At 52.4% G+C, this 57,671-nt stretch carries 52 protein-coding genes and 1 pseudogene (1 of these 53 running past the window's edge); 33 read left to right on the top strand and 20 right to left on the bottom strand.

Annotation, left to right across the window (positions count from 1 at the left end):
- The first annotated feature begins 387 nt into the window (after positions 1–387).
- Together F4V61_RS20380 and mdtD are read left to right on the top strand one after the other, a co-directional pair.
- A complete protein-coding gene (locus F4V61_RS20380; protein ID WP_001131149.1) occupies positions 388–1,092 on the top strand; it encodes a FadR/GntR family transcriptional regulator in 705 nt (234 codons plus the stop codon).
- An 11-nt stretch (positions 1,093–1,103) separates the two neighbouring features.
- Positions 1,104–2,531, top strand: a complete 1,428-nt coding sequence (gene mdtD / locus F4V61_RS20385; protein WP_000202075.1) for a multidrug transporter subunit MdtD — start codon at positions 1,104–1,106, stop codon at positions 2,529–2,531.
- Here mdtD and rbsR read toward each other — a convergent pair.
- From rbsR to kup, 7 genes are all read right to left on the bottom strand, one after another.
- Positions 2,497–3,495, bottom strand: a complete 999-nt coding sequence (gene rbsR, locus F4V61_RS20390) for a ribose operon transcriptional repressor RbsR (protein ID WP_024132077.1) — start codon at positions 3,493–3,495, stop codon at positions 2,497–2,499. The two genes, mdtD and rbsR, sit on opposite strands and share 35 nt — an antisense overlap.
- Before the next feature lie 3 nt (positions 3,496–3,498).
- Positions 3,499–4,428, bottom strand: coding sequence for a ribokinase (rbsK, locus tag F4V61_RS20395; protein ID WP_000844734.1), 930 nt, complete (start codon positions 4,426–4,428; stop codon positions 3,499–3,501).
- A 131-nt stretch (positions 4,429–4,559) separates the two neighbouring features.
- The gene (gene rbsB, locus F4V61_RS20400) at positions 4,560–5,450 is read right to left on the bottom strand and encodes a ribose ABC transporter substrate-binding protein RbsB (RefSeq protein WP_001056266.1); all 891 of its coding nucleotides are present in this window, start codon (positions 5,448–5,450) and stop codon (positions 4,560–4,562) included.
- Positions 5,451–5,474: 24 nt separating this feature from the next.
- Positions 5,475–6,440, bottom strand: coding sequence for a ribose ABC transporter permease (gene rbsC, locus F4V61_RS20405; protein ID WP_079776435.1), 966 nt, complete (start codon positions 6,438–6,440; stop codon positions 5,475–5,477).
- Between the two features lie 5 nt (positions 6,441–6,445).
- The gene (gene rbsA, locus F4V61_RS20410; RefSeq protein ID WP_058819460.1) at positions 6,446–7,951 is read right to left on the bottom strand and encodes a ribose ABC transporter ATP-binding protein RbsA; all 1,506 of its coding nucleotides are present in this window, start codon (positions 7,949–7,951) and stop codon (positions 6,446–6,448) included.
- A 7-nt stretch (positions 7,952–7,958) separates the two neighbouring features.
- Positions 7,959–8,378 carry a D-ribose pyranase gene (rbsD, locus tag F4V61_RS20415; protein WP_038397346.1) on the bottom strand — a complete coding sequence of 140 codons (420 nt, stop codon included), beginning with the start codon at positions 8,376–8,378 and terminating at the stop codon, positions 7,959–7,961.
- A 215-nt stretch (positions 8,379–8,593) separates the two neighbouring features.
- Positions 8,594–10,462 carry a low affinity potassium transporter Kup gene (gene kup / locus F4V61_RS20420; protein WP_038397347.1) on the bottom strand — a complete coding sequence of 623 codons (1,869 nt, stop codon included), beginning with the start codon at positions 10,460–10,462 and terminating at the stop codon, positions 8,594–8,596.
- A 349-nt stretch (positions 10,463–10,811) separates the two neighbouring features.
- Between kup and ravA the strand changes: the two genes are divergently transcribed.
- On the top strand, positions 10,812–12,308 hold the full coding sequence (ravA, locus tag F4V61_RS20425; RefSeq protein ID WP_038397886.1) for an ATPase RavA: 1,497 nt from the start codon (positions 10,812–10,814) through the stop codon (positions 12,306–12,308).
- Positions 12,302–13,753, top strand: coding sequence for an ATPase RavA stimulator ViaA (gene viaA, locus F4V61_RS20430; protein WP_000956663.1), 1,452 nt, complete (start codon positions 12,302–12,304; stop codon positions 13,751–13,753). The genes ravA and viaA overlap by 7 nt, the downstream gene beginning before the upstream one ends.
- A 4-nt stretch (positions 13,754–13,757) precedes the next feature.
- Here the strand turns inward: viaA and asnA are convergent, their stop codons facing one another.
- Positions 13,758–14,750 (bottom strand): aspartate--ammonia ligase, encoded by a 993-nt coding sequence (asnA, locus tag F4V61_RS20435; RefSeq protein WP_080161287.1) that lies wholly within the window; start codon positions 14,748–14,750, stop codon positions 13,758–13,760.
- A 151-nt stretch (positions 14,751–14,901) separates the two neighbouring features.
- On the opposite strand from asnA, the gene asnC reads away from it, so the two are divergent.
- From asnC to phoU, 20 genes are all read left to right on the top strand, one after another.
- Positions 14,902–15,360, top strand: a complete 459-nt coding sequence (gene asnC / locus F4V61_RS20440) for a transcriptional regulator AsnC (RefSeq protein ID WP_000433017.1) — start codon at positions 14,902–14,904, stop codon at positions 15,358–15,360.
- A gap of 88 nt (positions 15,361–15,448) precedes the next feature.
- Positions 15,449–15,892, top strand: coding sequence for an FMN-binding protein MioC (mioC, locus tag F4V61_RS20445; RefSeq protein WP_000763719.1), 444 nt, complete (start codon positions 15,449–15,451; stop codon positions 15,890–15,892).
- A 377-nt stretch (positions 15,893–16,269) separates the two neighbouring features.
- Positions 16,270–18,159, top strand: a complete 1,890-nt coding sequence (gene mnmG, locus F4V61_RS20450) for a tRNA uridine-5-carboxymethylaminomethyl(34) synthesis enzyme MnmG (protein WP_038397348.1) — start codon at positions 16,270–16,272, stop codon at positions 18,157–18,159.
- 101 nt (positions 18,160–18,260) lie between these two features.
- The gene (gene rsmG / locus F4V61_RS20455) at positions 18,261–18,884 is read left to right on the top strand and encodes a 16S rRNA (guanine(527)-N(7))-methyltransferase RsmG (protein WP_000932847.1); all 624 of its coding nucleotides are present in this window, start codon (positions 18,261–18,263) and stop codon (positions 18,882–18,884) included.
- Between the two features lie 615 nt (positions 18,885–19,499).
- Positions 19,500–19,880, top strand: a complete 381-nt coding sequence (gene atpI / locus F4V61_RS20460; protein ID WP_058345791.1) for a F0F1 ATP synthase subunit I — start codon at positions 19,500–19,502, stop codon at positions 19,878–19,880.
- Positions 19,881–19,888: 8 nt separating this feature from the next.
- Entirely contained in the window at positions 19,889–20,704 is an 816-nt protein-coding gene (gene atpB, locus F4V61_RS20465; protein ID WP_000135630.1) for a F0F1 ATP synthase subunit A, read from the top strand.
- Between the two features lie 46 nt (positions 20,705–20,750).
- Positions 20,751–20,990, top strand: coding sequence for a F0F1 ATP synthase subunit C (atpE, locus tag F4V61_RS20470; RefSeq protein ID WP_000429386.1), 240 nt, complete (start codon positions 20,751–20,753; stop codon positions 20,988–20,990).
- Positions 20,991–21,049: 59 nt separating this feature from the next.
- The gene (gene atpF, locus F4V61_RS20475) at positions 21,050–21,520 is read left to right on the top strand and encodes a F0F1 ATP synthase subunit B (protein ID WP_001052212.1); all 471 of its coding nucleotides are present in this window, start codon (positions 21,050–21,052) and stop codon (positions 21,518–21,520) included.
- A gap of 14 nt (positions 21,521–21,534) precedes the next feature.
- Complete coding sequence (atpH, locus tag F4V61_RS20480; protein WP_001288955.1) at positions 21,535–22,068, top strand: F0F1 ATP synthase subunit delta; 534 nt, start codon at positions 21,535–21,537, stop codon at positions 22,066–22,068.
- A 12-nt stretch (positions 22,069–22,080) separates the two neighbouring features.
- Positions 22,081–23,622 carry a F0F1 ATP synthase subunit alpha gene (gene atpA / locus F4V61_RS20485; protein WP_001176754.1) on the top strand — a complete coding sequence of 514 codons (1,542 nt, stop codon included), beginning with the start codon at positions 22,081–22,083 and terminating at the stop codon, positions 23,620–23,622.
- 50 nt (positions 23,623–23,672) lie between these two features.
- Positions 23,673–24,536, top strand: a complete 864-nt coding sequence (atpG, locus tag F4V61_RS20490; RefSeq protein WP_000896509.1) for a F0F1 ATP synthase subunit gamma — start codon at positions 23,673–23,675, stop codon at positions 24,534–24,536.
- Positions 24,537–24,562: 26 nt separating this feature from the next.
- Complete coding sequence (gene atpD / locus F4V61_RS20495; protein ID WP_000190499.1) at positions 24,563–25,945, top strand: F0F1 ATP synthase subunit beta; 1,383 nt, start codon at positions 24,563–24,565, stop codon at positions 25,943–25,945.
- Positions 25,946–25,965: 20 nt separating this feature from the next.
- Positions 25,966–26,385 (top strand): F0F1 ATP synthase subunit epsilon, encoded by a 420-nt coding sequence (locus tag F4V61_RS20500; protein ID WP_001251972.1) that lies wholly within the window; start codon positions 25,966–25,968, stop codon positions 26,383–26,385.
- A 310-nt stretch (positions 26,386–26,695) separates the two neighbouring features.
- Entirely contained in the window at positions 26,696–28,063 is a 1,368-nt protein-coding gene (gene glmU, locus F4V61_RS20505) for a bifunctional UDP-N-acetylglucosamine diphosphorylase/glucosamine-1-phosphate N-acetyltransferase GlmU (protein WP_038397351.1), read from the top strand.
- A 297-nt stretch (positions 28,064–28,360) separates the two neighbouring features.
- Positions 28,361–30,190: a glutamine--fructose-6-phosphate transaminase (isomerizing) gene (gene glmS, locus F4V61_RS20510; RefSeq protein ID WP_058345790.1), complete on the top strand. Its 1,830-nt coding sequence runs from the start codon at positions 28,361–28,363 to the stop codon at positions 30,188–30,190.
- Positions 30,191–30,506: 316 nt separating this feature from the next.
- Positions 30,507–31,547, top strand: a complete 1,041-nt coding sequence (gene pstS / locus F4V61_RS20515) for a phosphate ABC transporter substrate-binding protein PstS (protein WP_000867133.1) — start codon at positions 30,507–30,509, stop codon at positions 31,545–31,547.
- A gap of 125 nt (positions 31,548–31,672) precedes the next feature.
- The gene (gene pstC / locus F4V61_RS20520; RefSeq protein ID WP_000741630.1) at positions 31,673–32,632 is read left to right on the top strand and encodes a phosphate ABC transporter permease PstC; all 960 of its coding nucleotides are present in this window, start codon (positions 31,673–31,675) and stop codon (positions 32,630–32,632) included.
- Entirely contained in the window at positions 32,632–33,522 is an 891-nt protein-coding gene (gene pstA, locus F4V61_RS20525; RefSeq protein ID WP_000212191.1) for a phosphate ABC transporter permease PstA, read from the top strand. Before pstC ends, pstA begins: the two co-directional genes overlap by 1 nt.
- A gap of 96 nt (positions 33,523–33,618) precedes the next feature.
- Entirely contained in the window at positions 33,619–34,392 is a 774-nt protein-coding gene (pstB, locus tag F4V61_RS20530; RefSeq protein WP_000063119.1) for a phosphate ABC transporter ATP-binding protein PstB, read from the top strand.
- 14 nt (positions 34,393–34,406) lie between these two features.
- A complete protein-coding gene (gene phoU, locus F4V61_RS20535; RefSeq protein WP_000377794.1) occupies positions 34,407–35,132 on the top strand; it encodes a phosphate signaling complex protein PhoU in 726 nt (241 codons plus the stop codon).
- A gap of 43 nt (positions 35,133–35,175) precedes the next feature.
- Here phoU and yieH read toward each other — a convergent pair whose 3' ends face one another.
- Positions 35,176–35,841, bottom strand: coding sequence for a 6-phosphogluconate phosphatase (gene yieH, locus F4V61_RS20540; protein ID WP_080161288.1), 666 nt, complete (start codon positions 35,839–35,841; stop codon positions 35,176–35,178).
- A gap of 168 nt (positions 35,842–36,009) precedes the next feature.
- On the opposite strand from yieH, the gene adeP reads away from it, so the two are divergent.
- Complete coding sequence (gene adeP, locus F4V61_RS20545) at positions 36,010–37,347, top strand: adenine permease AdeP (RefSeq protein WP_000082686.1); 1,338 nt, start codon at positions 36,010–36,012, stop codon at positions 37,345–37,347.
- 90 nt (positions 37,348–37,437) lie between these two features.
- On the opposite strand, the gene F4V61_RS20550 is transcribed toward adeP, so the two are convergent.
- The 9 genes from F4V61_RS20550 to rpmH form a co-directional block, all read right to left on the bottom strand.
- Complete coding sequence (locus F4V61_RS20550) at positions 37,438–38,022, bottom strand: NADPH-dependent FMN reductase (RefSeq protein WP_077905513.1); 585 nt, start codon at positions 38,020–38,022, stop codon at positions 37,438–37,440.
- Positions 38,022–38,777, bottom strand: a complete 756-nt coding sequence (locus F4V61_RS20555; RefSeq protein WP_000190673.1) for a 4'-phosphopantetheinyl transferase family protein — start codon at positions 38,775–38,777, stop codon at positions 38,022–38,024. Before F4V61_RS20555 ends, F4V61_RS20550 begins: the two co-directional genes overlap by 1 nt.
- A 157-nt stretch (positions 38,778–38,934) precedes the next feature.
- Positions 38,935–39,894 (bottom strand): HTH-type transcriptional regulator YidZ, encoded by a 960-nt coding sequence (gene yidZ, locus F4V61_RS20560; protein ID WP_000748493.1) that lies wholly within the window; start codon positions 39,892–39,894, stop codon positions 38,935–38,937.
- Positions 39,863–41,050, bottom strand: a complete 1,188-nt coding sequence (locus tag F4V61_RS20565) for an MFS transporter (protein ID WP_058345787.1) — start codon at positions 41,048–41,050, stop codon at positions 39,863–39,865. The genes yidZ and F4V61_RS20565 overlap by 32 nt, the downstream gene beginning before the upstream one ends.
- Before the next feature lie 159 nt (positions 41,051–41,209).
- Positions 41,210–42,574, bottom strand: coding sequence for a tRNA uridine-5-carboxymethylaminomethyl(34) synthesis GTPase MnmE (gene mnmE / locus F4V61_RS20570; protein WP_000019088.1), 1,365 nt, complete (start codon positions 42,572–42,574; stop codon positions 41,210–41,212).
- 103 nt (positions 42,575–42,677) lie between these two features.
- Positions 42,678–44,324 (bottom strand): membrane protein insertase YidC, encoded by a 1,647-nt coding sequence (yidC, locus tag F4V61_RS20575; protein ID WP_000378274.1) that lies wholly within the window; start codon positions 44,322–44,324, stop codon positions 42,678–42,680.
- 2 nt (positions 44,325–44,326) lie between these two features.
- Positions 44,327–44,584 (bottom strand): membrane protein insertion efficiency factor YidD, encoded by a 258-nt coding sequence (yidD, locus tag F4V61_RS20580; RefSeq protein ID WP_024132079.1) that lies wholly within the window; start codon positions 44,582–44,584, stop codon positions 44,327–44,329.
- Positions 44,548–44,907, bottom strand: a complete 360-nt coding sequence (gene rnpA / locus F4V61_RS20585) for a ribonuclease P protein component (protein WP_012210778.1) — start codon at positions 44,905–44,907, stop codon at positions 44,548–44,550. The genes yidD and rnpA overlap by 37 nt, the downstream gene beginning before the upstream one ends.
- 16 nt (positions 44,908–44,923) lie before the next feature.
- A complete protein-coding gene (gene rpmH, locus F4V61_RS20590; protein WP_000831330.1) occupies positions 44,924–45,064 on the bottom strand; it encodes a 50S ribosomal protein L34 in 141 nt (46 codons plus the stop codon).
- Positions 45,065–45,726: 662 nt separating this feature from the next.
- Between rpmH and dnaA the strand changes: the two genes are divergently transcribed.
- The 5 genes from dnaA (at position 45,727) to yidA (ending at position 52,914) form a co-directional block, all read left to right on the top strand.
- Positions 45,727–47,124 carry a chromosomal replication initiator protein DnaA gene (dnaA, locus tag F4V61_RS20595; RefSeq protein ID WP_024132081.1) on the top strand — a complete coding sequence of 466 codons (1,398 nt, stop codon included), beginning with the start codon at positions 45,727–45,729 and terminating at the stop codon, positions 47,122–47,124.
- 4 nt (positions 47,125–47,128) lie between these two features.
- The gene (gene dnaN, locus F4V61_RS20600; RefSeq protein WP_000673474.1) at positions 47,129–48,229 is read left to right on the top strand and encodes a DNA polymerase III subunit beta; all 1,101 of its coding nucleotides are present in this window, start codon (positions 47,129–47,131) and stop codon (positions 48,227–48,229) included.
- A 138-nt stretch (positions 48,230–48,367) separates the two neighbouring features.
- A complete protein-coding gene (recF, locus tag F4V61_RS20605; RefSeq protein ID WP_079782217.1) occupies positions 48,368–49,441 on the top strand; it encodes a DNA replication/repair protein RecF in 1,074 nt (357 codons plus the stop codon).
- Positions 49,442–49,469: 28 nt separating this feature from the next.
- Positions 49,470–51,884 carry a DNA topoisomerase (ATP-hydrolyzing) subunit B gene (gene gyrB / locus F4V61_RS20610; protein ID WP_080161289.1) on the top strand — a complete coding sequence of 805 codons (2,415 nt, stop codon included), beginning with the start codon at positions 49,470–49,472 and terminating at the stop codon, positions 51,882–51,884.
- A 208-nt stretch (positions 51,885–52,092) separates the two neighbouring features.
- Positions 52,093–52,914 (top strand): sugar-phosphatase, encoded by an 822-nt coding sequence (gene yidA, locus F4V61_RS20615; RefSeq protein ID WP_000985566.1) that lies wholly within the window; start codon positions 52,093–52,095, stop codon positions 52,912–52,914.
- Positions 52,915–53,091: 177 nt separating this feature from the next.
- On the opposite strand, the pseudogene F4V61_RS22555 reads toward yidA, so the two are convergent.
- Positions 53,092–53,430, bottom strand: a pseudogene (locus F4V61_RS22555) (IS3 family transposase); the annotation flags it as partial.
- Between F4V61_RS22555 and F4V61_RS22710 the strand changes: the two are divergent.
- A complete protein-coding gene (locus F4V61_RS22710; protein WP_001112242.1) occupies positions 53,411–53,617 on the top strand; it encodes a hypothetical protein in 207 nt (68 codons plus the stop codon). The pseudogene F4V61_RS22555 and the gene F4V61_RS22710 overlap by 20 nt on opposite strands.
- A gap of 2 nt (positions 53,618–53,619) precedes the next feature.
- Complete coding sequence (locus F4V61_RS20630) at positions 53,620–54,021, top strand: hypothetical protein (protein WP_080161290.1); 402 nt, start codon at positions 53,620–53,622, stop codon at positions 54,019–54,021.
- A 246-nt stretch (positions 54,022–54,267) separates the two neighbouring features.
- On the opposite strand, the gene torS is transcribed toward F4V61_RS20630, so the two are convergent.
- On the bottom strand, positions 54,268–57,006 hold the full coding sequence (gene torS / locus F4V61_RS20635) for a TMAO reductase system sensor histidine kinase/response regulator TorS (RefSeq protein ID WP_038397359.1): 2,739 nt from the start codon (positions 57,004–57,006) through the stop codon (positions 54,268–54,270).
- 79 nt (positions 57,007–57,085) lie between these two features.
- Here torS and torT point away from each other — a divergent pair, with 79 nt between their 5' ends.
- A protein-coding gene (gene torT / locus F4V61_RS20640) for a TMAO reductase system periplasmic protein TorT (RefSeq protein WP_001202032.1) crosses the window boundary here: on the top strand, positions 57,086–57,671 show its 5' portion. The gene runs 455 nt beyond the window's last position; 586 of the gene's 1,041 nt are visible here — the first part of the coding sequence; its start codon is at positions 57,086–57,088; its stop codon lies beyond the right edge, outside the window.

A 57,671-nucleotide genomic window follows, 5' to 3' on the forward strand; every position in this document is an offset into this window, starting at 1 on the left:
ATCCGTATCTTCGAGTGCCCACACAGATTGTCTGATAAATTGTTAAAGAGCAGTGCCGCTTCGCTTTTCTCAGCGGCGCGGGGTGTGCATATTACGCTTTCCCGCTTCAGAGTCAAGCGTTTATTTTTGCTTTTCTCCGTGAGGTTCTGGTCTGAACCCCGCTGACCCGGCGGCCTGTGTGCCGTTGTTCCGTGTCAGTGGTGGCGCATTATAGGGAGTTATTTGGGCCTGACAAGAGGAAATTTAAAATAATTTTCTGAGTGTCTCTTTTTTCACCAATGACGGGCTTAACGTGCCATAAAATAAGCAAATTGCCGTTATTACCACCGCAATCATACTTCCTGGTGGCATACTAATGATCAAACGAAAGAGAAAGGAAGAACATTCATGCCTTTAAGCGCACAACAATTAGCCGCACAGAAAAATCTATCCTATGTTCTGGCTGAAAAGCTGGCGCAGCGGATATTAAAGGGTGACTATGCCCCCGGTACGATTCTTCCCGGCGAAATAGAACTGGGCGAGCGGTACGGCGTAAGTCGGACGGCAATTCGCGAAGCGGTGAAAACGTTGACGGCTAAAGGTATGGTGCTACCCCGTCCGCGCATTGGAACGCGGGTGATGCCGCAAGGTAACTGGAACTTCCTGGATCAAGAGCTGCTGACCTGGTGGATGACGGAAGAAAACTTCCATCAGGTAGTGGACCATTTCCTGGTGATGCGAATCAGTCTGGAACCGCAAGCCTGTCGGCTGGCGGCGACTATCGGCACGCCGGAGCAAAAAGCGCAGCTGAATACCTTAATGGAAGAGATGGTTGCTCTGAAAAAGCATTTTAAGCGTGAACGCTGGATTGAAGTAGATATGGCATGGCATGGGCATATCTACGAAATGAGCGCCAATCCCTTTTTGATCTCTTTTGCTACGCTATTTCATTCGGTTTATCGCACTTACTTTACCTCAATAACCTATAACGAAGTGGTAAAGCTGGATTTGCACCAGGCTATTGTTGATGCCATCGCTGATGGCGACGGCGAACGAGCTTTCCAGGCCTGCCAAGCGCTGTTGATAGCGCCCAATGAGAGACCAGATAATTAACAGGATATTGAATGACCAGCAAAAAAGCGCGCAGTATGGCTGGCCTGCCGTGGATAGCGGCAATGGCCTTCTTTATGCAGGCGCTAGACGCCACCATTTTGAATACCGCTTTACCGGCTATTGCGCATAGCCTCAACCGTTCGCCACTCGCTATGCAGTCCGCTATTATCAGTTATACCCTGACAGTAGCTATGTTAATTCCGGTAAGCGGCTGGCTGGCCGATCGCTTCGGTACGCGTCGCGTCTTTATGGTTGCCGTGAGTTTGTTTACGTTAGGCTCGCTGGCCTGCGCGCTCTCTAGTTCACTATCTGAATTGGTTATTTTTCGCGTCGTGCAAGGCGTCGGCGGGGCGATGATGATGCCGGTAGCGCGACTGGCGTTATTGCGGGCCTATCCACGTAGTGAGTTACTGCCCGTCCTTAACTTTGTCACTATGCCGGGGCTGGTAGGTCCTATTTTGGGGCCGGTGTTAGGCGGCGTACTGGTGACCTGGGCAAGCTGGCACTGGATCTTCCTGATTAATATTCCGATTGGCGTTGCAGGTATTCTGTATGCCCGCAAATATATGCCTAACTTCACCACGCCGCGTCGCAAGTTTGACATGACCGGCTTCTTTCTCTTTGGGCTAAGTCTGGTAATGTTTTCCAGCGGAATGGAACTGTTTGGCGAGAAAATTGTGGCGACATGGATCGCATCCGCCATTATTTTTTGCAGTATTGTTCTACTATTGGCCTATATCCGCCACGCCCGCCATCATCCGACACCGTTAATATCACTATCGCTGTTTAAGACACGCACATTTTCCGTCGGTATTGCCGGCAACCTCGCTACGCGTCTGGGCACAGGCTGCGTACCTTTTTTGATGCCGTTAATGCTACAGGTTGGTTTTGGCTACCCGGCTCTGATTGCCGGCTGCATGATGGCGCCGACGGCGTTGGGTTCTATTATCGCGAAATCGACCGTAACGCAGGTTTTACGACGTTTGGGATACCGGAAGACTCTGGTCGGCATTACGGTATTTATCGGTCTGATGATTGCCCAGTTTTCGTTTCAATCTCCCGCCATGCCGATCTGGATGCTCGTACTGCCGCTATTCATTCTTGGCATGGCGATGTCAACTCAATTTACGGCAATGAATACAATTACCCTTGCGGATCTGACGGACGATAATGCCAGCAGCGGCAATAGCGTGCTGGCCGTCACGCAACAATTGTCTATCAGTTTAGGCGTGGCGATCAGCGCGGCGGTGTTACGTATCTATGAAGGTTTTACAGGAACTAGTACTGTGGAACAGTTCCACTATACCTTTATCACGATGGGGGCGATCACTATCGTGTCCTCTCTGATGTTCATGCTGCTAAGAGCTAAAGACGGCAATAATCTAATTAAAGAACGGCATAAATCTAAACCGACCCACGCACCGTCAAAACCGGAGTAAGCTGAAGTCGCTGTTGTTGCAAGGCGGGCTGCGCCATCCGATGAATCAACACATCAATAGCCAGCTCGCCCAATTCATCTTTCGGTTGATGGATAGTCGTTAGCGGCGGCGTCATATAGCGCGCCAGCTCAATATCATCATAGCCAATTACCGCCATATCCTGCGGGATACGAAGCCCCGCCTGATATAACGCCTGATATGCGCCGACAGCCATCGCATCGTTTCCGGTAAAAACCGCTTGCGGTCGCTGTGGATGGGTAAGTAACGCTTGCATGGCGTCAAAACCGCCGCCAAATTCAAAATCGCCGGTGATCTCATAGCCTTTCGGAATAGCCAGCCTTGCTCGTTTCATCGCCGCCCGATATCCTTCCAGCCGCAAACGCGCGGGCGTTTTGTCCAGCGGGCCGGTAATACAGGCTATTCGGGTAAATCCTTTATCGATAAGGTGTTGCGTCGCCAGATCGCCGCCTAACAACGAATTATCCTGAATGAGATCGCTATCGCCCTCGCCATCAAACGGCGACCAGTCCATCATGACGGTAGGAATAGACGGATAACGCTGCATAATTTCACGGGAAGGCTGGTGCGTTTCGGTGCAAAGCAGCAGTAATCCATCGACCCGTTTTTGCATCAGCGTTTCAAGGTTGCGGTTCATCCGCTGCTCGTCGCCTTCGGTATTGCACAGCACCAGACTATAGCCGCGCTCAAAACAGCTTCGCTCAACGCCGCGCACCAGTTCGGAATAAAAAGGGTTGGTACTGGCGGTAATCAGCATACCAATCGTGCGGGTCTGGTTTAACTTGAGGCTTCGCGCCAGCGCAGAGGGCGCATAGTTAAGCGATTTAATCGCCGCTTCAACTTTTTCAGTAATCGCCTCACTCACAAAGCGATCTTTGTTAATAACGTGAGAGACCGTCGATGTAGAGACTCCCGCCAGGCGGGCAACATCCTTCATAGTAGCCAAGCGTTACCCCTGCTGACGTAAAAACGCTTCTATCTCTTCGCGCCACGGAACAGAAGGTTGCGCGCCTTTACGCGTCACGGCAATCGCAGCGGCGGCATGGGCAAAACGAATCGCCTCAGGTAGCGGCATCGCCTCCAGTATCGCGGTAATAAAGGCACCGTTAAACGTATCTCCGGCGGCAATGGTATCGACAGCCTCGACTTTAAATCCAGGAACGCGGCGACCCTCGCCGTTTACGCTGGCCCAGACGCCACGGCTTCCTAACGTAATTAATACGGTTCGAATGCCCTTAACATGTAAAACCTGCGCAGCCTTCGCGGCATCGTCATCATTTTCCACACGCACGCCCGTCAGCTTTTCAGCTTCCGTTTCATTTGGCGTGATGATGTCCACCAGCGCCAGCAGTTCGTCCGGTAGCTCGCGGGCAGGCGCCGGGTTAAGCGCAACAGTAGTATGATTTTGATGTGCGATTCTCGCCGCAGCCAGTACGCTTTCCAGCGGCGATTCCAGTTGCATCAGTAACGCATCCGCCTGCGCGATACGTTCACGTTGCGCATCAACCAACGCCGGCGATAACGCGGCATTCGCCCCGGCATGAATACCGATGACGTTTTCGCCTTCGCCATTAACGAAAATCAGCGCCACCCCGGTAGACTCGCCTTTAATGACGCTAACTGGCTCGATATCAATACGATCGCTGACTAATTGTTTACGAATACTGTCGCCAATATCGTCATCGCCCGTGCAGGCGATAAACGCAATATTTGCCCCGCTACGTCCCGCAGCAACCGCCTGATTCGCGCCTTTCCCGCCAAACGCGACCTGATAATGGCTACCGGTTACCGTTTCACCCGGGGTAGGGAAGGACTCAAGATTAAGGATATGATCGGCATTAATGCTGCCAAGGACGATGAGATTACCTGCGGTTTTCATATTCGGGGTTCCAAGTCAAAGTGCGCCACCGGTTAGGGTGGCGCGTGCCCTGCTTTTCTTTTTTACGTTCACCTCAGCGGAGGCTCGCGTATTTATGTCGCCATCAGGCCATAGTTGACCCGTGTCGTTTATTACTGCTTGATGACCAGCTTCAGGTCAACCGGATATTTGGCCTGAACTTTTTCGCTTTTCAGCACCTTATCCGCAACTTCAACGCCTTTGGCGCCGATTTGATCCGGTAACTGAGCGATAGTCGCTGCCAGTTTGCCATCTTTTACGGCCTTTTCGCCATCCGGCGTGCCGTCAAATCCAACCACCATCACATCTGCTTTACCGGCAGTTTGCAGTGCACGCAGCGCGCCCAGCGCCATTTCATCATTCTGGGCGAAGACAGCCTGAACATCCGGATGCGCGGTCAGCAGGTTCTGCATGACGTTCAGCCCCTTAGTACGGTCGAAATCCGCAGGCTGGCTGGCCAGGACATTAAATTTGTGCGCGGCTACCGCCTGCTGAAAACCTTCGCCGCGCTCACGCGCCGCAGATGTTCCAGCAATACCTTGCAATTCAATAACTTTCGCGCCTTCGCCAGCTTTCTTCGCGATATAGTCGCCAGCGATTTTGCCACCCAGCACGTTATCAGACGCAATATGGCTCACGACATTGCCTTTAGTTGCCTGGCGGTCAAGCGTGATAACCGGAATCTTCGCCTGGTTCGCCATCTTCACGGCGTTACCCACCGCATCGGAGTCAGTTGGGTTGATCAGCAGAATTTTAGTCCCGCGGACGGTTAAATCCTGAACGTTCGCCAACTCTTTGGCTGGGTTGTTCTGGGAGTCCAACACCACCAGGTTATAGCCCAGTTTATCCGCCTCTTTTTGCGCCCCGTCTTTTAATGAAACGAAGAAGGGATTATTGAGGGTAGAGATCACCAGCGCAATGGTATCTTTCGCCATTGCATTCGCGCTCACGGTGGCGCTCAGCGCAACAGCAGAAACCAGGGTAGCCAGTTTTTTCATGTTCATATTTAAGATGTCCTGTAGTCGTTATTACTGCTTTTTGTTGTCTACCAGTACCGCCAGCAAAATCACCACCGCTTTGACGATCATCTGGTAATAGGAGGAAACACCTAACAAATTCAAACCATTATTAAGGAAACCAAGAATTAATGCGCCGATCAATGTCCCAACAATGCGTCCTTTGCCGCCTGCAAGACTGGTGCCGCCCAGTACCACAGCGGCGATAGCATCCAACTCATAGCCGGTACCCGCCGTTGGCTGCGCGGAAGAGAGGCGCGCCACTTCAATGATGCCCGCCAACGACGCTGTCAGTCCGCAAAGTGAATAGACAATAATTTTCACTTTACTCACGCTAATACCAGACAGACGCGTCGCCGCTTCGTTACCGCCCAGCGCGTAGATATAGCGTCCCAGGCGGGTGTGATGCAGCATATACCAGGCGGCGATAAAGACGATAGCCATGATCCAAACCGGTGTAGGAACGCCCAGCGGACGGCCTATACCGAACCAGCCAAACAGGTCGGCGTTATCGGTAAAGCCGGTGTTAACCGGACTACCGTCGGTGTAAACCATCGTCACGCCGCGCAGTAGCAGCATCATCACCAGCGTAGCGATAAACGCCTGTACGCGGCCTTTCGCGACGATAACGCCAGTGACGGCGCCAATCGCAGCACCCAGCGCCAGCGCGGCGGCAACCGCGACCAGCGCATTCACTTCAACGCCGACGATTGAAGCGGCAACCGCGCCGGTGAGCGCCAGCAGGGAACCGACGGACAGATCGATCCCCGATGTCAGAATCACCAACGTCATCCCCACCGCCATAATGGCGTTGACGGAGGTCTGTTGAAGAATATTGAACAGATTATTAACGGTAAAAAAGTTGGGGCTCAACGTCGAAACAATCGCAATCAACACCAGCAGGGCAATGAGCGACTTCTGCTCCATCAGCCACGCTTTAGTGAAATAACGACGACCAGAAACAGCCTGAGTTGTCATCTTTTTTACTCCTGATTCACGCGATTAAGCTTGCCCACTGCGGCAGCCATTAATATTTCCTGGGTGGCCTGCTCGCGAGTAAATTCACCGCTGAGATGCCCTTCATGCATGACGATAATGCGATCGCTCATGCCTAATACTTCTGGCATCTCAGATGAGACCAGAATGATGCTCAGGCCGTCGGCCTTAAACTGGTTGATAAGCTGATAAATCTCTTTCTTGGCGCCGACGTCCACGCCGCGGGTCGGCTCGTCGAGAATGAGCACTTTCGGGCGCGTCATCAACCCGCGGGCTATCGCCACTTTTTGCTGATTACCGCCGGAAAGCAGACCTATCGCCTGTTCCATTGACGGCGTTTTGACGTTGAACAGACGGATAAAATCCCCCACCGCCTGCTGCTCATCTTTATGTTTCAGGCTTCCGCCAGCGCGGCTGAAATAGCGCAACGCAGTCAACGACATATTCTCTTTAACTGACATGCCGAGCACCAGTCCATCGCGCTTACGGTCTTCAGAGATATAGACGATGCCATTGGCCAGCCCATCTTGCGGAGAACGCGTCACCACTTCATGCCCATCGAGCGTCACGTAGCCGCTAATTCGCGGCATCGCGCCGTACAATACTTTCATAAGTTCGGTACGCCCGGCCCCCATCAGGCCAGAAACGCCAAGAATCTCGCCTTTTCGCAGCACAAAGGAGACATCATTTACGCCCGGCCCGCACAGGTTATCGACTTTCAGTCGAATCTCACCCGGCGCGTTATCCAGATGCGGATACTGATCTTCCAGCTTACGTCCCACCATCATTTCGATAAGAGAATCTTCGGTCAACGTCGCCACTTCACGCTCGGCGATAAACTGCCCGTCACGGAAGACCGTCACGTCATCGCAAATCTCGAAAATCTCTTTCATACGGTGAGAGATATAGACAATGCCGCGCCCCTGCGATTTCAGCTCGCGGATAACGCGAAACAGGGATTCGGTTTCAGTATCGGTCAGCGCATCAGTCGGTTCATCCATAATGATGACTTTGGATTCGAAGCTCAGCACCTTGGCGATTTCCACCATTTGCTGGTCGCCAATCGACAGGTCGCCCACCAGACGGTCGCTCTTAAAGCGCAGATTCAGCTTTGCCAGCAGCACGTCGGCTTCGGCGTACATCTTTTTCCAGTCGATTTTGCCAAAGCGATTCACAAACTCACGGCCCAGGAAGATATTTTCCGCAATGGTCAACTGCGGGATCAGGTTCAGTTCCTGGTGGATAATGCCGATTCCGGCTTCCTGGGACGATTTAGGCCCATTAAAAGTAGTCTCTTTACCCAGCCATAATAAAGATCCCGCATCTCGCGTATAGATGCCGGTTAACACTTTCATCATGGTGGATTTTCCGGCGCCGTTTTCGCCCACCAGCGCCATTATGCGGCCAGGATAAACGTTTAACGCGGCGCCGGAGAGGGCCTTCACGCCGGGGAACGCTTTATCGATCCCTTTGAGTTGCAGTAATGCGTCCATAACGGCCTCAGAAAGTGACGCCAGCGCAAAGAATGACGTTCGCATACGGGGAACACTCCCCGCTGCGAATCACCGCCTGACTGTTTGCGGTTAATTTTTTGAATTGTTCGTGTATCGTATAACTAATTTTTATGGTGTTTCCCTGGTGTTGCTGCAGTTGCTCAAGGTGAGTGAGCAACGTTTCGTGGAGCTGCGGATTATGTTGTTTGATTTCCGTTGCAAGAATCGCCGCCTCAACCTGCATTTCCCGGGTCACGACATCTACCACCTGCATAAAAGAAGGTACGCCCTGGGTTAATGCCATATCAATACGCGCGGCGCTATTCGGGATGGGTAAACCCGCATCACAAACCACCAGAGTATCAGTATGCCCCAGACGGGAAATGACCGACGAGATATCAGAGTTGAGTACGGTGCCTTTTTTCATTTTTCTGCTCCACTAGCGAAACGTTTCGCTGGCCGCAGTGTAACCCCGGATGTGTTTATAAAACCATCATGGCGTAACAGAATTGTGATCGCCGTCGAAACGTTTCGCTAACGGGAATGGTGTGAAAATAATAACCCGATGGCGATTATCTTATGGGACCTACAGGTTGAATAGGCCGGGTAAGCCAACGCGGCCCCCGGCATGTTGATAAGGGATTAAATCTCGACCTGCGTTCCTAACTCAATCACGCGGTTAGGCGGGATCTCGAACTGATCCGGCGCGCGCAGGGCGTTGCGTTGCAACAATAAATACAGTTTACCGCGCAGACGCAAATACCACGGACGTTTGCCGACAATCAACGACTCGTGCGACATAAAGAATGACGTTTCCATCATCCGGCAGCTAAGCCCTTCCAGACCGCAGCGGTGGAACACCTCTTCTACGTTTGGCGTTTCGCGCCAGCCGTAGCTGGCCACCACGCGCCAGAATGTCGGAGACAACTGCTCAATCTGCACCCGGCGAACGTTATGCACATAAGGCGCATCTTCCGTACGCAACGTTAGTAAGATTACGCGTTCATGCAACACTTTGTTGTGCTTCAGATTATGCAGTAAAGCAAAGGGGATCACATTGAGCGCGCGTGACATGTATACGGCGGTACCCGGCACCCGAACCGGCGGTGACTTCTCTAGTGAGGCTATCATCGCTTCCAGCGAATTACCGTGTTCATGCATCCGGCGTAACAGACGAAAACGCTCGCTCTTCCAGGTGGTCATGATCGTGAACATGATCAGGCCCAGACTCAGCGGCAGCCAACCACCAGATAACAATTTATCGAGGTTAGCCGAGAACAGCGGGATATCCACACACAGGAACGCCACCAGAATCAGCGCGACAAGGTATTTATTCCAGTGCCAGTTCTTACGCGCCACGGTCGTTGAGAGAATGGACGTCAGCACCATCGTACCGGTCACGGCGATACCATAGGCCGCCGCCAGGTTGCTGGAGTGCTCGAAGCTGACAATGACAACCACGACTGCGAAATAAAGCAGCCAGTTGACGAAAGGAATATAGATCTGGCCAGATTCCATCTCAGAGGTATGAATAATGCGCATCGGCGACAAATAGCCAAGACGCACGGCCTGTCGCGTCAGCGAAAAGACGCCGGAGATCACCGCCTGGGAAGCGATAACCGTTGCCAGCGCAGCCAGAATCAACAGAGGAATCAGCGCCCAGTCCGGCGCCAGCAGGAAGAAGGGGTTTTTAATCGCTTCCGGATGCTTTAATAGCAACGCGCCCTGACCAAAGTAGTTCAGTACTAACGACGGCAAAACCACGGTAAACCACGCCAGACGAATCGGGAATTTACCGAAGTGTCCCATATCGGCGTACAGCGCCTCTACGCCGGTAATCGACAGCACGACCGCGCCCAGGGCGATAAACGACACCGTTTTGTATTCGAGGAAAAAACGTACCGCCCAGACAGGATTCAGCGCATGTAACACTTCAGGATTGGCAATAATACTGCGCAGGCCCAGTACCGCCAGGATTAAAAACCAGGTCAGCATGATAGGCGCGAAGAGTTTCCCAACCATTCCCGTACCGTGTTTCTGAATCATAAACAACAGAGTCAGTACAACAATGGAGAGCGGAACAATCCAGGTATCCAACTGCGGCGCGACAATCTCCAGACCTTCAATAGCCGACATCACCGAAATCGCCGGCGTTATCACCACTTCGCCATAGAAAAAGCTGCCGCCTATCAGTCCCATGATAACTAACATGGATGTGGTACGCGCCGAGGTATTACGTCCGGCAAGCGACATCAGCGTCAAAATCCCGCCTTCACCCGCGTTATCGGCGCGCATCACGAAGGTGAGATATTTGATGGAAACCACAAAGATGAGTAGCCAGAAGATCAGCGACAGAAAACCAAACACGGCATCTCGTTCAACGCCAAAACCAAACTGACCGGACAAACATTCACGAAGTGTATAAAGTGGGCTGGTACCAATATCACCGTAGACAACCCCAATAGCTGCGAGGGTAATCGCAGGCAACGATTGCTTATTATCAGTGCTCATAGACTCATCTTTCGTTTATACACCTCATCCTTCACGCTACCTCCTTGTCGGCTGCACTCGCTTACTCCAGTCGCTTATTAATGTGAGCGCTGGGGGATTCACTCCTTTGCCGCCTTGATGTAGTTTGAATGAATTAGTGTATAGATATGAAATGCGTGTGCTTAGTCCCTTGGCCCACAAAAAAGCGCACAGTATGCACGATTAATCATAAAAGCGTACCCCTAAATGAAGCCAGATTAACCTGGCTCAAAGAAAAATAAACAGCGCTTCAGACGATTACAGCCCAGGTGGTGAAACGTCTATACTCGCAATTAGCATGATCCATTTGACGAAAGGACGCCTCTTTATTATGGCTCACCCACATTTATTAGCGGAAAGAATTTCCCGTCTGAGCAGCGCCCTTGAGAAGGGACTGTATGAACGTAGCCACGCCATACGCCTTTGTCTACTGGCGGCGTTAAGCGGTGAAAGCGTCTTTTTGCTGGGCCCGCCCGGTATCGCCAAGAGTCTGATTGCCCGCCGCCTGAAGTTTGCTTTCCAGCGCGCCCGCGCTTTTGAATATCTGATGACACGCTTTTCCACGCCGGAAGAGGTTTTTGGCCCGCTTTCTATTCAGGCGCTGAAAGATGAAGGCCGTTATGAGCGCTTAACGACCGGCTATCTTCCCGAAGCCGAAATCGTTTTTCTTGATGAAATCTGGAAGGCGGGCCCCGCTATCCTGAACACATTGCTGACCGCCATTAACGAACGCCACTTCCGCAACGGCGCCTTTGAAGAAAAAATCCCGATGCGGTTGCTGGTAGCTGCCTCTAACGAACTGCCCGAAGCGGACAGCAGCCTGGAAGCGTTGTACGACCGGATGCTGATTCGCCTGTGGCTGGATAAAGTTCAGGATAAAGCCAATTTCCGCTCCATGCTGGTTAGCCAGCAGGATGAGAGCGATAACCCGGTACCCGCCTCGTTACAGGTCAGCGACGAAGAATACCAGCAGTGGCAAAAAGATATCGGCGCTATTTCGCTTCCCGATCCGGTCTTTGAGTTGATATTTACTCTGCGCCAACAACTGGATAATTTACCGAATGCGCCTTATGTCTCCGACCGCCGCTGGAAGAAAGCCATCCGCCTGTTACAGGCCAGCGCCTTCTTTAGCGGACGCGACGCGATTGCGCCGATTGACCTTATCCTGCTAAAAGATTGCTTGTGGTATGACGCGCAGAGTCTGAATCTCATGCAACAACAACTGGAAATATTGATGACCGGACACGCCTGGCAGCAGCAGGCCATGCTGACCCGTCTTGGCGGTATCGTCCAGCGCCGCCTCCAGTTGCAGCAACAGCAAAGCGATAAAACCGCATTCACCGTTATTAAACAAGGCGGTATGTTCAGTCGTCGCCCACATTACACTTTACCGCCGGAAGCCAGCGCGTCGACGTTGACGTTACTGCTACAAAAACCGCTAAAACTGCATGATATGGAAGTGCTCCATATTACTTTTGACCGCAGCGCACTGGAACTTTGGCTGACCAAAGGCGGCGAGATCCGCGGCAAACTGAACGGGATAGGCTTTGCCCAAACGCTGAATATGGAAGTCGATAACGCCCAACACCTGGTGGTGCGCGACATCAGTCTACAAGGCACCCGTCTGGCGTTGCCGGAAGCGGCAGAAGACAGTATGCCTGCGGAGATTAAACAGCAACTGGAAGCGTTAGAAAACGACTGGCGTCAGCAGCATACCCGCTTCAGCGAGCAGCAGCATTGTCTGTTTATTCACAGTGACTGGCCTGGGCGTATTGAGGCCAGCCTGCAGGATGTAGGAGAACAGATCCGCCAGGCGCAACAATGCTAACGCTGGATACGCTAAACGTCATGCTGGCCGTCAGCGAAGAGGGAATGGTCGAAGAGATGATCCTCGCGCTACTGGCTTCTCCGCAACTGGTCATTTTCTTTGAAAAATTTCCGCGTTTAAAAAACGCTGTTACCGCCGATCTCCCGCGCTGGCGGGAAGCGCTACGCAGTCGGCTTAAAGACGCACGCGTTCCGCAGAAACTCACGGAAGAAGTCATGTGCTATCAGCAAAGCCAACTTCTCTCCACACCACAGTTCATCGTGCAACTACCGCAAATACTAGCGTTGCTTCATCGTTTACATTCACCGTATGCCGCGCAGGCGAAGCAGTTGGTGGAGAGCAACAGTACCTTTACTCCCTCGCTACATACGCTTTTTTTGCAACGCTGGCGGTTAAGCCTGGTCGTGCAGGCCACCACGTTAAATCAACAACTGCTGGAAGAAGAGCGCGAGCAATTGCTGAGTGATGTTCAGGAACGGATGACGCTGAGCGGACAACTGGAACCAACGCTGGCGGAAAATGATAATGCCGCAGGCCGTCTGTGGGATATGAGCGCGGGCCAGCTTAAACGCGGTGATTATCAACTGATCGTAAAATATGGCGAATTTCTCGCCGCCCAGCCGGAGCTAAAGCAACTGGCGGAACAACTGGGGCGTTCGCGGGAAGCCAAATCGGTGCCAAAAAAAGACGCGCCGATGGAAACCTTTCGTACATTGGTACGCGAACCCGCTACGGTGCCGGAGCAGGTTGACGGTATTCAACAAAGCGATGATATTCTGCGCTTGTTACCGCCGGAGCTGGCAACGCTCGGCATCACTGAGCTGGAATATGAATTCTACCGCCGGCTGGTGGAAAAACAGCTCCTCACCTATCGTCTGCATGGCGAAGCATGGCGCGAGAAAGTGACTGAACGTCCGGTGGTACATCAGGATGTCGACAAGCAACCACGCGGACCGTTTATTGTCTGCGTCGATACCTCAGGCTCAATGGGAGGCTTTAACGAGCAGTGCGCAAAAGCGTTCTGCCTGGCGTTGATGCGCGTGGCGCTGGCGGATAACCGCCGCTGTTTTATTATGCTATTTTCCACCGAGGTCGTGCGTTATGAACTCTCCGGCCCGGAAGGTATTGAACAGGCTATTCGCTTTCTAAGCCAACGTTTCCGCGGCGGCACGGATATTGCTAGCTGTTTTCGCGCTATCATTGAACGGATGCAGAGGCGGAAATGGTTTGATGCCGATGCGGTGGTCATTTCGGATTTTATCGCCCAGCGCTTGCCGGACGACGTGGTGAGTAAAGTGGGAGAGTTGCAGCGTCTTCACCAGCACCGATTCCACGCGGTGGCGATGTCCGCACACGGCAAACCCGGCATCATGCGCATTTTCGATCATATCTGGCGCTTTGATACCGGGATGCGAAGCCGCCTGTTACGACGCTGGCGGCGTTAACGGATTATAAAATAGCAGGAATGCTTTCCCGAACCTGTGCGGGCCATACGCCGCACTGCACCTGACCAATATGCGGCAATTGCAGCAGCAACATGGTCAGACGCGACTGGCCAATCCCGCCGCCGATGGTCTGCGGCATTTCGCCGCGCAACAGCGCCTGGTGCCACTCAAGCTGTAGGCGATCTTCGTCACCGGTAAGCTGAAGCTGACGCATCAGCGTATCAGCATCCACGCGGATCCCCATAGACGAAAGCTCAAACGCATCTTCCAGCACCGGGTTCCACACCAGGATATCGCCGTTCAGACCGGCGTAGCCCAGCTCAGATGCGGAGCTCCAGTCGTCATAGTCCGGCGCGCGAACGTCATGACGTTTGCCATCGCTAAGCGTGCCGCCAATCCCAACCAGAAATACCGCGCCTAACGCTTTCACTATCGCACGTTCACGACCTTTGGCATCGAGATCGGGATAGCGTGACAACAGATCCTGACTATGAACAAAGTGGATCCTCTCCGGCAGGAACGGCGCCAGACCAAACTGTTTATGCACTTCCGCTTCCGTCGCTTTAATTCCCGCCCAGATCGCCTCTACCGTGCTTTTCAGGGTGGAGAATTGGCGCTCGCCGTCGCCCATGACACGCTCCCAGTCCCATTGATCAACATAGACCGAGTGGAGCGGAGAGAGACGGTCTTCATCGGGGCGAAGGGCTTTCATGTGCGTGTAGAGCCCTTCGCCCGCGCTGAAGTCATGTTGCCCCAGGGTTTGACGTTTCCACTTCGCCAGTGAATGCACGACTTCGAACTGGGCGTCAGGCAACGTTTTCACTTTTACCTGTACCGCTTTTTCACAGCCGGACAAATTATCCTGCGTGCCATCTCCTACCCGACTCAGGATAGGAGCCTGGACTTCAATCAGTCCCAGACGCTCCTCGAGTTGGCGAGAGAAATGTGATTTAACGAAGCTAATTTGGCGTTGTTTGGCAATGTAAGCGGTTTTCATTATTTTTACTCCTGCGTCCTGTTGCCTATGATTAAGCAACAAAATGAGGTCACTATTCAATAAACAACAAACAAAAAGGTAATATAGATTTTTATTCGTTAAAAATAACGGCTAAAATAGAGATAATCATTAATCTTTATAAGAAAAAGCGATGGAAAATTATCAGATCGACAATCTGGACCGCGGCATACTTGACGCCTTAATGGAAAATGCCCGTACCGCCTACGCCGAACTGGCTAAACAATTTGGCGTTAGCCCCGGAACCATTCACGTTCGCGTAGAAAAAATGAAACAGGCCGGGATTATTACTGGCGCCCGTATTGACGTCAGTCCTAAACAACTGGGTTACGATGTGGGCTGCTTTATTGGCATCATTCTAAAAAGCGCCAAAGACTATCCCTCCGCGCTGGCCCGGCTGGAAAGCCTGGATGAGGTAACGGAAGCGTATTACACCACTGGTCACTACAGCATCTTTATAAAAGTGATGTGCAAATCGATCGACGCGCTGCAGCATGTACTTATCAACAAGATCCAAACAATTGATGAAATTCAGTCCACTGAGACACTGATCGTCCTGCAGAACCCGATCATGCGTACTATAAGGCCGTGAGCGGCTTTTTTAATCCCACATTTTTCCACAGGTAGATCCCAGCTCGTTCACAGCGTACAATGCGCCTTCTATATAAAGGTGGGCGATCATGGCAGACATTACTCTTATCAGCGGCAGCACTCTGGGCGGCGCCGAATACGTCGCGGAACATCTGGCGGAAAAGCTGGAAGCTGCCGGTTTTTCAACTGAAACGCTGCACGGTCCGCGATTAGAGGATCTGTCAACCTCCGGGAGCTGGCTGATAATCAGCTCAACGCATGGCGCCGGAGACATTCCGGACAACCTGCTCCCTTTCTATAAAGACCTTCAGTCGCAAAAAACCAATCTTTCCGCAGTACGTTTTGGCGCAATTGGTATTGGCAGCCGTGAATACGACACATTTTGCGGCGCTATTAAGAAAATAGAAGCTGAACTGAAAGGCGCTGGCGCAAAACAGCTTGGTGAAACACTGAAGATCAACATCCTTGAACACGATATTCCGGAAGATCCAGCGGAGATTTGGCTCGATTCCTGGATTAATTTACTCAAATAAGTGTAAATATCGTGCGAACAACTGTGGATAACTATGGTAGGAAGCTTGGATCAACCGGTAGTTATCCAAAGAATAACCGTTGCTCACTTTTTGAGTTGTGCATAACTCTCTGTTTTGATCCCAGTTTATACGGGCCACGATCACCGATCATTCACAGCTAGTGATCCTTGCCAACCTATTGATCTTTACTACATGATCTGGGTTATCCACAGCCTGTCGCGATCCTAATAAGAGATCACAATAGAACAGATCTCTAAATAAAAAGATCTTCTTTTAATAGCCAGGATCCCGGGGCTTTCTCCATAGGCTAAAGTTGAGTAGAATCCATCGCCCGGGCTTCAATCCATTTTCATACCGCGTTATGCGAGGCAATTACCATGTTTTATCCGGATCCTTTTGACGTCATTATCATTGGCGGGGGTCATGCAGGCACTGAGGCCGCAATGGCCGCAGCGCGTATGGGTCAACAGACTCTGCTTTTGACACACAATATCGACACGTTGGGACAGATGAGCTGCAACCCGGCCATTGGCGGTATTGGGAAGGGACATCTGGTAAAAGAGGTGGATGCGCTCGGCGGTCTGATGGCGGCAGCGATTGATCGGGCAGGTATCCAGTTTAGGATACTAAACGCCAGTAAAGGCCCGGCTGTTCGCGCCACTCGCGCCCAAGCGGATCGAGTTTTGTATCGTCAGGCGGTGCGCACTGCTCTGGAGAATCAGCCGAACCTGATGCTCTTCCAGCAAGCCGTTGAAGATCTGATTGTCGAGAATGATCGCGTAGTCGGCGCAGTGACCCAAATGGGCCTCAAATTCCGCGCCAAAGCCGTTGTGCTTACGGTTGGCACGTTCCTGGATGGCAAAATTCACATTGGTCTGGATAACTACAGCGGAGGCCGTGCTGGCGATCCGCCGTCTATCCCGCTGTCTCGTCGTCTGCGTGAACTGCCGCTGCGCGTCAGCCGTCTGAAAACCGGTACGCCGCCGCGTATTGATGCGCGCACTATCGATTTCAGCGTGTTAGCTCAACAGCATGGCGATAACCCAATGCCGGTTTTTTCATTCATGGGGAATGCTTCTCAGCATCCGCAACAGGTGCCGTGTTACATCACGCATACCAATGAGAAAACCCATGACGTGATCCGTAATAACCTAGATCGCAGCCCAATGTATGCTGGCGTGATCGAAGGGATCGGTCCACGCTATTGCCCGTCGATCGAAGACAAGGTGATGCGTTTTTCCGATCGTAACCAGCATCAGATCTTCCTGGAGCCGGAAGGGCTGACCTCCAACGAGATTTACCCTAACGGTATCTCCACCAGCCTGCCGTTTGACGTGCAAATGCAGATTGTCCGCTCCATGCAGGGCATGGAGAACGCGAAGATCGTTCGCCCAGGTTACGCGATTGAGTACGATTTCTTTGATCCGCGCGACCTGAAACCGACGCTGGAGAGCAAATTTATCCAGGGGCTGTTTTTCGCCGGACAAATCAACGGTACTACCGGTTACGAAGAAGCGGCGGCGCAGGGCTTGCTCGCCGGTCTGAATGCCGCGCGTTTATCTGCGGACAAAGAAGGCTGGGCGCCTGCGCGCTCTCAGGCTTATCTCGGCGTGCTGGTGGATGATCTGTGTACATTAGGTACGAAAGAGCCGTACCGCATGTTTACCTCTCGTGCGGAATATCGCCTGATGCTGCGTGAAGACAATGCCGATCTGCGCCTGACTGAAATAGGCCGCGATCTGGGTCTGGTGGATGACGAACGCTGGGCGCGCTTCAACGAGAAGCTGGAGAATATCGAACGCGAACGCCAGCGGCTGAAATCAACATGGGTAACGCCGTCTGCGGAATTCGTCGCTGATGTGAATGCGCATTTAACCACGCCCCTCTCCCGTGAGGCCAGCGGTGAAGATCTGTTGCGTCGTCCGGAAATGACCTACGCGCAGCTCACTTCGCTTTCCGCATTTGCGCCTGCGCTTGAAGATGAGCAAGCCGCAGAGCAGGTGGAAATCCAGGTCAAATACGAAGGGTATATCGCTCGTCAGCAGGATGAGATTGAAAAACAGCTACGTAATGAGAATACGCTGCTGCCTGCCACGCTGGATTATCGTCTGGTTTCTGGTTTGTCGAACGAAGTCATTGCCAAACTGAATGATCATAAACCGGCTTCTATCGGCCAGGCATCGCGTATATCCGGCGTCACGCCAGCGGCGATCTCCATTCTGCTGGTATGGCTCAAAAAACAAGGTATGCTGCGTCGTAGCGCTTAATTCATCGAATAAGGTCCGGTGGCGCTGCGCTTACCGGGCCTACAATGTATCCTGGATAAGGCAACGCCCTCGTTCGGCAAGGAAAACTACAGGTATCTACTGTGCTCAATAAACTTTCTCGTCTACTGGATGAAGCAGGTATTTCACTTACCGATCACCAGAAAAACCATCTGGTAGCCTATGTTGGTATGCTGGATAAGTGGAATAAGGCCTATAATCTGACGTCCGTTCGCGATCCGGCTGAAATGATAGTTCGCCACATCCTCGACAGCATTGTCGTTGCGCCATATCTCCAGGGGCAGCGTTTTATTGATGTAGGGACGGGACCGGGTTTACCGGGCATTCCGCTCGCTATCGTTCTCCCTGACGCGCATTTCACCTTACTCGACAGTCTGGGCAAGCGGGTGCGTTTTCTGCGTCAGGTTCAGCATGAGCTTAAACTGGAAAACATTACGCCGGTTCAAAGCCGCGTTGAAGCCTATCCCTCTGAACCTCCATTCGATGGCGTTATCAGCCGCGCCTTCGCATCGTTAAGCGATATGGTGAGCTGGTGTCGTCATCTGCCGGGAGATAAAGGGCGTTTTTATGCCTTAAAAGGGCAATTGCCAGAAGATGAGATTGCCTCGCTGCCTAATAATTTTAGCGTAGAATCTGTTGAAAAATTACGCGTTCCGCAACTGGAAGGGGAGCGGCACTTGGTGATTATTAAGTCAAACAAAGTTTAATTTTTATCAAAAAAAATAGAAAAAAAACGACGCGGCGTGTGTTAAAAATCGTCAGGCGTAACGCATTTCAGCGTTGTTACATTTAACTCGAAATTTACGGTTTCGTTTCAACATTACAACGCTGCTGCTTTTGTTAAAAAAGAGAGTAATCAACTTTGTAAATATCAGCCTGCTAAAAATCGAATCGAAAAACCATTTTTGCTTGTTAAATTTTTATTATAAATGTCAATGGGGCGTTTTTGGGGTGTAAGCCGGTATTTTTAAAATAGTACCTGATTTTTCGATTAAATATCAAAAAGATGAAAAGGCATGAATTGACACGTAAATTAATTGCGCGAGCGCGAATATGTTTAATATGTGATCTGGTGCACGCTTTATCGCCAGTGTTTTCGCGCTATTTGCAGTTTTGCACGATCGTTCACACTTTGTCTAAAAGTTAAAAATGCGGGTCAGAGAAAAATATTTAAACATTTATTCACCTTTTTGCTACTTATTGTTTGAAATCACGGAGCCGCACCGTATAATTTGACCGCTTTTTGATGCTTGACTCTAAGTCTTAAAGAACGTTTTATACGACACGCGGCATACCTCGAAGGGAGCAGGAGTAAAAACGTGATGTCTGTGTCGCTCGTTAGTCGAAACGTTGCTCGTAAGCTTCTGTTCATTCAGTTTCTGGCGGTAATAGCAAGTGGATTGCTGTTTTGCCTCAAAGACCCCTTCTGGGGCATCTCCGGATTATGCGGAGGATTGGCAGTGGCGCTGCCTAATATGTTGTTTATGATATTTGCCTGGCGTCACCAGGCGCATACACCTGCTAAGGGCCGCGTGTCCTGGACTTTCGCCTTCGGTGAAGCCTTCAAGGTGTTAGCGATGCTGGTTTTACTGGTGGTGGCGTTGGCGGTTTTAAAGGCGGTATTTTTGCCGCTTATCGTTACGTGGGTTTTGGTGCTGGTGATTCAGATACTGGCGCCGGCTGTAATTAACAACAAAGGGTAAAAGGCATCATGGCTTCAGAAAATATGACGCCGCAGGATTACATAGGACACCACCTGAATAACCTTCAGATGGACCTGCGTACATTCTCGCTGGTGGATCCGCATAACCCCCCAGCCACCTTCTGGACGCTCAATATTGACTCCATGTTCTTCTCGGTGGTGCTGGGTCTGTTGTTCCTGGTGATGTTCCGTAGCGTTGCTAAAAAAGCGACCAGCGGCGTACCAGGCAAGTTTCAGACCGCGATTGAGCTGATAGTCGGCTTTGTGCATGGCAGCGTGAAAGACATGTACCATGGCAAAAGCAAGCTGATTGCGCCGCTGGCCCTGACGATTTTCGTCTGGGTATTCCTGATGAACCTGATGGACTTACTGCCTATCGACCTGCTGCCGTATATCGCTGAGCATTGGCTGGGTCTGCCGGCAACGCGCGTGGTGCCGTCTGCTGACGTCAACATCACCCTGTCAATGGCGCTGGGCGTGTTTATCCTGATTTTGTTCTACAGCATCAAAATGAAAGGCATCGGCGGCTTCGCAAAAGAGTTGACGCTGCAGCCGTTCAATCACTGGGCGTTCATTCCTGTCAACTTAATCCTTGAAGGGGTAAGTCTGCTGTCCAAACCGGTTTCTCTCGGTCTGCGACTGTTCGGCAACATGTATGCCGGTGAGCTGATTTTCATTCTGATTGCTGGTCTGTTGCCGTGGTGGTCACAGTGGATTCTGAATGTGCCGTGGGCCATTTTCCACATCCTGATTATTACGCTGCAAGCCTTCATTTTCATGGTTCTGACGATTGTCTATCTGTCGATGGCGTCCGAAGAGCATTAATTTACCAATACTACTACGTTTTAACTGAAACAAACTGGAGACTGTCATGGAAAACCTGAATATGGATCTGCTGTACATGGCTGCCGCTGTGATGATGGGTCTGGCGGCAATCGGTGCTGCGATCGGTATCGGCATCCTCGGGGGCAAATTCCTGGAAGGCGCGGCGCGTCAACCTGATCTGATTCCTCTGCTGCGTACTCAGTTCTTTATCGTTATGGGTCTGGTGGATGCTATCCCAATGATCGCTGTAGGTCTGGGTCTGTACGTGATGTTCGCTGTCGCGTAGTAAGCGTTGCTTGAATTAAGAGCAATATCAGAAGGTTAACTAGATAGAGGCATTGTGCTGTGAATCTTAACGCAACAATCCTCGGCCAGGCCATCGCGTTTATTCTCTTTGTCTGGTTTTGCATGAAGTACGTATGGCCGCCGTTAATGGCTGCCATCGAGAAACGTCAGAAAGAAATTGCTGACGGTCTTGCTTCTGCTGAACGAGCACATAAGGATCTTGACCTTGCAAAGGCCAGCGCGACCGACCAGCTGAAAAAAGCGAAAGCGGAAGCTCAGGTAATCATCGAGCAGGCGAACAAACGCCGCGCTCAGATCCTGGACGAAGCCAAAACTGAAGCAGAGCAGGAACGTACTAAAATCGTGGCGCAGGCGCAGGCGGAAATTGAAGCCGAGCGTAAACGCGCCCGTGAAGAGCTGCGTAAGCAAGTTGCTATCCTGGCTGTTGCTGGCGCCGAGAAGATCATCGAACGTTCCGTGGATGAAGCTGCTAACAGCGACATCGTGGATAAACTTGTCGCTGAACTGTAAGGAGGGAGGGGCTGATGTCTGAATTTGTTACGGTAGCTCGCCCCTACGCCAAAGCAGCTTTTGACTTTGCCGTTGAACACCAAAGCGTAGATCGCTGGCAGGATATGCTGGCGTTTGCCGCCGAGGTAACTAAGAACGAACAAATGGCAGAGCTTCTCTCTGGCGCGCTGGCGCCGGAAACGCTCGCTGAGTCGTTTATCGCAGTCTGCGGTGAGCAGTTAGACGAACATGGTCAGAACCTGATTCGGGTCATGGCCGAAAACAATCGTCTGAACGCGCTCCCGGATGTTCTGGAGCAGTTTATTCACCTGCGTGCAGCCAGTGAAGCTACCTCCGAGGTAGAAGTTACGTCTGCAACTGCATTGAGTGAAGAGCAGCTTTCGAAAATTAGCGCCGCGATGGAAAAACGTCTGTCACGCAAAGTGAAGCTGAATTGCAAAATCGATAAGTCTGTAATGGCAGGCGTTATCATCCGGGCGGGTGATATGGTCATTGATGGCAGCGTACGCGGCCGTCTTGAGCGCCTTGCAGACGTCTTGCAGTCTTAAGGGGACTGGAGCATGCAACTGAATTCCACCGAAATCAGCGAACTGATCAAGCAGCGCATTGCTCAGTTCAATGTTGTGAGTGAAGCTCACAACGAAGGTACTATTGTTTCTGTAAGTGACGGTGTTATCCGCATTCACGGCCTGGCCGATTGTATGCAGGGTGAAATGATCTCCCTGCCGGGGAACCGTTACGCTATCGCACTGAACCTGGAGCGCGACTCTGTGGGGGCGGTAGTTATGGGTCCGTACGCTGACCTTGCCGAAGGCATGAAAGTTAAATGTACGGGTCGTATCCTGGAAGTTCCAGTTGGCCGCGGCCTGCTGGGACGTGTGGTAAATACCCTGGGTGCGCCAATCGACGGTAAAGGTCCGGTTGATAATGACGGCTTCTCTGCCGTTGAAGCTATCGCGCCGGGCGTTATCGATCGTCAGTCCGTCGATCAGCCGGTACAGACTGGTTATAAAGCCGTTGACTCCATGATCCCAATCGGTCGTGGTCAGCGTGAATTAATCATCGGCGACCGTCAGACCGGTAAAACCGCGCTTGCTATCGACGCCATTATCAACCAGCGCGACTCCGGCATTAAATGTATCTATGTCGCTATCGGCCAGAAAGCGTCCACCATCTCTAACGTGGTGCGTAAACTGGAAGAACACGGCGCGCTGGCTAACACCATCGTTGTGGTGGCGACCGCGTCCGAATCCGCCGCGCTGCAATATCTGGCGCCGTATGCCGGTTGCGCAATGGGCGAATATTTCCGTGACCGCGGCGAAGATGCGCTAATCATTTACGATGACCTGTCTAAACAGGCTGTCGCATACCGTCAGATCTCCCTGCTGCTCCGTCGTCCGCCTGGACGTGAAGCATTCCCGGGCGACGTATTCTACCTCCACTCTCGTTTGCTGGAGCGTGCTGCGCGTGTTAACGCCGACTACGTCGAAGCCTACACTAAAGGTGAAGTAAAAGGGAAAACCGGTTCACTGACCGCGCTGCCGATTATCGAAACGCAGGCAGGTGACGTTTCCGCGTTCGTTCCGACCAACGTAATTTCGATTACCGATGGTCAGATCTTCCTGGAATCTAACCTGTTTAACGCCGGTATTCGTCCTGCGGTTAACCCGGGGATCTCTGTATCCCGTGTAGGTGGCGCAGCACAGACCAAGATCATGAAAAAACTGTCCGGTGGTATTCGTACCGCGCTGGCGCAGTATCGTGAACTGGCGGCGTTCTCCCAGTTTGCATCCGACCTTGACGATGCCACCCGTAAACAGCTTGATCACGGTCAGAAAGTGACCGAACTGCTGAAACAGAAACAGTATGCGCCGATGTCCGTTGCGCAGCAGTCTCTGGTTCTGTTTGCAGCAGAACGTGGTTATCTGGCGGATGTCGAACTGGCGAAAATCGGTAGCTTCGAAGCCGCATTGCTGGCTTACGTCGACCGTGATCACGCTCCGCTGATGCAAGAGATCAACCAGTCCGGTGGCTATAACGACGAAATCGAAGGCAAGCTGAAAGGCATCCTCGATTCCTTCAAAGCAACCCAGTCCTGGTAACGTCTGGCGGCTTGCCTTAGGGCAGGCCGCAAGGCATTGAGGAGAAGCTCATGGCCGGCGCAAAAGAGATACGTAGTAAGATCGCAAGCGTCCAGAACACGCAAAAGATCACTAAAGCGATGGAGATGGTCGCCGCTTCCAAAATGCGTAAATCGCAGGATCGCATGGCGGCCAGCCGTCCTTATGCAGAGACCATGCGCAAAGTGATTGGTCACCTTGCTAACGGTAATCTGGAATATAAGCACCCCTACCTGGAAGAGCGCGACGTTAAACGCGTGGGCTACCTGGTAGTGTCGACCGACCGTGGTTTGTGCGGTGGCTTGAACATTAACCTGTTCAAAAAGCTGCTGGCGGAGATGAAGGCATGGTCCGATAAAGGCGTTCAGTGCGAACTCGCAATGATCGGCTCTAAGGGCGTGTCATTCTTTAATTCCGTAGGCGGTAACGTTGTCGCTCAGGTGACAGGTATGGGGGATAACCCTTCTCTGTCCGAACTGATCGGTCCGGTTAAAGTGATGTTGCAGGCCTACGACGAAGGCCGTCTGGACAAGCTTTACATTGTCAGCAACAAATTTATTAACACCATGTCTCAGGTGCCGACGATCACTCAACTGCTGCCGCTGCCGGCGTCAGAAGATGATGATCTGAAGCGTAAAGCTTGGGATTACCTGTATGAGCCAGACCCGAAAGCGCTGCTGGATACTCTCCTGCGTCGTTATGTGGAATCTCAGGTTTATCAGGGCGTGGTAGAAAACCTGGCCAGCGAGCAGGCCGCACGAATGGTGGCGATGAAAGCCGCAACCGATAATGGCGGCAGCCTGATTAAAGAGCTGCAGTTGGTATACAACAAAGCTCGTCAGGCCAGCATTACTCAGGAACTCACCGAGATCGTCTCGGGGGCCGCCGCGGTTTAACCAGGTTATTTCGTAGAGGATTTAAGATGGCTACTGGAAAGATTGTCCAGGTAATCGGCGCCGTGGTCGACGTCGAGTTCCCTCAGGATGCCGTACCACGCGTGTACGATGCTCTTGAGGTGCAGAATGGTAATGAGAAGCTGGTGCTGGAAGTTCAGCAGCAGCTTGGCGGCGGTATCGTGCGTACCATCGCGATGGGGTCTTCTGACGGTCTGCGTCGCGGTCTTGATGTAAAAGATCTCGAACACCCGATCGAAGTCCCGGTAGGTAAAGCCACGCTGGGTCGTATCATGAACGTCCTGGGCGAACCGGTCGATATGAAAGGCGAGATCGGCGAAGAAGAGCGTTGGGCTATTCACCGCGCGGCGCCGTCCTACGAAGAGTTGTCAAACTCTCAGGAACTGCTGGAAACCGGTATAAAAGTTATCGACCTGATGTGTCCGTTCGCGAAGGGCGGTAAAGTCGGTCTGTTCGGTGGCGCGGGTGTAGGTAAAACCGTAAACATGATGGAGCTTATCCGTAACATCGCGATCGAGCACTCCGGTTACTCTGTGTTTGCGGGCGTAGGTGAACGTACTCGTGAGGGTAACGACTTCTACCACGAAATGACCGACTCTAACGTTATCGATAAAGTATCCCTGGTGTATGGCCAGATGAACGAGCCACCGGGAAACCGTCTGCGCGTTGCATTGACCGGCCTGACCATGGCGGAAAAATTCCGTGATGAAGGTCGTGACGTTCTGCTGTTCGTCGACAACATCTACCGTTATACCCTCGCCGGTACGGAAGTATCCGCACTGCTGGGTCGTATGCCTTCCGCGGTAGGTTATCAGCCGACTCTGGCGGAAGAGATGGGCGTTCTGCAGGAACGTATCACCTCCACCAAAACCGGTTCTATCACCTCCGTACAGGCGGTATACGTACCAGCGGATGACTTGACTGACCCATCTCCAGCCACCACCTTTGCTCACTTAGATGCAACCGTGGTACTGAGCCGTCAGATCGCATCCCTGGGTATCTACCCGGCCGTTGACCCGCTGGATTCCACCAGCCGTCAGTTGGACCCGCTGGTAGTAGGCCAGGAACACTACGACACCGCGCGTGGCGTTCAGTCCATCCTGCAGCGTTATCAGGAACTGAAAGATATCATCGCCATCCTGGGTATGGATGAACTGTCTGAAGAAGATAAACTGGTGGTAGCGCGTGCTCGTAAGATTCAGCGCTTCCTGTCCCAGCCGTTCTTCGTGGCGGAAGTATTTACCGGTTCTCCGGGCAAATACGTCTCCCTGAAAGACACCATCCGTGGCTTTAAAGGCATCATGGAAGGCGAATACGATCACCTGCCGGAGCAGGCGTTCTACATGGTCGGTTCCATCGACGAAGCTGTGGAAAAAGCCAAAAAACTTTAACGCCTTAATCGGAGGGTGATATGGCAATGACTTACCACCTGGATGTCGTCAGCGCGGAGCAACAAATGTTCTCCGGTCTGGTCGAGAAAATCCAGGTTACGGGTAGCGAAGGCGAACTGGGAATTTACCCGGGTCACGCGCCGCTGCTCACCGCCATTAAGCCTGGTATGATTCGCATCGTTAAGCAGCACGGTCATGAAGAGTTTATCTATCTGTCCGGCGGCATTCTGGAAGTGCAGCCTGGCACCGTGACCGTTCTGGCGGATACCGCGATTCGCGGTCAGGATCTCGACGAAGCGCGAGCCCTGGAAGCGAAGCGTAAAGCCGAAGAGCACATTAAGAGCTCGCACGGTGACGTGGATTACGCTCAGGCGTCTGCGGAACTGGCCAAAGCGATCGCTAAACTGCGCGTTATCGAGTTGACCAAAAAAGCGATGTAACACCGGCTTGAAAGCATAAAACCAGTCTGATCTCAGGCTGGTTTTTTTTTACCTGTGATTTATGACCTATGCCGAATCTTACTTCATGGCTCAAAAAAATAGCAAAAACATCACCCTAACGCTTTAATCAAGGTATAGCGCGACTTTTCACAAGACAAATACTGCGTCAATGGTCGAAAATGTCGCCATCGCCGTCGGAGGAACCCCGCGATCGAGCGTTTTATCCTCCTTCCATTTTACGATGAAAAAAATGTAGTATTTTCAAAGTGAAACGGTATAAATTCGTTCTCAAATTACAGTCAGGACGCGTATGTTAAATAGTGCTATGAGCGTAGTGATCCTTGCCGCAGGTAAAGGCACACGCATGTATTCCGATATTCCTAAAGTGCTGCACACACTTGCGGGTAAAGCAATGGTGCAGCATGTCATTGATGCTGCTAATGAATTAGGCGCCTCACAGGTACATCTGGTCTACGGCCACGGTGGCGATCTGCTAAAACAGACACTGAAAAACGATAACCTGAACTGGGTGCTTCAGGCGGAACAGTTGGGTACAGGTCATGCGATGCAGCAGGCCGCGCCCTTCTTTGGCGACGATGAAAATATTTTAATGCTTTACGGCGACGTGCCGCTGATTTCGGTTGAAACCTTACAGCGCCTGCGTGATGCAAAACCGCAGGGCGGTATTGGGTTATTAACCGTGAAGCTGGACGATCCGAGCGGCTACGGCCGTATTACGCGTGTAAACGGTAAAGTGACCGGTATCGTTGAACATAAAGACGCCACTGACGAACAGCGTCAGATCCAGGAAATTAACACCGGTATCCTGATCGCCAACGGCGCGGACATGAAGCGCTGGCTGTCTAAACTGACAAATAATAATGCTCAGGGTGAATATTACATCACTGATATTATTGCACTAGCTTATCAGGAAGGGCGGGAAATCGCCGCTGTGCATCCGGCCCGCATCAGTGAAACGGAGGGTGTGAATAACCGTCTGCAGCTTTCTCGTCTGGAGCGTATTTACCAGGCCGAGCAGGCAGAAAAACTGCTGCTGGCAGGGGTTATGCTACGTGACCCGGCACGTTTTGATCTGCGCGGTAATCTGGCTCACGGGCGTGATGTGGAAATTGATACTAACGTTATCATCGAAGGTAACGTGACGCTCGGTCATCGTGTGAAGATTGGCACGGGCTGCATTATCAAAAACAGTGTGATTGGTGATGACTGTGAAATCAGCCCCTATAGCGTGGTGGAAGATGCGCGCTTAGACCCGGCCTGCACCATTGGTCCGTTCGCCCGGCTGCGTCCCGGCGCGGAGCTGTTAGCGGGCGCTCACGTCGGCAACTTCGTGGAAATGAAAAAAGCGCGTCTTGGCAAAGGATCTAAAGCCGGTCATCTGACCTACCTGGGCGATGCGGATATTGGTGACAACGTGAATATCGGTGCGGGAACCATCACCTGTAACTACGATGGCGCGAACAAATTCAAAACCATTATTGGCGATGATGTGTTTGTCGGCTCTGATACCCAACTGGTGGCGCCGGTTACTGTCGGTAAAGGGGCCACCATCGCCGCAGGGACTACCGTCACCCGTAACGTAGCCGACAATGAACTGGTATTAAGCCGTGTACCTCAGGTCCATAAACAGGGCTGGCAGCGTCCGGTGAAGAAGTAGTTTATTTTTGCCGGATGGCGGCTTTGCCTTATCTGGCCTACGTGCGGTGACGTTCTGTAGGCCTGATAAGCGTAAGCGCCAACCGGCAGACAAGAGATGAGGGGATAACATAATCCTCCACTCAGTAAGCAGTACCTATAAAAATAACCCCACTCTCTACAAGGCTCGGGGTGCCCGGAATTCGGGTATTACCCACAGTATTTCGCGCTGTAGCCAACGCAGCTACGGGGTGAAAGACGAAGGGGAAACAGGTCAGCGACAACGCATGGCGTAATGCCATAATCAGGAAATTAAACTATGTGTGGAATTGTTGGCGCTATCGCGCAGCGTGATGTAGCTGAAATCCTTCTCGAAGGTTTACGTCGTCTGGAATACCGTGGTTACGATTCGGCCGGTCTGGCCGTGGTGGATGCAGAAGGGCACATGACCCGTCTGCGTCGTCTCGGCAAAGTACAAATGCTGTCTCAGGCCGCGGAAGAACATCCGCTGCATGGCGGAACGGGGATTGCCCACACGCGTTGGGCAACGCACGGCGAACCTTCAGAAGCAAACGCGCATCCGCATGTTTCTGAACACATTGTGGTGGTGCATAACGGTATCATCGAAAACCATGAACCGCTACGTGAAGCGTTAAAAGCGCGCGGTTACACCTTTGTTTCCGAGACCGACACTGAAGTAATTGCTCACTTAGTGCACTGGGAGATGGAACAAGGCGGTACTCTGCGAGAAGCGGTTCTGCGTGCGATCCCGCAACTGCGCGGCGCATATGGTACGGTGATCATGGATACTCGTCATCCGGATACGTTGCTGGCTGCCCGTTCGGGTAGCCCGCTGGTTATCGGTCTGGGTATGGGCGAAAACTTTATAGCTTCCGATCAGTTAGCGCTGTTGCCGGTGACCCGCCGTTTTATCTTCCTGGAAGAGGGGGATATCGCAGAAGTGACTCGTCGCTCGGTCGCTATTTTCGATAAAACCGGCGCGGAAGTGAAACGTCAGGATATCGAATCCAGTCTGCAATATGACGCTGGCGATAAAGGCATTTACCGTCATTACATGCAGAAAGAGATCTACGAGCAACCGAACGCGATTAAAAATACGCTGACCGGACGTATCAGCCACGGTGAGGTGGATTTAAGTGAGCTGGGCCCAGAAGCCAACGAACTACTGTCTCAGGTTGAACATATCCAGATTATCGCCTGCGGTACGTCGTACAACTCCGGGATGGTCTCTCGCTACTGGTTTGAAGCGCTGGCCGGGATCCCGTGTGACGTAGAAATTGCTTCTGAATTCCGCTACCGCAAATCTGCTGTTCGTCGTAACAGCCTGATGATTACCCTCTCTCAGTCTGGTGAAACGGCGGATACGCTGGCAGGCCTGCGTTTGTCGAAAGAGTTGGGCTATCTTGGCTCCCTCGCTATCTGTAACGTGCCGGGGTCTTCTCTGGTACGTGAATCCGATCTGGCGATGATGACTAACGCCGGGACGGAAATTGGCGTTGCCTCTACGAAGGCGTTCACCACTCAATTGACCGTTCTGTTGATGCTAGTGGCGAAACTGGCGCGTCTGAAAGGCCAGGATGCGTCCATTGAGCATGATATCGTCCATGGGTTACAGGCGCTGCCGAGCCGTATTGAGCAGATGCTCTCGCAGGATAAACGCATTGAAGCGCTGGCTGAAGATTTTTCTGACAAACATCATGCGCTGTTCCTGGGGCGTGGCGATCAGTACCCGATCGCACTGGAAGGCGCGCTGAAGCTGAAAGAAATCTCATATATTCATGCAGAAGCCTACGCGGCAGGCGAGCTGAAACACGGCCCGCTGGCGCTGATTGACGCCGATATGCCGGTTATTGTCGTGGCGCCGAATAACGAACTGCTGGAGAAACTGAAATCCAACATCGAAGAAGTTCGCGCCCGTGGCGGCCAGTTGTATGTCTTTGCCGATCAGGATGCAGGTTTTGTCAGCAGCGATAACATGCACATCATTGAGATGCCGCATGTGGAAGAGGTCATTGCGCCCATCTTCTATACCGTTCCGCTGCAACTGCTGGCTTACCATGTAGCGCTGATTAAAGGCACCGATGTTGATCAGCCGCGTAACCTGGCAAAATCGGTAACGGTAGAGTAACACCCTCAAGGCCCCGCAGAAGCGGGGCATTTTTTGCATTGTCTTTTTTGAGCGTTTCCCTTGTCATTTTATGATGACAAACTGTCATCTTTCCCACCTGTTTCCTGTGTCAAAAAAATAAAAATTTCTTGTAATATGACGATGATAAAACTAATTAACATATTGTTTTTTTAATGTTTTTATAAAAATCTAATTTCGATATTGTTGGTTGTCATAAAAATGTAATATTTCGTACATTTAACTGTCACCTGTTTGTCCTATTTTGCTCATCGTAGCAACTCAAACAATGATTTACCGAAACCGTGCAGGAGACATTATGAAAGTTATGCGTACCACTGTCGCAACTGTTGTCGCCGCGACCTTATCGATGAGCGCGTTCTCTTCTTTTGCCGCAGCAAGCCTGACAGGTGCCGGTGCAACGTTTCCTGCGCCGGTGTATGCCAAATGGGCGGATACCTACCAGAAAGAAACCGGTAACAAAGTTAATTACCAGGGGATTGGCTCTTCCGGCGGCGTGAAACAAATTACCGCGAATACCGTTGATTTTGGCGCGTCCGATGCGCCACTGTCTGATGAAAAACTCAATCAGGAAGGCCTGTTCCAGTTCCCTACCGTCATTGGCGGTGTTGTGTTAGCCGTTAACATTCCGGGCCTGAAATCCGGCGAGCTGGTGCTCGACGGTAAAACCTTGGGCGATATCTACCTGGGTAAAATCAAGAAATGGGATGACGAAGTCATCACCAAACTGAACCCTGGCGTTAAGTTGCCTTCTCAGAACATCGCCGTGGTGCGTCGCGCTGACGGTTCCGGTACCTCCTTCGTTTTCACCAGCTACCTGGCAAAAGTCAACGATGAGTGGAAATCGAAAGTGGGGGCGGGTTCTACCGTGAACTGGCCAACCGGCCTGGGCGGTAAAGGTAACGACGGCATCGCGGCGTTCGTCCAGCGTCTGCCGGGCGCTATCGGTTATGTTGAATACGCTTACGCTAAGCAGAACAACCTGGCCTATACCAAACTGATTTCTGCTGATGGCAAACCAGTAAGTCCGACGGAAGAAAGCTTCTCTAATGCGGCGAAAGGCGCAGACTGGAGCAAAACCTTCGCGCAGGATCTGACCAACCAGAAAGGTGACGATGTGTGGCCAATTACCTCTACCACGTTTATCCTGGTTCACAAAACGCAGAAAAAACCTGAGCAGGGCGCTGAAGTGTTGAAGTTCTTTGACTGGGCGTACAAAAATGGCGCTAAACAGGCGAATGATCTGGATTATGCCAGCCTGCCGGATAACGTCGTTGAGCAGATTCGTACCGCCTGGAAGACCAGCATAAAAGACAACAGCGGTAATGCGTTGTATTAATTAGTATTCTGACGAAAATGGCGGGTGATGCTTATGCTAACCCGCCCTACGGTGCTGACTGAAGGCCGGATAAGCGCAGCGCCATTCGGCAACTTCGTAAACGCGTTTAACTTAAAGAGTGATTTATGGCTGCAACCAAGCCTGCTTTTAACCCGCCGGGGAAAAAAGGCGACATGATTTTCAGCGCGCTGGTAAAACTGGCTGCGCTGATTGTGCTATTAATGCTGGGCGGTATTATCGTCTCATTGATCATCTCCTCCTGGCCAAGTATTCAGAAATTTGGTTTCTCCTTTCTTTGGACTAAGGAGTGGGACGCGCCAAACGATATCTACGGCGCGCTGGTGCCCATTTACGGCACGCTGGTAACGTCCTTTATCGCACTGCTGATCGCCGTTCCGGTAAGTTTCGGCATTGCCCTGTTTTTAACCGAGCTGGCGCCTGGCTGGCTGAAGCGTCCTCTGGGTATCGCCATTGAACTGCTGGCGGCTATCCCCAGTATCGTGTATGGCATGTGGGGGCTGTTTATCTTCGCGCCGTTGTTCGCGACGTATTTCCAGGAGCCGGTCGGCAATATTCTTTCCAACATTCCTTTTGTCGGCGCGCTGTTCTCTGGTCCGGCGTTTGGCATCGGCATTCTGGCCGCAGGCGTGATTCTCGCTATCATGATTATCCCGTACATTGCGGCGGTGATGCGCGACGTCTTTGAGCAAACGCCGGTAATGATGAAAGAGTCAGCCTACGGTATCGGATGTACTACCTGGGAAGTTATCTGGCGCATCGTGCTGCCGTTCACCAAAAATGGCGTCATTGGCGGCATTATGCTGGGTCTGGGGCGTGCGTTGGGTGAAACGATGGCGGTTACTTTTATCATCGGCAACACCTACCAGCTCGACAGCGCGTCGCTGTATATGCCGGGCAACAGCATCACTTCCGCCCTGGCCAACGAATTCGCCGAAGCGGAATCGGGCCTGCACGTCGCGGCGCTGATGGAGCTGGGGCTAATCTTGTTTGTGATCACCTTTATCGTCCTGGCGGCGTCTAAGTTCATGATTATGCGTCTTGCGAAGAACGAGGGAGCACGTTAATGGCTACGCTTGATATGCAGAACACCGCACAGCTCGCGGAATCCCGTCGCAAGATGCAGGCGCGCCGCCGCATGAAGAACCGTATCGCATTAACGCTTTCCATGGCGACGATGGCGTTTGGCCTGTTCTGGCTGATCTGGATTTTACTGTCAACCATCATGCGCGGCATTGATGGTATGTCGCTGGCGCTGTTTACTGAAATGACGCCGCCGCCCAACACGGCGGGCGGCGGGCTGGCAAATGCCCTGGCGGGGAGCGGGTTGCTGATTCTCTGGGCCACCGTACTGGGTACGCCGCTGGGGATTATGGCCGGGATCTATCTGGCGGAATATGGCCGCAAATCCTGGCTGGCGGAAATCATTCGCTTCATTAACGACATTCTGCTTTCCGCGCCGTCAATTGTCGTGGGACTGTTTGTTTACACTATCGTGGTGGCGCAGATGCAGCACTTCTCCGGTTGGGCGGGTGTGATTGCGCTGGCGCTGTTGCAGGTGCCGATCGTTATCCGTACCACTGAGAACATGTTGAAACTGGTGCCGGATAATCTGCGCGAGGCGGCCTATGCGTTGGGAACGCCGAAATGGAAAATGATATCTGCTATTACGCTGAAAGCGTCCATATCCGGGATTATTACCGGCGTGCTGCTGGCGGTTGCCCGTATCGCCGGGGAAACTGCGCCGCTGCTGTTTACTGCGCTTTCCAACCAATTCTGGAGCACCGACATGATGCAGCCGATCGCCAACCTGCCGGTGACGATCTTTAAATTCGCGATGAGCCCGTTTGCCGAATGGCAACAATTGGCCTGGGCGGGCGTACTGATTATTACCCTGTGCGTGCTGCTGCTGAACATTCTGGCACGTGTGGTTTTCGCTAAGAAGAAACACGGCTAAGTTTTAAATTGCCGGATGGCGGCGTAACCGCCTTATCCGGCCTACCGTAGGCCTGATAAGCGAAGCGCCATCAGGCATGATGAGGAAAAGCGTGAAATGAGTATGGTTGAAACTGCCCCGAGTAAGATTCAGGTTCGTGATTTGAACTTCTACTACGGCAAATTCCATGCCCTGAAGAACATCAATCTGAATATCGCGAAGAATCAGGTAACGGCATTTATCGGGCCATCCGGCTGCGGCAAATCGACGCTGCTGCGTACCTTCAATAAAATGTATTCGCTTTATCCGGAGCAGCGCGCCGAAGGTGAAATTTTGCTGGATGGCGACAATATTCTCACCAACACCCAGGATATCGCGCTGCTGCGTGCGAAAGTAGGGATGGTATTCCAGAAACCAACGCCATTCCCGATGTCCATCTATGACAACATTGCCTTTGGCGTGCGTCTGTTCGAGAAGCTGTCTCGCGCCGATATGGATGAGCGCGTGCAGTGGGCGTTGACCAAAGCTGCCTTATGGAATGAAACCAAAGATAAACTGCACCAGAGCGGGTACTCTCTCTCCGGTGGCCAGCAGCAGCGTCTGTGCATTGCGCGCGGTATCGCCATTCGTCCGGAAGTGTTGCTGCTGGATGAGCCGTGTTCAGCTCTGGACCCCATCTCCACTGGGCGTATTGAAGAGTTGATCACCGAGCTGAAGCAGGATTACACCGTAGTGATCGTGACCCACAACATGCAGCAGGCTGCACGTTGTTCCGATCATACGGCGTTTATGTACCTGGGCGAATTGATTGAGTTCAGTAACACGGACGATCTGTTCACCAAGCCCGCGAAGAAACAAACAGAAGACTATATTACCGGTCGTTACGGTTAATTCAGGAGTGCGTAATGGACAGTCTGAACCTTAATAAACATATTTCCGGCCAGTTCAACGCTGAACTGGAAAGCATCCGCACTCAGGTAATGACCATGGGCGGCATGGTGGAGCAGCAGCTTTCTGATGCTATCACCGCCATGCACAACCAGGACAGCGAGCTGGCGAAGCGCGTCATCGACGGCGATAAGCACGTCAACATGATGGAAGTAGCGATCGATGAAGCCTGCGTGCGTATTATCGCCAAGCGTCAGCCGACGGCGAGCGATCTGCGTCTGGTCATGGCGATTATCAAAACTATTGCCGAACTGGAGCGTATTGGCGACGTGGCGGACAAAATCTGCCGTACCGCGCTGGAAAAGTTCTCCCAGCAGCACCAGCCGCTGCTGGTGAGCCTGGAATCGCTGGGTCGCCATACCGTACAGATGCTACATGATGTACTAGACGCGTTCGCGAGAATGGATCTCGACGAAGCGGTACGTATCTATCGTGAAGATAAGAAAGTTGACCAGGAATACGAAGGTATCGTGCGCCAGCTCATGACTTACATGATGGAAGACTCGCGCACCATTCCCAGCGTTCTGACCGCTCTGTTCTGCGCCCGTTCTATCGAGCGTATCGGCGACCGTTGCCAGAACATTTGCGAATATATCTTCTACTTCGTGAAGGGACAGGATTTCCGTCACGTTGGCGGCGACGAGCTGGATAAGCTGCTGGCCGGAAAGGATCCGAAAGAGTGATGTTTGTGGCGGATGGCGCTAACGCTTATCCGCCCTTGTTTTTTCAGTGGGTAATATTCCAACCCCGCGCTTTCCACAATCCCTGCAACTGCGCCAGATCGGTAAAGGTTGTCACTTTCGGATGAACAATTGGTTTGTTATGCGGATCGGCGCAGAAATAGAACACCTCCATTCCCGCCGCAATACCTGACTGCGTGCCTGCGCTGGAATCATCTACCAGAATACACTGATCCACGTTGACGTTCATGGCGTTCGCCGCATGGAACATCAGCGCTGGATCGGGTTTCCAGCGTTGAATGTCGTAACCGCTAAATAGCAAATCGGGAAAATGATGCAACATGCCCACTTTACCCAGCGAATGCTGCATCTTACTGACCGGCCCGTTAGATACCACGCACATGGGCGTCTTAATGCTCTTGAGCAGGGTATTCGCGCCTGCAATGGCCTCCAGCTCGGAATCGAACAGGCGAGCGACCTCGGCGCGATACACGAGCTCCAGTTCCGCCTTTGCCAGCGCAACGCCATGCTCTTTGCTGATGGTATCGATAATTTCGTAGAGCTTTATGCCCTTAAAGCGTCTGAATACTTCCGTGAGCTCAAGCGTAATGCCAAACTGCCGGAACATAGCGACATAGGCGCGCGAACAAATCACTTCACTGTCGACCAGCGTGCCGTCACAGTCAAAAAACACCGCTTCGATTTGGGACATGTCATTTCCATTTTAACAAGTTTAACGTTTACGTAATGCTGAATTGCGGGACGCAATCGTTGCCGTGCTAACAAGTTGAGTGAAAAAAATTACCACACAACTGCGCCAGGTGTCGCATTTTGGTATAGGATAACGGCGAATTTTCCCTCCTTTCTCCGGAAATTGATAATGAGTCAACAACACACCACCCAGGCTTCTGGTCAGGGTATGCTGGAACGCGTGTTTAAACTGCGTGAACATGGCACGACGGCACGAACCGAAGTGATCGCCGGTTTTACCACTTTCCTGACGATGGTTTATATCGTTTTTGTTAACCCGCAAATTCTGGGCGTAGCTGGCATGGACACCAGCGCCGTCTTTGTGACTACCTGTCTGATTGCGGCTTTCGGCAGTATCCTGATGGGCCTGTTCGCTAACCTGCCGGTGGCGCTCGCGCCAGCGATGGGGTTGAACGCTTTTTTCGCTTTTGTCGTTGTCCAGGCGATGGGGCTGCCGTGGCAAGTTGGAATGGGCGCGATCTTCTGGGGCGCTATCGGACTGCTGCTACTGACCATTTTCCGCGTGCGTTACTGGATGATCGCCAACATTCCGGTTAGCCTGCGCGTTGGCATTACCAGCGGGATCGGTCTGTTTATTGGCATGATGGGGCTGAAAAACGCGGGCGTGATTGTCGCCAATCCGGAAACTCTGGTCAGCATCGGCAACCTGACCTCCCACAGCGTATTGCTGGGTATTCTGGGCTTCTTTATTATCGCTATTCTGGCGTCCCGCAACATTCATGCGGCAGTACTGGTCTCTATTATTGTTACCACGTTGCTGGGCTGGATGTTGGGCGATGTGCATTACAATGGCATCGTTTCCGCGCCGCCGAGCGTGTCGACGGTAATTGGCCATGTCGATCTGGCCGGCTCGTTGAATCTGGGGCTGGCAGGCGTCATCTTCTCCTTTATGCTGGTTAACTTGTTCGACTCTTCCGGTACGCTGATTGGCGTGACGGATAAAGCGGGTCTGGCGGATGAGAAAGGTAAATTTCCGCGCATGAAGCAGGCGCTGTTTGTTGATAGCGTCTCTTCTGTCGCCGGGTCGTTTATCGGCACGTCTTCTGTTACTGCGTATATTGAATCCTCTTCCGGAGTCTCCGTGGGCGGACGTACTGGCCTCACTGCCGTGGTAGTCGGTTTGCTATTCCTGCTGGTCATTTTCCTGTCGCCGCTGGCAGGGATGGTGCCGGGTTATGCCGCAGCCGGCGCGCTGATTTACGTGGGTGTGCTAATGACCTCCAGCCTGGCGCGCGTGAAGTGGCAGGATTTAACAGAGTCCGTCCCGGCCTTTATTACCGCCGTGATGATGCCGTTTAGCTTCTCGATCACCGAAGGTATCGCGCTGGGCTTTATCTCGTACTGCGTGATGAAAATTGGTACCGGTCGCCTGCGCGATCTCAGCCCATGCGTGGTGATTGTCGCGTTGTTATTTGTGCTGAAAATTGTCTTTATCGACGCGCATTAATCAATGTATTGCCGGATGACGGCGTGAATACCTTATCCGCCTGGCGTTGGCCCGGTAAGATGCATGAGCGTCGCCACCGGGCATGGCGGATTACGCTTTTACGCGCTGGATATATTCGCCAAACGCGGTCAATTGGCCCGTTAAATGGTCCAGCGTGCTTTGGTCAATCACTTCCCCGGCTTGCGGGTCGACTTTGTTCTGAATCACGCCGCCCATAAATTCTGGTTTATTCATTACCATCGCGTCGAGGAACACCAGAATTTGGCGCAGATGATACTGACAGCGCGCGCCGCCAATGGCGCCCATGGAACTGGTCTGGATCAGCACCGGCTTTCCGGCTAGCGGCTGCTCAGGCAGACGGGATAGCCAGTCGATGGCATTCTTCAGGCCGCCTGGAACGGAATAGTTATATTCCGGCGTTACAATGACAACGCCGTCGGCGTCGCGAATCTGCTCCGCCAGCGCCTCTACGCTGTCCGGAAATCCTTCTTCCTGTTGGATATCGGCATCATAAAGCGGAATATCTCCGATCGAAGGTAAAGGCGCTACCGTCATTCCTGTCGGCGCGACTTTAGGCAGCGTACGCGCCACCATCCCGTTAAAGGAACCTTTGCGCAAACTTCCCAGCAATGTAACCACATTCAGCGTTTCAGACATACGTGCCTCTTTTTTTATTACGAACGATTAAGCGTATATGATTTGGCGGCGGGGAGTTGGGCAAACCGCATCAGACGGCCAGTTGGCTCATTGGCGCGCGTCTGAATATCGGGCAGGCTTTTCCAGCCCTGTTTTCCATCGAACTCCCACACCTTTAATTTTTCTATCGCTGGCGTAACGGACACGGACCACACCAGCACATCTTCTGCATCGCACACGGCTTCAAGATGCGTGACATGCGCGCACTTCAGGCGTCCGGCAACGGGTAATAGTTGCAGCTCACGTGGATCATCATTCATGACATCGCCAGTGAGTTTTAACACGCTCTGGCGCAATGTGATGAGTTGCGCTCGCGCTTCGTTGGGATCGTTTTGATTAGCTATCCACAAATTTTCATTACGGGAGAAAGGGTAGCGTTCTAGCGAATGCGGACAGTGAAAGCCGCGGGAGGCGCGCTGTAGTTCCATATCCAGCCCACACTCTCCTTCGGTGGTTAACGCCACGCCAACCATATTTCCGGCGTAGGAGATAGAAAAGCCTGGCAGATTTTTATCACGAAACGCGGGCTTACCTTTTGCCTGAACAATGACTTCCGGCAGCTCGCTAATCCCGTACAGCATAAACATCAGTTCGGCGAGAAGACCTCTGGAGGCAAGAAAGCGCGTTCGTCGGTGAGCAGGCAGTTTTCTGGCTTCAATATGACAAGGCGAAGAGAGACGAATAGAAACCAACTGTCCCTCCGTAAGTATCCCTCTGGCAAAGTGTGTCGCCATTTTTCTCTCCGTGATTAATGGGCCGTGATAATAACGAGAGTAACATTAACGTAAATTATGGACAGGTTTTACGCGCTAAAAATTCAATTTCAGAAGGTTCTTTAAACAGACGGCTACATTTTTGATAAGAGGAAGGTTAGTTTATCAACGTAGGTGGTCAGATTAGGCGACGGCAGAGCGCGTTGATAGCCTGTCGTAGCCACACGATCTTGGGATTATGACTATTACGTTTGTGCCATAACAGGGTAAACGGCACCATTAGCTTTTCCCGCTGTTGCGCATCAAAAGGCAGGGGGCGCGCCACTAACGGTAGCTGGTGGAGCTGATTGTAGTGCTGACAATAGCGTGGCGCGGTTGCTATCAGGGTGTGATCCGGCTGGGCGGCCATAAAGAGCGACTGCTCGAACCCCGGCAGACTCAGGGCAATATGGCGTTTGCGTCCCATTTCTTGCAGAACATCATCCAGCGCCCAGGTATCGCTTTGCTCCCAACAAATACTGATATGTGGGTAGCGCAAAAAAATGTCCAGATTCCATGTTTCGCGCAGCGCCGGATGATCTTCCCGCAGCCAGACCCATGGCAAATCGCTAAACAGCACCTCAAAATCGATCGCGAGCGGTAGCAGGCTGAGCAATTCTCGCGAACGGGGATGGCTTTCGCGTCCGGTAAATCCGATATCGACTTCCCCGCGCGTAATCGCCTCCAGCGAGTCATAATCCCAGTTGCGAACCTTAATGGTAGCCTGTGGATAACGCTGATAAATCTGTTGCGACAGCGAATTAAACATAATCATCATCAGCGGCGACTCTGCCGCCAACTCAAATTTTAAACCGCGCGGCGCTTCATGATGCGGCTTATCAAGCAGTTGATTACCCATCTGCATCCAGTCAGCCAGACTTTGTTCCATACTGACCATCAGCGGCGTCGGCGCCAGGCCCAGCGGCGTATTGACGAACAGCGGATCGTCAAACCATGCCCGGAGTTTCGCCAACGATTTACTAACCGCAGAGGGCGTTACACTCATTCGTTTCGCCGTTTTGGTGACGCTACGCTCCTGCATCAGTAACTGTAGACATAACAGCAGATTAAGGTCGAGACTGGTTATGGATTTCTTCATGCTCGGATATGGACCTGTTGGGCGCGACGGAGAGGATCAGCAGCATACTCACTATGCTACAACCAATCAGAATCCCGATCAGCATATTCAGCGCGCTGATACCGAGTATTGCCGCCAGCCAAATCCACAGTGATGAACCGCAGACCTGCGCTATACCCAGTGTGGAACTGGCCACACCGGCGCGCAGCGAAAACGGCCCCAGCGCCTGACTCATCGCGACGCCAAAACCGACCGGGAATCCGGCGCAAATCAGCATCAGACCAAAGAGCGTGACGGTATTGGTATGAGCAAGGCTTAACGTCACGCCAGCCGTCAAAAACAGCCCCTGTGAGACGAGCATTAAGGTTCGCGGCTTAAATAACCCTAGCGCAAAAGGGGTAGAAAAAGAGACGACCATGCTGACGCCTGCCGTGAGCGCCATTGTAATGGCATAGTCGCCACGGCTAAATTCCATCACCTCCATCAGCAGCACCGGAGAGGCATTGACGAAGGTCAGGATCACCGACACGCTAAGGGTGGTGATCGCCAGTCGACTCAGAAAAAAACGGTTAATCAGCGACTCGGCGGCGTGTGACGATCGTGATAAATCGCGTGGAGCCAGCCTTGCCGGGCGCGTCTCGCGCAGGATAAACAGTGATAACAGGCACACAATAATGCCCATCGCGGACATCGTATAGAACAGGCTTTGCCAGGGAAAACGAAGCATAATCAAATGTCCTAACACCGGGGCCAGCACAGGCACAATGCAGGTAATCCCATTCAATAACGACAGCACTTTCGCCCGGCGACGCTCATCAAGCGTATCGCGAAGAATAGCGAATGCCACCACGTAGCAACTGCCTGCTCCCACGCCCTGAAGAAAACGTCCACTCAGAAACAACGAGCCTTCTGTCGCCTGTGAACAAAGCAGCGAGGCCATCATGAAGACGATCGCGCCGACGATAGCGACCGGCTTGCGGCCTGACCGATCGGCTATCTTCCCGGCAAACAGCATGGCCGTCGCCATTCCGGCCAGGTAAACGGAGAAGGCGATATGCAACTGCGCCTCGCTGGCGTTCAGATCGGCGGCTATACGCGGTAAACCGACCAGATACATATCAATACCGGCGGGATAGAGTAAAACCAAGGCAAAACTACACAGTAGAAAACGTTTCATAGCGGCCTCGCGAAATGGGTGGCGCTAAGAATACGGGGCGACGTTGCGCGAGACGAGTTGCCATTTGGACAACAGTGATTTCCTGTAGGGCAATGGGATATCACCCTGGTAGTTGAGTAGGCCGGATAAGACGTCAGCCGCCATCCGGCACTATCCATGTTATTTACCAATACAAAAACTGGAGAAAATTCGTCCCAGCAGATCGTCGGAAGTAAACTCGCCGGTAATTTCGCTTAAGCTTTGCTGCGCCAGGCGTAGCTCTTCCGCCAGAAGCTCCCCCGCCCATGCGCCCAGCAGTTGCGCTTTGCCCTGTTCAAGATGCTCAGCGGCTTCCGCCAGCGCCTGTAGGTGACGGCGGCGGGCAAGAAAGCCACCTTCCATATTGGTATCAAACCCCATGCTCTGCTTGAGATGATTGCGCAGAACGTCGACGCCTTCGCCGGTACGTGCCGAGAGTCGCACCAGTGAGTGACCATTTACTTCACTAATACCCAGCATCTCGCCAGTGATATCCGCTTTGTTACGTACCACGGTAATCGGCAAATTTTTGGGCAGACGGGCGATAAAGTCCGGCCAGATGTCGCCAGGGTCAACGGCGTCCGTCGTGGTGCCATCCACCATAAACAGTACGCGGTCGGCCTGTTCAATCTCTTGCCAGGCGCGTTCGATGCCGATACGCTCTACTTCGTCGCTGGCGTCGCGCAGACCGGCGGTGTCGATAACATGCAGCGGCATTCCGTCGATGTGGATATGCTCGCGCAGCACGTCGCGGGTGGTACCGGCAATGTCAGTCACAATCGCCGCTTCACGGCCCGCCAGCGCGTTGAGTAGGCTGGATTTCCCGGCGTTCGGGCGTCCGGCGATCACGACCTTCATCCCTTCACGCAGTAGGCTGCCCTGGCGCGCTTCGGCGCGGACGGCATCGAGATCGGCTATTACGCCATTTAGCTGCGCTTCGATTTTGCCGTCAGAGAGAAAGTCTATCTCCTCATCCGGAAAATCGATAGCCGCTTCGACGTAGATTCGCAGGTGAGTAAGTGCTTCCACCAGATGGTTAACGCGGGCAGAAAATGCCCCCTGTAACGAGTTTAGCGCCGAACGTGCCGCCTGTTCGGAACTGGCATCGATCAGGTCGGCAATGGCTTCCGCCTGTGCTAAATCGAGCTTATCGTTGAGGAACGCTCGCTCAGAGAACTCGCCCGGTCGGGCGATCCGCACGCCTGGAATCGTCAGGATGCGCTTTAACAGCAGGTCGAGGATCACCGGTCCGCCGTGCCCTTGCAGCTCCAGCACATCTTCGCCGGTGAAGGAGTTCGGGCCGGGGAACCACAGCGCGATACCTTGATCCAGCGTGGCGCCGTCAGCATCTTTGAACGGCAGATAATCGGCGTAGCGTGGTTTGGGCAGCTTGCCCAGCACCGTCTGAGCGACCTTTTTAGCATTCAAACCGGAAATACGCAGGATACCGACGCCACCGCGTCCCGGTGGGGTAGCCTGGGCGACGATAGTGTCGTTATGGCTCATGATAAATCTCGTTATATCGCAATAAAAAAGGCGGTCATCTGACCGCCCTGTCATTACTGTTCTGATTGCCGGGTGGCGCGACGCTTACCCGGCCTACACCGAATCAGGAGTTTTTCTTCTCGCGGCTATGCAGGCCACGCTTCTCCAGACCACGGTAAATCAGTTGTTGCTGAATGATGGTTACCAGGTTGCTGACGATATAGTACAGCACCAGACCTGACGGGAACCACAGGAAGAACACCGTAAAGATGACCGGCATAAAGGTCATGATCTTCTGCTGCATCGGGTCGGTCACAGTGGTCGGCGACATCTTCTGAATGAAGAACATCGTTACGCCCATCAGGATCGGCAGGATGTAGTACGGGTCCTGTGCGGACAGGTCATGAATCCACAGTGCGAACGGCGCATGACGCAGTTCAATGGAGCCCATCAGCATGTAGTACAACGCCAGGAAGATTGGCATCTGGATGATCAGCGGGAAGCAACCGCCCAACGGGTTAACCTTCTCCGCTTTGTACAGGGCCATCATTTCCTGGCTTTGGCGCTGTTTATCATCGCCAAGACGTTCGCGCATCGCCTGAATCTTCGGCTGCAGCATACGCATCTTCGCCATTGATGTGTACTGCGCTTTGGTCAGCGGGTACATGATACCGCGAACGATAAAGGTAATGATGATAATGGAGAAGCCCCAGTTGCCCACGAAGCTGTGGATCCACTTCAGCAGCTTGAATAACGGCTGAGAAATGAACCACAACCAGCCGTAGTCCACGGTCAAATCCAGGTGCGGTGCAACAGCCGCCATTTTATCCTGAATTTCCGGGCCGACCCACAGGGTGCTGGTCATCGCGCCAGTCTGGCCCGGCTGTACCAGTACCGGCTGCGCTTTATAGCCGATAGCGACAATGCCGTTGCCCAGATTGGCGGTGTAGAAATTGTTGGTGCCGTCGTTACGCGGAATCCATGCGGTAGCGAAATACTGCTGCAACATTGCCACCCAACCGCCTTTGGAGCTGACGTTCAGGTTTTCGTTATCGGCAATGGTGTCGAATTTGTATTTCTCATACTTCTCATCCGGCGTGGAGTATGCCGCGCCGCGGAACGTATGCAGCGCAAAGTTGCTGCTGCCTGTGTCGCGATGAGGAGGCAGGTTGATGGATTGCTTTAACTGACCAAAGGTGGAGATTTCCAGCGGTTTTTCACCAGTGTTCTGCACGCTATAGTTCACGTTAACCGCATAATCGCCACGCTTAAAGACGAATGTTTTGGTAAACGTGTTGCCTGCGGCGTCAGTATAAGTCATCGGAACCTGCAGTTCGTTCTGACCGTCGGCCAGTACAAACGCGTCTTTCTCAACGTTGTACAGCGGACGCGGGCCGTTCGCCGGGTTATCCGGACCGTCGCGGCCTGTCAGACCGCTTTGCGCCTGATAGATAAACTGCGGGGTGGTTTCCAGCAACTGGAACGGTTCGCTGGAGCCCAGTTCTTTCGGGTAAGCCGGGAGCAAAGCCTGTTCGACATCACCACCACGGGTGTTGATGGTCAAATCAAGCACATCGGTTTTCACCGTAATCAGTTTCCCCTGGCCACTGGCTGGTACGCCCTGGTCGGCGGCGCTACCCGCTGCGGTGGTCGTTGTCTGCGTGGTCTGTTGAGTCTGAGGTTGCGGATTTTTATCCTGCTCCCAGGCTTGCCAGATCATGAAAGACACGAACAGCAAAGCGATGACTAAAAGATTGCGTTGCGAATCCATCGTTAGTGTTCTCTGGTATCAAATGGTCCGGGCGGGACGGGATCGTCACCACCAGGGTGTAAAGGGTGGCATTTTAATACGCGTTTCACCGTCAACCAACTGCCTTTTATCACTCCAAACCTGCGCAATGCCTCAATTCCGTAGCTTGAGCACGTTGGAGTGAAACGACAATGCGGCCCAAGCAGCGGACTGATCAGGCGTTGATAGACCCGAATAAGGACTATCAGGACCCGCGAGCCAGGCGACAGTGGCGGCGCCATAATTTTTCCAACGCTTCCGAGAGAGCACGGTTATCGAGGTCGGCAACCCCTTTTTTCGCCACCACCACGAAATCCATTGCAGGAAGTTCATGCTGGCGCTGACGGAAGCTTTCACGCGTCAGACGTTTAATCCGGTTGCGTTCATGCGCGCGTCGAACATTTTTCTTGGCGACGGTAAGACCGATACGGGGATGCCCCAGCGAATTCAGGCGGCCGAGGATGGTAATTTGCGGCGTGCCAGCCCGTTGAGGTTGCTGGAAGACGAATGTGAAATGAGCGGGAGTTAACAAACGTAACTCCCTGGGAAATGCGAGCTTAACCACTCAGGGGTTAGCTTTATTACTTGGAAACGGTCAGACGAGCGCGGCCTTTAGCACGACGACGTGCCAGAACCTGACGACCATTTTTAGTAGCCATACGAGCACGGAAGCCGTGAGAACGGTTGCGCTTCAGTACAGACGGTTGAAAAGTGCGTTTCATGGCGATTTCTACCTAAACTTGAATAAATTCACTGACTTTTGCGTATACCCGAACAAACTTTGAACGACTTACGCCACAGTGTGGGTGATTAAAGAGGCCGGATTGTAATAATTGTACACTCCGGAGTCAATTCTCTTTCCTTAATTTTCCCGCGATTTTCCACGTCTTTTTGTGCGGAATATAAGCAGCGTTGACGCCATATGACGGGCATTGCGCGACGGGTGGAGAATTATACGGACTGCCAGGTAAAGCGCAAGGATCGCCATGGATCTTTATGCGATCTTTTAGGTGTCTGGTCACCTTTACGTATTAATTTTTTCAATATACGCGCGAAAGCGTACAGGAGTTCCCCGGGATCGATTACACTTATCCATTCCCGGGAAGTCCTGTGGATAAATCGGGAAGAATCTGTGAGAAACAGAAGATCTCTTGCTCAGTTTAGGCTATGATCCGCGGTCCTGATCGTTTCAAACGATCCTGGTCAGGCATGAACACGAAATCTTTCAGAGCGCGTGAAGTCGCGATCATTTGAAAGATCCCGTGAAAACCGCAGATAGCGGTTCGTGCGTCACCCTTCATGCAGGGTCTTATCGACGTGCGCCAACAATCATTAATGTATCAGCCTTTGTCATTTATCGACTTTTGTTCGAGTGGAGTCCGCCGTGTCACTTTCGCTTTGGCAGCAGTGTCTTGCCCGATTGCAGGATGAGTTACCAGCCACAGAATTCAGCATGTGGATACGCCCGTTGCAGGCGGAACTGAGCGATAACACGCTGGCTTTGTATGCGCCAAACCGTTTTGTGCTCGATTGGGTAAGAGATAAGTACCTCAATAATATCAATGGATTACTTAATACATTCTGCGGCGCGGATGCCCCGCAACTGCGTTTTGAAGTGGGAACAAAGCCTGTTACGCAAACGCTAAAAACACCAGTACATAACATTGTCGCGCCTGCGCAGACAACGATGGCGCAGCAGCGTGTAGCGCCTGCGGCCCGTCCGGGTTGGGATAATGTGCCGGCGCCCGCGGAGCCAACTTATCGCTCCAATGTTAACGTTAAACATACGTTTGATAACTTCGTCGAAGGTAAATCCAACCAACTGGCGCGCGCGGCGGCGCGTCAGGTGGCGGATAATCCTGGCGGCGCTTATAACCCGTTATTCCTCTACGGCGGCACCGGTCTGGGTAAAACTCACCTGCTGCACGCGGTGGGTAACGGCATTATGGCGCGCAAGCCTAACGCGAAAGTGGTGTATATGCACTCCGAACGCTTTGTGCAGGACATGGTAAAAGCTCTGCAAAACAACGCCATCGAAGAGTTTAAGCGCTACTACCGTTCCGTTGACGCATTGCTGATCGACGATATTCAATTCTTCGCCAATAAAGAACGATCGCAGGAAGAGTTTTTCCACACCTTTAACGCTCTGCTGGAAGGCAATCAGCAGATTATTTTGACGTCGGATCGTTATCCGAAGGAGATCAACGGCGTTGAGGATCGTCTCAAATCCCGTTTTGGCTGGGGACTGACTGTGGCGATCGAACCGCCAGAACTGGAAACCCGCGTGGCGATCCTGATGAAAAAAGCGGACGAGAACGATATTCGTCTGCCGGGCGAGGTGGCGTTCTTTATTGCCAAGCGATTACGCTCTAACGTGCGTGAGCTGGAAGGGGCGCTGAACCGTGTAATCGCCAATGCCAACTTTACCGGCCGGGCGATTACTATCGACTTTGTGCGCGAAGCGTTGCGCGATTTGCTGGCGTTGCAGGAAAAACTGGTCACCATCGACAATATTCAGAAGACGGTGGCGGAGTATTACAAAATCAAAATTGCGGATCTGCTTTCTAAGCGCCGATCCCGCTCGGTAGCACGTCCGCGCCAGATGGCTATGGCGCTGGCAAAAGAGCTCACCAACCACAGTCTGCCGGAAATCGGCGATGCGTTTGGCGGGCGCGACCATACTACCGTACTTCATGCCTGTCGCAAAATTGAGCAACTGCGTGAAGAAAGCCACGATATCAAAGAAGATTTTTCGAATTTAATCAGAACATTGTCGTCGTGATCCTATGAAATTTACCGTTGAACGTGAACATTTATTAAAACCGCTTCAGCAGGTCAGCGGCCCGCTGGGCGGTCGTCCTACGCTGCCGATTCTCGGTAACCTGCTCCTCCAGGTAGCAGACGGTACGCTTTCTCTGACCGGCACCGATCTTGAAATGGAGATGGTCGCGCGCGTTACGCTTTCTCAGCCGCATGAGCCTGGCGCCACTACCGTACCGGCGCGGAAATTCTTTGATATCTGCCGTGGCCTCCCGGAGGGCGCGGAGATTGCCGTTCAGTTGGAAGGCGATCGGATGCTGGTGCGTTCTGGTCGTAGCCGCTTCTCGCTCTCTACACTGCCCGCCGCCGACTTCCCGAATCTGGACGACTGGCAGAGCGAAGTGGAATTCACGTTGCCGCAGGCCACAATGAAGCGTCTGATTGAAGCGACTCAGTTTTCTATGGCCCATCAGGATGTACGCTACTACTTAAACGGTATGCTGTTTGAAACGGAAGGTAGCGAACTGCGTACTGTCGCGACCGACGGCCACCGTCTGGCGGTTTGCTCAATGCCGCTGGAAGCGTCTTTACCCAGCCACTCGGTGATTGTGCCGCGTAAGGGCGTGATTGAACTGATGCGTATGCTCGACGGCGGCGAAAACCCGCTGCGCGTGCAGATCGGCAGCAATAACATCCGCGCGCATGTTGGCGATTTTATCTTTACCTCGAAGCTGGTGGATGGTCGCTTCCCGGATTACCGTCGCGTACTGCCGAAGAACCCGGATAAACATCTGGAAGCAGGCTGCGATATTCTCAAGCAGGCTTTCGCTCGCGCGGCAATTCTCTCTAATGAGAAATTCCGCGGCGTGCGTCTGTATGTCAGTGAGAATCAGCTCAAAATCACCGCCAATAACCCGGAACAGGAAGAGGCGGAAGAGATTCTGGACGTGAGCTACGGCGGGACGGAGATGGAAATCGGCTTTAACGTCAGTTACGTGCTGGACGTGCTTAATGCGCTGAAGTGCGAAACCGTGCGCATTATGCTGACCGACTCTGTGTCCAGCGTACAAATTGAAGATGCCGCCTCACAGTCGGCTGCTTATGTTGTTATGCCTATGCGCTTGTAAAGAATATCAGGCTATCTTACTTGTTATTCTGTCTCCGGGCAGTGCTCGCAATCCTCACGTACTCCAGTACGCTCCGGTTGCTGGGCGCTAGCCGTAACCAGACTAACTGCGACGATAACGCCCTGGCTATGAGTTGATATGTCACTATCCCGACTGCTAATCAAGGATTTCCGCAATATTGAAAACGCGGATCTTGCCTTATCCCCTGGCTTTAACTTCCTGGTTGGCGCTAACGGCAGCGGAAAAACCAGCGTGCTGGAAGCTATCTATACACTAGGCCACGGTCGGGCGTTTCGCAGTTTGCAGCCTGGCCGCGTGATTCGTCATGAGCAGGAAGCGTTTGTGCTCCACGGGCGTTTGCAAGGGGAGGAGCGTGAGACGTCGATTGGGCTAACCAAAGATAAGCAGGGCGACAGCAAAGTGCGCATTGACGGCACCGACGGTCACAAGGTTGCGGAGCTGGCGCATTTAATGCCGATGCAATTGATTACGCCGGAGGGGTTTACTTTACTCAACGGCGGACCCAAATACAGAAGAGCGTTCCTTGACTGGGGATGCTTTCACAACGAAGCCGGATTCTTCACAGCCTGGAGCAACCTGAAACGGTTGCTGAAGCAGCGTAATGCCGCACTGCGCCAGGTCAGCCGTTATGAGCAACTACGCCCGTGGGATAAAGAGCTGATCCCGCTGGCGGAACAAATCAGTACCTGGCGGGCAGAGTACAGTAGCGCTATCGCACAGGACATGGCGGATACCTGTCAGCAGTTTTTACCTGAATTTTCCCTGACGTTCTCTTTCCAGCGTGGTTGGGAGAAAGAGACAGACTATGCGGACGTGCTGGAGCGAAGCTTTGAGCGTGACCGTATATTGACCTACACCGCGCATGGGCCGCATAAAGCGGACTTTCGCATTCGCGCTGACGGCGCGCCGGTGGAAGATACCCTGTCGCGCGGGCAGCTAAAGTTGTTGATGTGCGCCTTACGTCTGGCGCAGGGCGAGTTCCTGACCCGCGAAAGCGGGCGGCGTTGCCTGTACCTGATAGATGATTTTGCCTCTGAACTTGACGATGCGCGCCGCGGGCTGCTGGCCAGCCGCTTAAAAGCGACACAATCGCAGGTCTTTGTCAGCGCAATCAGCGCTGAACACGTTCTGGACATGTCGGATAAAAATTCGAAGATGTTCAGCGTAGAAAAAGGTAAAATAACGGATTAACCCAAGATTAAATGAGCGAGAAACGTTGATGTCGAATTCTTATGACTCCTCCAGTATCAAAGTCCTGAAAGGGCTGGATGCGGTGCGTAAGCGCCCGGGTATGTATATCGGCGACACGGATGACGGCACCGGTCTGCACCACATGGTATTCGAGGTGGTAGATAACGCTATCGACGAAGCGCTCGCAGGTCATTGTAAAGATATCGTCGTGACCATCCACGCCGATAACTCCGTGTCCGTAACGGATGATGGCCGTGGCATCCCTACCGGGATTCACCCGGAAGAAGGCGTCTCGGCGGCGGAAGTGATCATGACCGTTCTGCACGCGGGCGGTAAATTTGACGATAACTCCTATAAAGTTTCCGGTGGTCTGCACGGCGTGGGCGTTTCGGTCGTCAATGCCCTGTCGCAGAAGCTGGAACTGGTTATCCAGCGCGATGGCAAAATCCACCGTCAGCTCTACGAACATGGCGTACCGCAGGCACCGCTGGCCATCACTGGCGATACCGATAAAACTGGCACGATGGTACGTTTCTGGCCGAGCCACGAAACCTTCACCAACGTCACTGAATTTGAATATGAGATCCTGGCGAAACGCCTGCGTGAACTGTCATTCCTGAACTCTGGCGTCTCCATCCGCCTGCGCGACAAGCGCGACGGCAAAGAAGATCATTTCCACTACGAAGGCGGCATCAAGGCGTTTGTTGAATATCTGAACAAGAATAAAACGCCGATCCACCCGAATATCTTCTACTTCTCCACCGAAAAAGACGGTATCGGCGTCGAAGTGGCGTTGCAGTGGAACGACGGTTTCCAGGAAAACATCTACTGCTTTACCAACAACATTCCGCAGCGCGACGGCGGTACCCACCTGGCAGGCTTCCGTGCGGCGATGACCCGTACTCTGAACGCCTACATGGACAAAGAAGGCTACAGCAAAAAAGCCAAAGTCAGCGCCACTGGCGACGATGCCCGTGAAGGCCTGATTGCGGTTGTTTCCGTGAAGGTGCCGGACCCGAAATTTTCCTCGCAGACCAAAGACAAGCTGGTCTCTTCCGAGGTGAAATCGGCAGTGGAACAGCAGATGAACGAACTGCTGAGTGAATACCTGCTGGAAAATCCGTCCGACGCCAAAATCGTGGTTGGTAAAATTATTGATGCCGCTCGTGCCCGTGAAGCGGCGCGTCGCGCCCGTGAAATGACCCGTCGTAAAGGCGCGCTCGACTTAGCCGGTCTGCCGGGCAAGCTGGCCGACTGCCAGGAACGCGACCCGGCGCTGTCTGAACTGTACCTGGTGGAAGGGGACTCCGCGGGCGGATCTGCAAAGCAGGGGCGTAACCGTAAGAACCAGGCGATTCTGCCGCTGAAAGGTAAAATCCTCAACGTTGAGAAAGCGCGTTTCGACAAGATGCTCTCTTCCCAGGAAGTAGCGACGCTGATTACCGCGCTGGGCTGCGGCATCGGTCGCGACGAGTACAACCCGGACAAACTGCGTTATCACAGTATCATCATCATGACCGATGCGGACGTCGATGGTTCACACATCCGTACTCTGCTGCTGACCTTCTTCTACCGTCAAATGCCGGAAATCGTGGAACGTGGTCACGTCTACATTGCCCAGCCGCCGCTGTACAAAGTGAAGAAAGGCAAGCAGGAACAGTATATCAAAGACGATGAAGCGATGGATCAGTATCAGATTTCTATCGCTCTGGATGGCGCAACGCTGCATACCAACGCCAGCGCGCCGGCGCTGTCCGGCGAAGCGTTAGAAAAACTGGTATCTGAATACAACGCTGCGCAGAAAATGATTGGTCGTATGGAGCGCCGCTTCCCGAAAGCGCTGCTAAAAGAGCTGGTGTATCAGCCAACTCTGACCGAAGCCGATCTTTCTAATGAGCAGACCGTAACACGCTGGGTGAATGCGCTGATTACCGAGCTGAATGAGAAAGAGCAGCACGGTAGCCAGTGGAAGTTTGATGTTTATACCAATGCGGAACAGAATCTGTTCGAGCCAATCGTTCGCGTGCGCACGCACGGCGTGGATACCGATTATCCGTTGGACCACGAGTTTGTGACCAGCGCGGAATACCGTCGTATTTGCCAGCTTGGCGAGAAGTTGCGCGGCCTGATTGAAGAGGACGCGTTTATCGAACGCGGAGAGCGTCGTCAGCCGGTAGCCAGCTTCGAGCAGGCGCTGGAGTGGCTGGTGAAAGAGTCGCGTCGCGGTCTGGCTATCCAGCGTTATAAAGGTCTGGGTGAAATGAACCCGGATCAACTGTGGGAAACCACAATGGACCCGGAAAGCCGCCGTATGCTGCGCGTGACTGTCAAAGATGCGATTGCCGCTGACCAGTTGTTCACCACGCTGATGGGCGACGCCGTTGAACCGCGTCGTGCCTTTATCGAAGAGAACGCCCTGAAAGCGGCGAATATCGATATTTAATCAGCTTGTAGGCAGGATAAGGCGTTAGCCGCCATCCGGCAGGGTACTGCGTTGCGCCTGATGACGCTTTGCTTATCAGGCCTACAGTCATCTACAACCGATAGACAAAAGGGGAATCGCGATTCCCCTTTTTATCCCCCTTTTCACTGCTGTTTTTTGAGCCGAATCGCGTTAGCATGGGTCAGTACTCATTTCATCCGGGGAACTCATGGCTATTAAACTTATTGCTATCGACATGGATGGCACCCTTCTGCTGCCCGATCACACCATTTCGCCTGCCGTTAAAAACGCGATTGCCGCAGCCCGCGAAAAAGGGGTGAACGTTGTGCTGACCACGGGGCGTCCGTATGCGGGCGTTCACAGCTATCTTAAAGAACTTCATATGGAACAACCCGGCGACTACTGTATCACCTACAATGGCGCTCTGGTGCAGAAAGCCGGTGATGGCAGTACGGTGGCGCAAACGGCGCTGAGCTATGACGATTATTGTTTCCTTGAGCAGCTATCCCGCGAAGTGGGGTCTCACTTCCACGCGCTGGATCGCAACACGCTCTATACTGCCAACCGTGATATCAGCTACTACACCGTACATGAATCCTATGTCGCGACCATTCCGCTGGTGTTCTGCGAGGCAGAGAAAATGGACCCGGCGACGCAGTTCCTGAAAGTCATGATGATTGATGAACCCGCCATCCTTGATAAGGCGATCGCGCGCATCCCGGCGGAAGTAAAAGAGAAGTACACCGTGCTGAAAAGCGCGCCGTACTTCCTTGAAATCCTCGATAAACGCGTCAATAAAGGTACTGGCGTAAAATCACTGGCCGACGCGCTGGGTATCAAGCCGGAAGAGGTGATGGCGATTGGCGATCAGGAAAATGACATTGCGATGATTGAGTTTGCCGGCATGGGCGTGGCGATGGACAACGCCATTCCATCGGTAAAAGAGGTTGCCAACTTTGTCACCAAATCAAATCTGGAAGATGGCGTTGCCTGGGCTATCGAAAAATTTGTGCTTAACCCCGACCACTAATCCGGCTATTTTCCCGCCCGGATAAGGCGTAGCCGCCATCGGGCAAATACGCGCTTAATGGCCCGCACTTGCTGCGGGTTTTTTTATGTCTTTCGTTTACGTCTTATAACGTTCTCATAACCAATTGTCGTTTTTGTGATCTAAATTGTAGTACAACACAACTACATTATTGACATGGTACAAATAACACAGGCCAAATCCCCAGTTGCGCTGACTGTCAGTGATGCGGAACAGCCATTCGGCAATTGAGGTCATTTTCTGCATTCAGTTGAGGCTGATAGCGATAGCAACTTTCGCTGACTAAAAACAGCTTACAGGCAAAACGCATGCTGACGTTTCGACTTCTGACCGCGTGCTGTGTCAGCGGCTTTCGACGCGATGGCGTCACCACTTTTTTGCCACGGCCTTCTGAATGATTTCGGCTTTAAAACACTCCTCAGCATACATTTTTTTGCCGCCAAAACGTGAACGCCACTTATAGAAACTGGCATTGCTCATGCCATGTTCACGACATACAAAAGAATTTTCTTTTGAAAATGCTACTGACGCTCAAATTATAACTGCGGTGCAAGATTATAAGTACGCGCATGTAGAAACAAAATTTGCTAACTCCCCCACTCTTTGGTCTGGGTTGAAGGATAGAGTCGTAAGTGAGAAAAGCAAATTATTGGATTTGGCTCAATATAATTATGAGGTTGAGTAATTATGAGGTTTATTAATTTTGTTGGCGTGACTATCTTTGTAATGTCTTTTTCTACATTCTCACAAAATGGGAGTGAATATAGTAAAGAGTACACTGATTGTATATTTAAGACAGTAAATAACCCTATGTCAACGCAGTGCATTGACGCAGAAATAAATGCACAGGACAAGTCAATAGATTCATTCATTGGTAAGCATGGCGATATAACCTCTCCAGAGGATGGTAATATTGTAGAACTTAAGTTATTTACTGATAACCAGCGTAAATACATCGATGGGAAATGTGACTTATGGCTGAAGACTGGAGGGCAAAACGGAATGCTTTTAAATAAACAGTGCGTTTTGGATGAAACAATTTCGCTTAAAAAGTTGTTGTCTGACTTTGTTAGTTCTGTTGATGGTTAATTAAATCATGTGGAGGATCTTCTTGAGATCCTCCATGGAACGTTGTAATCCTTTGCTCTGTAAACGAAAAAAACCGCAGGAATACAGGTTGGTTCGGTTTCGTCGAGCAGCAAACTTGCCAAAACCGGGCGGTAACTGATCTTCACAGGAACTTTTACTACCAGTTGCCTGGGGTCTTGCGTAATCCCTTTACAGGCGTCAATTTTATCTCCATACAACTGGCAGGTTAGTCCGGGGTCGTTGAGCTTATCCCTCTTTGAAACCGGACGATATCCATGCGTCGAGCGCCGTCACTCCCTGCGTCACGATAGTTTTAATATCTATATCACTAAGCGGCTGCATTTCCAGCTCCCGACAGGCATCGGTCGCCTGAGTCATCCCCAGGCTGGCGCAGCCGCTTTTTAATTTATGCGCCAGCCGCTTAATGTTAACGTCGTCATTCATGGCTCGCGCCGCCTCGATCTCCTCGACTAAAGGCAGCACGCTTTCTTTGAATAACGCGACCCATTGCCGGAGTTTTTCCGGGCCGACAGACGCCATATCGCTGGCAAGCTGATGTTCATTCAGCATCGCCTGCGCGTTGTGAGATTTACCCTGTAAATAGTGCGCTATCATGCGGTAAAGCTCCTCTCGGGGAACGGGCTTTTGAATAATCCCACAGAAAAGACCGGCGGTACGCTGACGGAGATTGTCGTCTATCACATGCGCGCTAAAACCAATGCGTTTCATGGCGGGATACTGACTCATCAACTGCTGCGCCAGGGTTAAGCCGTCATAATCCGGTAAATCAAAATCCACCAGCGCGACATCAAAGGACTCGCCTTCGGTTAAACAGCGTAGCGCGTCATTCGCGCTTTCGGCAAGCGAGACCTTCACGCCTTTGCTCGTGAGCATTTCAGCGGTAATACGCTGCGTTAGCGTATTATCTTCAATCAGCAACAGGCGTAGTCCGTTAAGATTTATCGGTTCCCTAAGCGCGTTTTTATTCGCGGGTTTGGGGTGGCGAACCGGCAACTGTAAACGAAAACAACTGCCAACATGAAGCATACTGGTGACGGTTAGCGTCCCGCCCATCGCCTCCGCCAGGCTCGCGCTAATAGCCAGCCCCAGCCCCGTCCCGCCCCGGCGTCCTGTCACCTGCACAAACGGCTTAAAAATATCCGTCAGCTTCGCTTCCGGGATACCGCATCCGCTATCTTCAACCTCAATGAACCAGCTCTGATCATTGCAAAACGTGCGCAGCACAATATTGCCGCGTTCGGTAAATTTCGCCGCGTTACTTAAAAGATTAATCACAATCTGGCGTATTCGGCGCGGATCGCCTTGCAGCGTTGAGGGGAGTTGGTTGCTAAAATCGGCGATGAGCGCCACCTGAACGCGGCTGTGCATTAAATGCAGCGCGCTATTCAACAATTGTCGCGGTTCAAATGGCTCTTCGCTAATGGAGACGTTGGTTCCGCCTACTTCAATCGCCGAGTAATCAAGAATATCGTTAAGGATCGCCAGTAGCGACTCGCCTGAATCATTAATGGCCTGTAAATCGTCGCGATAATTTGCCATTAGCGGTTTATCGGCCAGTAATTGTACCGTACCGAGAATACCGTAAAGCGGCGTGCGAATTTCATGGCTCATGGCGGCAAGGAACGTCGATTTCGCCTCGTTGGCCTTTTCCGCTTCGGCACGCGCCTGCCGGTGTTCCAGCACCAGCGCATGAAGCTCCGCCGTTTGTGACCGCACCTGCTCCGCCAGATCTTCACGATGATGGTTCAATTTGCGCACGTTGGCGCGAAATGCCTCCATCAGACGGCTGATGGTATCAAGTTCGCTGACGCCAGCCGCCTCCGGGAACGGTGAGTCAATATCCCCCTCCAGTAACCGTTGTAAGGCCTGCGTTTGTTGCGCCAGCGGGCGGGATACGGAGCGGTAAACCACTCGCCAAAGAATAAAGCTTAATGAGCATAGCGCCAGGATGCCTAAGATCACTAACCCTATTTGCCCACGCTGACTGGCGTGTTTAAGACGCGCTAACCCAGCCTCGTTACGCTTTTCGATGGCGTTTACCAATTGCGACACTTCTGTACTGAAGCGGGTAAACTGGAAGAGGTTATTTTCCATTAGCGTTTGAAGCTGCTCGCGGATGGCATTTTCCTTACGGAACAGGGTAACTAGCGTGGAGTACTGGTTTATTTTCTCCAGCGCGTCGGCGATTTGGGCGCGAACGGTAGGGTCTTCTATACGTTGCTGGCGGCGGGATAAAATTTTAACCAGTTGATTAAGTTTTTCATCGATCTCATCGGCATCGCTCAGCCCTTGCGCGTCTTTTAAGGTCCCAATGAGCTGCTTAAACCGCAGAGCGTTAACCCGCAGCTCATTCATCTGATTCACATACTCAAGGTCGATATCAATCAGCCGGTCAAGCGCGCGTTCAGCCTGATCCCCTTTACCGCTTTCGATAAGATCGTAAATACCGGCCTGGGTGGCGCCCGCTGATGTCGATGCATTATTGGCCTGGCCGTGGGCCTGGGCGGCAATGCTTTCCGCTGCCTCCGCAATCTGGCGGCTTAACTGCTGTTGCTGTGCGCGCAGCGTGAGAATTTCACCGACCAGAGTTCCCTGCTGCCCAAGCGTTTGCGCTATCTCTTTTTCTTGCCGGGCAATGGCCGAGGTATTAAATCCCTGCTCGCTTAATGCCTGCAATATATGGTTAATTTTGAGGCTTTGCGCTTTCAGCATCTTCCCTTGGGCAAGCCAGACGCCCTCACTGTCGGCATTGGTCAGATTTTGCGCGGAAAAGAGCTCATAAGCGCTGGCTTCGCTTAACTGCCTGGCCATATTCATTGTGGGGATCAGCGCTTGCGTATTGGTCTGCTCCACCTGACTAATGATGCGCAGGCTTATCCAGCCGATCACGGTGCTGAGTAGGGTGAGCGCCGCCATCAGGGCGAGGGCCAGCCATAATCTGCGGGTCAGTGAAGGCGTTGACATTTATGCGCCGCGGGTGAAATGGGTTGAGTTGCCGCCAGAAAAACCATTAGGATAAAACCTTGTCAGTAGTGGGGCTACCATGCGCGCGCTTATTTCGTTCTTTTTTTTGATAATCATTGTCTCGAATGTAGAAACGGCGTTAGCCGGAACCGGGCTATTGCACTGGACGCGCGCCGATCGGGCGATTCCCTGGCGACAAACGGCAATTAGTGCGATTAAACCCTGGAAACTGTGTGCATTATACCCCAGCCTGAAAGATTCTTACTGGCTGTCCGTCAACTACGGGATGCAAAAAGCGGCCAAATTTTATGGTGTTGATTTAAAAGTGCTGGAAGCGAACGGCTATCGGCAACTGGCGACACAACAACAGCAAATGATGCAGTGCCGGGAGTGGGGCGCCGACGCGATTCTGTTGGGGAGTAGCACCGATCGTTTTCCGGAGCTGGAACGGTATGCCGGTAATGTGCCGGTTATTGAACTGGTGAATATGATTCACGATGCCAGTGTCGCAACCCGTGTCGGTCTGCCGTGGTTTCAGATGGGCTATCTGCCGGGACGCTTTCTGGCGCAGTGGAGCAAAGGAAAAACGCTTAACGTTTTACTCTTTCCGGGGCCGGATGAAGCCGGCGGCAGTCAGGAGATGGTAGCGGGTTTTCGTCAGGCGA

This window comes from Salmonella enterica subsp. arizonae (assembly GCF_008692845.1).
GTDB classification, from domain to species: Bacteria; Pseudomonadota; Gammaproteobacteria; order Enterobacterales; family Enterobacteriaceae; genus Salmonella; species Salmonella arizonae.

Excerpts from the sequence above, each read along its gene's own strand:
- F4V61_RS20380 (WP_001131149.1), top strand. The coding sequence starts at position 388 with ATGCCTTTAAGCGCACAACAATTAGCCGCACAGAAAAATCTATCCTAT.
- mdtD (WP_000202075.1), top strand. The coding sequence starts at position 1,104 with ATGACCAGCAAAAAAGCGCGCAGTATGGCTGGCCTGCCGTGGATAGCG.
- rbsK (WP_000844734.1), bottom strand. The coding sequence starts at position 4,428 with ATGAAAACCGCAGGTAATCTCATCGTCCTTGGCAGCATTAATGCCGAT.
- rbsB (WP_001056266.1), bottom strand. The coding sequence starts at position 5,450 with ATGAACATGAAAAAACTGGCTACCCTGGTTTCTGCTGTTGCGCTGAGC.
- rbsC (WP_079776435.1), bottom strand. The coding sequence starts at position 6,440 with ATGACAACTCAGGCTGTTTCTGGTCGTCGTTATTTCACTAAAGCGTGG.
- rbsA (WP_058819460.1), bottom strand. The coding sequence starts at position 7,951 with ATGGACGCATTACTGCAACTCAAAGGGATCGATAAAGCGTTCCCCGGC.
- rbsD (WP_038397346.1), bottom strand. The coding sequence starts at position 8,378 with ATGAAAAAAGGCACCGTACTCAACTCTGATATCTCGTCGGTCATTTCC.
- kup (WP_038397347.1), bottom strand. The coding sequence starts at position 10,462 with ATGAGCACTGATAATAAGCAATCGTTGCCTGCGATTACCCTCGCAGCT.
- ravA (WP_038397886.1), top strand. The coding sequence starts at position 10,812 with ATGGCTCACCCACATTTATTAGCGGAAAGAATTTCCCGTCTGAGCAGC.
- viaA (WP_000956663.1), top strand. The coding sequence starts at position 12,302 with ATGCTAACGCTGGATACGCTAAACGTCATGCTGGCCGTCAGCGAAGAG.
- asnA (WP_080161287.1), bottom strand. The coding sequence starts at position 14,750 with ATGAAAACCGCTTACATTGCCAAACAACGCCAAATTAGCTTCGTTAAA.
- asnC (WP_000433017.1), top strand. The coding sequence starts at position 14,902 with ATGGAAAATTATCAGATCGACAATCTGGACCGCGGCATACTTGACGCC.
- mioC (WP_000763719.1), top strand. The coding sequence starts at position 15,449 with ATGGCAGACATTACTCTTATCAGCGGCAGCACTCTGGGCGGCGCCGAA.
- mnmG (WP_038397348.1), top strand. The coding sequence starts at position 16,270 with ATGTTTTATCCGGATCCTTTTGACGTCATTATCATTGGCGGGGGTCAT.
- atpI (WP_058345791.1), top strand. The coding sequence starts at position 19,500 with ATGTCTGTGTCGCTCGTTAGTCGAAACGTTGCTCGTAAGCTTCTGTTC.
- atpB (WP_000135630.1), top strand. The coding sequence starts at position 19,889 with ATGGCTTCAGAAAATATGACGCCGCAGGATTACATAGGACACCACCTG.
- atpE (WP_000429386.1), top strand. The coding sequence starts at position 20,751 with ATGGAAAACCTGAATATGGATCTGCTGTACATGGCTGCCGCTGTGATG.
- atpH (WP_001288955.1), top strand. The coding sequence starts at position 21,535 with ATGTCTGAATTTGTTACGGTAGCTCGCCCCTACGCCAAAGCAGCTTTT.
- atpA (WP_001176754.1), top strand. The coding sequence starts at position 22,081 with ATGCAACTGAATTCCACCGAAATCAGCGAACTGATCAAGCAGCGCATT.
- atpG (WP_000896509.1), top strand. The coding sequence starts at position 23,673 with ATGGCCGGCGCAAAAGAGATACGTAGTAAGATCGCAAGCGTCCAGAAC.
- atpD (WP_000190499.1), top strand. The coding sequence starts at position 24,563 with ATGGCTACTGGAAAGATTGTCCAGGTAATCGGCGCCGTGGTCGACGTC.
- F4V61_RS20500 (WP_001251972.1), top strand. The coding sequence starts at position 25,966 with ATGGCAATGACTTACCACCTGGATGTCGTCAGCGCGGAGCAACAAATG.
- glmU (WP_038397351.1), top strand. The coding sequence starts at position 26,696 with ATGTTAAATAGTGCTATGAGCGTAGTGATCCTTGCCGCAGGTAAAGGC.
- glmS (WP_058345790.1), top strand. The coding sequence starts at position 28,361 with ATGTGTGGAATTGTTGGCGCTATCGCGCAGCGTGATGTAGCTGAAATC.
- pstS (WP_000867133.1), top strand. The coding sequence starts at position 30,507 with ATGAAAGTTATGCGTACCACTGTCGCAACTGTTGTCGCCGCGACCTTA.
- pstC (WP_000741630.1), top strand. The coding sequence starts at position 31,673 with ATGGCTGCAACCAAGCCTGCTTTTAACCCGCCGGGGAAAAAAGGCGAC.
- pstA (WP_000212191.1), top strand. The coding sequence starts at position 32,632 with ATGGCTACGCTTGATATGCAGAACACCGCACAGCTCGCGGAATCCCGT.
- pstB (WP_000063119.1), top strand. The coding sequence starts at position 33,619 with ATGAGTATGGTTGAAACTGCCCCGAGTAAGATTCAGGTTCGTGATTTG.
- phoU (WP_000377794.1), top strand. The coding sequence starts at position 34,407 with ATGGACAGTCTGAACCTTAATAAACATATTTCCGGCCAGTTCAACGCT.
- yieH (WP_080161288.1), bottom strand. The coding sequence starts at position 35,841 with ATGTCCCAAATCGAAGCGGTGTTTTTTGACTGTGACGGCACGCTGGTC.
- adeP (WP_000082686.1), top strand. The coding sequence starts at position 36,010 with ATGAGTCAACAACACACCACCCAGGCTTCTGGTCAGGGTATGCTGGAA.
- F4V61_RS20555 (WP_000190673.1), bottom strand. The coding sequence starts at position 38,777 with ATGGCGACACACTTTGCCAGAGGGATACTTACGGAGGGACAGTTGGTT.
- yidZ (WP_000748493.1), bottom strand. The coding sequence starts at position 39,894 with ATGAAGAAATCCATAACCAGTCTCGACCTTAATCTGCTGTTATGTCTA.
- F4V61_RS20565 (WP_058345787.1), bottom strand. The coding sequence starts at position 41,050 with ATGAAACGTTTTCTACTGTGTAGTTTTGCCTTGGTTTTACTCTATCCC.
- mnmE (WP_000019088.1), bottom strand. The coding sequence starts at position 42,574 with ATGAGCCATAACGACACTATCGTCGCCCAGGCTACCCCACCGGGACGC.
- yidC (WP_000378274.1), bottom strand. The coding sequence starts at position 44,324 with ATGGATTCGCAACGCAATCTTTTAGTCATCGCTTTGCTGTTCGTGTCT.
- yidD (WP_024132079.1), bottom strand. The coding sequence starts at position 44,584 with ATGGCGCCGCCACTGTCGCCTGGCTCGCGGGTCCTGATAGTCCTTATT.
- rpmH (WP_000831330.1), bottom strand. The coding sequence starts at position 45,064 with ATGAAACGCACTTTTCAACCGTCTGTACTGAAGCGCAACCGTTCTCAC.
- dnaN (WP_000673474.1), top strand. The coding sequence starts at position 47,129 with ATGAAATTTACCGTTGAACGTGAACATTTATTAAAACCGCTTCAGCAG.
- recF (WP_079782217.1), top strand. The coding sequence starts at position 48,368 with ATGTCACTATCCCGACTGCTAATCAAGGATTTCCGCAATATTGAAAAC.
- gyrB (WP_080161289.1), top strand. The coding sequence starts at position 49,470 with ATGTCGAATTCTTATGACTCCTCCAGTATCAAAGTCCTGAAAGGGCTG.
- yidA (WP_000985566.1), top strand. The coding sequence starts at position 52,093 with ATGGCTATTAAACTTATTGCTATCGACATGGATGGCACCCTTCTGCTG.
- F4V61_RS22710 (WP_001112242.1), top strand. The coding sequence starts at position 53,411 with ATGCCATGTTCACGACATACAAAAGAATTTTCTTTTGAAAATGCTACT.
- F4V61_RS20630 (WP_080161290.1), top strand. The coding sequence starts at position 53,620 with ATGAGGTTTATTAATTTTGTTGGCGTGACTATCTTTGTAATGTCTTTT.
- torS (WP_038397359.1), bottom strand. The coding sequence starts at position 57,006 with ATGTCAACGCCTTCACTGACCCGCAGATTATGGCTGGCCCTCGCCCTG.